General features: G+C 51.5%; 55 protein-coding genes (1 of these 55 only partly in view). 47 read left to right on the top strand and 8 right to left on the bottom strand.

Annotated features, from left to right (window positions below; translation table 11 throughout):
* Window positions 1-179: 179 nt before the first annotated feature.
* From ftsX to ACTHTK_RS05685, 3 genes are all read right to left on the bottom strand, one after another.
* A complete protein-coding gene (gene ftsX, locus ACTHTK_RS05695; protein ID WP_063076502.1) occupies window positions 180-1,097 on the bottom strand; it encodes a permease-like cell division protein FtsX in 918 nt (305 codons plus the stop codon).
* Entirely contained in the window at window positions 1,094-1,744 is a 651-nt protein-coding gene (gene ftsE, locus ACTHTK_RS05690) for a cell division ATP-binding protein FtsE (RefSeq protein ID WP_107723904.1), read from the bottom strand. The genes ftsX and ftsE overlap by 4 nt, the downstream gene beginning before the upstream one ends.
* 251 nt (window positions 1,745-1,995) lie before the next feature.
* Window positions 1,996-2,478: a TlpA disulfide reductase family protein gene (locus tag ACTHTK_RS05685; protein ID WP_049349226.1), complete on the bottom strand. Its 483-nt coding sequence runs from the start codon at window positions 2,476-2,478 to the stop codon at window positions 1,996-1,998.
* A gap of 169 nt (window positions 2,479-2,647) precedes the next feature.
* Here ACTHTK_RS05685 and arsC point away from each other — a divergent pair, with 169 nt between their 5' ends.
* Both arsC and ACTHTK_RS05675 read left to right on the top strand, forming a co-directional pair.
* The gene (arsC, locus tag ACTHTK_RS05680) at window positions 2,648-3,007 is read left to right on the top strand and encodes an arsenate reductase (glutaredoxin) (RefSeq protein ID WP_004519164.1); all 360 of its coding nucleotides are present in this window, start codon (window positions 2,648-2,650) and stop codon (window positions 3,005-3,007) included.
* Between the two features lie 25 nt (window positions 3,008-3,032).
* Window positions 3,033-3,689: a YdcF family protein gene (locus tag ACTHTK_RS05675; RefSeq protein WP_107696810.1), complete on the top strand. Its 657-nt coding sequence runs from the start codon at window positions 3,033-3,035 to the stop codon at window positions 3,687-3,689.
* A gap of 69 nt (window positions 3,690-3,758) precedes the next feature.
* On the opposite strand, the gene ACTHTK_RS05670 is transcribed toward ACTHTK_RS05675, so the two are convergent.
* The gene (locus ACTHTK_RS05670) at window positions 3,759-4,010 is read right to left on the bottom strand and encodes a hypothetical protein (RefSeq protein ID WP_070814736.1); all 252 of its coding nucleotides are present in this window, start codon (window positions 4,008-4,010) and stop codon (window positions 3,759-3,761) included.
* A 117-nt stretch (window positions 4,011-4,127) separates the two neighbouring features.
* Entirely contained in the window at window positions 4,128-5,222 is a 1,095-nt protein-coding gene (locus ACTHTK_RS05665) for an ABC transporter substrate-binding protein (protein WP_440378471.1), read from the bottom strand.
* A gap of 159 nt (window positions 5,223-5,381) precedes the next feature.
* On the opposite strand from ACTHTK_RS05665, the gene gltX reads away from it, so the two are divergent.
* From gltX to ACTHTK_RS05605, 12 genes are all read left to right on the top strand, one after another.
* Window positions 5,382-6,776: a glutamate--tRNA ligase gene (gene gltX / locus ACTHTK_RS05660; RefSeq protein ID WP_440378470.1), complete on the top strand. Its 1,395-nt coding sequence runs from the start codon at window positions 5,382-5,384 to the stop codon at window positions 6,774-6,776.
* A 104-nt stretch (window positions 6,777-6,880) separates the two neighbouring features.
* Window positions 6,881-7,312, top strand: coding sequence for a hypothetical protein (locus tag ACTHTK_RS05655; RefSeq protein ID WP_440378469.1), 432 nt, complete (start codon window positions 6,881-6,883; stop codon window positions 7,310-7,312).
* Window positions 7,305-8,279: a hypothetical protein gene (locus tag ACTHTK_RS05650; protein ID WP_440378468.1), complete on the top strand. Its 975-nt coding sequence runs from the start codon at window positions 7,305-7,307 to the stop codon at window positions 8,277-8,279. The genes ACTHTK_RS05655 and ACTHTK_RS05650 overlap by 8 nt, the downstream gene beginning before the upstream one ends.
* A gap of 277 nt (window positions 8,280-8,556) precedes the next feature.
* Window positions 8,557-8,892, top strand: a complete 336-nt coding sequence (locus tag ACTHTK_RS05645) for a hypothetical protein (protein ID WP_440378467.1) — start codon at window positions 8,557-8,559, stop codon at window positions 8,890-8,892.
* 62 nt (window positions 8,893-8,954) lie between these two features.
* Complete coding sequence (locus ACTHTK_RS05640) at window positions 8,955-9,290, top strand: zinc ribbon domain-containing protein YjdM (protein WP_440378466.1); 336 nt, start codon at window positions 8,955-8,957, stop codon at window positions 9,288-9,290.
* Window positions 9,291-9,507: 217 nt separating this feature from the next.
* Entirely contained in the window at window positions 9,508-11,817 is a 2,310-nt protein-coding gene (gene recQ / locus ACTHTK_RS05635) for a DNA helicase RecQ (protein ID WP_440378465.1), read from the top strand.
* 222 nt (window positions 11,818-12,039) lie between these two features.
* Entirely contained in the window at window positions 12,040-12,489 is a 450-nt protein-coding gene (locus tag ACTHTK_RS05630) for an HvfX family Cu-binding RiPP maturation protein (protein WP_004519155.1), read from the top strand.
* 98 nt (window positions 12,490-12,587) lie between these two features.
* Window positions 12,588-12,860 carry a hypothetical protein gene (locus tag ACTHTK_RS05625; RefSeq protein ID WP_107723897.1) on the top strand — a complete coding sequence of 91 codons (273 nt, stop codon included), beginning with the start codon at window positions 12,588-12,590 and terminating at the stop codon, window positions 12,858-12,860.
* 86 nt (window positions 12,861-12,946) lie between these two features.
* On the top strand, window positions 12,947-13,789 hold the full coding sequence (locus tag ACTHTK_RS05620) for an HvfB family MNIO-type RiPP peptide maturase (protein WP_063068582.1): 843 nt from the start codon (window positions 12,947-12,949) through the stop codon (window positions 13,787-13,789).
* Complete coding sequence (locus ACTHTK_RS05615; protein WP_107723896.1) at window positions 13,779-14,465, top strand: HvfC family RiPP maturation protein; 687 nt, start codon at window positions 13,779-13,781, stop codon at window positions 14,463-14,465. Before ACTHTK_RS05620 ends, ACTHTK_RS05615 begins: the two co-directional genes overlap by 11 nt.
* 142 nt (window positions 14,466-14,607) lie before the next feature.
* Window positions 14,608-15,186 carry a sigma-70 family RNA polymerase sigma factor gene (locus tag ACTHTK_RS05610; RefSeq protein WP_063068580.1) on the top strand — a complete coding sequence of 193 codons (579 nt, stop codon included), beginning with the start codon at window positions 14,608-14,610 and terminating at the stop codon, window positions 15,184-15,186.
* A gap of 12 nt (window positions 15,187-15,198) precedes the next feature.
* On the top strand, window positions 15,199-15,372 hold the full coding sequence (locus ACTHTK_RS05605) for a hypothetical protein (protein WP_049323681.1): 174 nt from the start codon (window positions 15,199-15,201) through the stop codon (window positions 15,370-15,372).
* A 239-nt stretch (window positions 15,373-15,611) separates the two neighbouring features.
* Here the strand turns inward: ACTHTK_RS05605 and ACTHTK_RS05600 are convergent, their stop codons facing one another.
* Window positions 15,612-19,760 (bottom strand): translocation/assembly module TamB domain-containing protein, encoded by a 4,149-nt coding sequence (locus ACTHTK_RS05600; protein WP_440378464.1) that lies wholly within the window; start codon window positions 19,758-19,760, stop codon window positions 15,612-15,614.
* A gap of 78 nt (window positions 19,761-19,838) precedes the next feature.
* Window positions 19,839-21,680, bottom strand: coding sequence for an autotransporter assembly complex protein TamA (locus ACTHTK_RS05595; protein ID WP_107723894.1), 1,842 nt, complete (start codon window positions 21,678-21,680; stop codon window positions 19,839-19,841).
* 447 nt (window positions 21,681-22,127) lie between these two features.
* On the opposite strand from ACTHTK_RS05595, the gene sstT reads away from it, so the two are divergent.
* Window positions 22,128-23,351, top strand: coding sequence for a serine/threonine transporter SstT (sstT, locus tag ACTHTK_RS05590; RefSeq protein ID WP_107723893.1), 1,224 nt, complete (start codon window positions 22,128-22,130; stop codon window positions 23,349-23,351).
* Between the two features lie 227 nt (window positions 23,352-23,578).
* Window positions 23,579-25,435, top strand: a complete 1,857-nt coding sequence (locus ACTHTK_RS05585; protein WP_107723892.1) for an ABC transporter ATP-binding protein — start codon at window positions 23,579-23,581, stop codon at window positions 25,433-25,435.
* 110 nt (window positions 25,436-25,545) lie between these two features.
* On the opposite strand, the gene ACTHTK_RS05580 is transcribed toward ACTHTK_RS05585, so the two are convergent.
* A complete protein-coding gene (locus ACTHTK_RS05580) occupies window positions 25,546-26,274 on the bottom strand; it encodes a TIGR00730 family Rossman fold protein (protein ID WP_107723891.1) in 729 nt (242 codons plus the stop codon).
* Window positions 26,275-26,415: 141 nt separating this feature from the next.
* On the opposite strand from ACTHTK_RS05580, the gene truC reads away from it, so the two are divergent.
* From truC to lpxB, 31 genes are all read left to right on the top strand, one after another.
* Window positions 26,416-27,132, top strand: coding sequence for a tRNA pseudouridine(65) synthase TruC (truC, locus tag ACTHTK_RS05575; RefSeq protein ID WP_107723890.1), 717 nt, complete (start codon window positions 26,416-26,418; stop codon window positions 27,130-27,132).
* Window positions 27,133-27,229: 97 nt separating this feature from the next.
* Complete coding sequence (prfB, locus tag ACTHTK_RS05570; protein WP_003681666.1) at window positions 27,230-28,333, top strand: peptide chain release factor 2; 1,104 nt, start codon at window positions 27,230-27,232, stop codon at window positions 28,331-28,333.
* A 199-nt stretch (window positions 28,334-28,532) separates the two neighbouring features.
* Window positions 28,533-29,990, top strand: coding sequence for an oligopeptide:H+ symporter (locus tag ACTHTK_RS05565; RefSeq protein WP_107723889.1), 1,458 nt, complete (start codon window positions 28,533-28,535; stop codon window positions 29,988-29,990).
* Window positions 29,991-30,324: 334 nt separating this feature from the next.
* On the top strand, window positions 30,325-30,681 hold the full coding sequence (locus ACTHTK_RS05560; RefSeq protein ID WP_003686600.1) for an NADH-quinone oxidoreductase subunit A: 357 nt from the start codon (window positions 30,325-30,327) through the stop codon (window positions 30,679-30,681).
* A complete protein-coding gene (locus ACTHTK_RS05555) occupies window positions 30,672-31,154 on the top strand; it encodes a NuoB/complex I 20 kDa subunit family protein (protein ID WP_002215610.1) in 483 nt (160 codons plus the stop codon). The genes ACTHTK_RS05560 and ACTHTK_RS05555 overlap by 10 nt, the downstream gene beginning before the upstream one ends.
* Window positions 31,155-31,166: 12 nt before the next feature.
* Window positions 31,167-31,760, top strand: coding sequence for an NADH-quinone oxidoreductase subunit C (locus ACTHTK_RS05550; RefSeq protein ID WP_049332999.1), 594 nt, complete (start codon window positions 31,167-31,169; stop codon window positions 31,758-31,760).
* The gene (gene nuoD / locus ACTHTK_RS05545; RefSeq protein ID WP_107723888.1) at window positions 31,750-33,006 is read left to right on the top strand and encodes an NADH dehydrogenase (quinone) subunit D; all 1,257 of its coding nucleotides are present in this window, start codon (window positions 31,750-31,752) and stop codon (window positions 33,004-33,006) included. The genes ACTHTK_RS05550 and nuoD overlap by 11 nt, the downstream gene beginning before the upstream one ends.
* Window positions 33,006-33,479 carry an NADH-quinone oxidoreductase subunit NuoE gene (gene nuoE / locus ACTHTK_RS05540; RefSeq protein ID WP_107723887.1) on the top strand — a complete coding sequence of 158 codons (474 nt, stop codon included), beginning with the start codon at window positions 33,006-33,008 and terminating at the stop codon, window positions 33,477-33,479. Before nuoD ends, nuoE begins: the two co-directional genes overlap by 1 nt.
* 57 nt (window positions 33,480-33,536) lie before the next feature.
* Window positions 33,537-34,832 (top strand): NADH-quinone oxidoreductase subunit NuoF, encoded by a 1,296-nt coding sequence (gene nuoF / locus ACTHTK_RS05535; protein ID WP_003676995.1) that lies wholly within the window; start codon window positions 33,537-33,539, stop codon window positions 34,830-34,832.
* A gap of 58 nt (window positions 34,833-34,890) precedes the next feature.
* Window positions 34,891-37,152: an NADH-quinone oxidoreductase subunit NuoG gene (gene nuoG / locus ACTHTK_RS05530; RefSeq protein WP_440378463.1), complete on the top strand. Its 2,262-nt coding sequence runs from the start codon at window positions 34,891-34,893 to the stop codon at window positions 37,150-37,152.
* A gap of 2 nt (window positions 37,153-37,154) precedes the next feature.
* Window positions 37,155-38,231 (top strand): NADH-quinone oxidoreductase subunit NuoH, encoded by a 1,077-nt coding sequence (gene nuoH, locus ACTHTK_RS05525; RefSeq protein ID WP_107857775.1) that lies wholly within the window; start codon window positions 37,155-37,157, stop codon window positions 38,229-38,231.
* A gap of 80 nt (window positions 38,232-38,311) precedes the next feature.
* A complete protein-coding gene (nuoI, locus tag ACTHTK_RS05520; RefSeq protein WP_070837200.1) occupies window positions 38,312-38,791 on the top strand; it encodes an NADH-quinone oxidoreductase subunit NuoI in 480 nt (159 codons plus the stop codon).
* Between the two features lie 11 nt (window positions 38,792-38,802).
* Window positions 38,803-39,474, top strand: a complete 672-nt coding sequence (locus ACTHTK_RS05515) for an NADH-quinone oxidoreductase subunit J (RefSeq protein WP_003747879.1) — start codon at window positions 38,803-38,805, stop codon at window positions 39,472-39,474.
* The gene (gene nuoK, locus ACTHTK_RS05510) at window positions 39,471-39,776 is read left to right on the top strand and encodes an NADH-quinone oxidoreductase subunit NuoK (RefSeq protein WP_003747881.1); all 306 of its coding nucleotides are present in this window, start codon (window positions 39,471-39,473) and stop codon (window positions 39,774-39,776) included. Before ACTHTK_RS05515 ends, nuoK begins: the two co-directional genes overlap by 4 nt.
* A 2-nt stretch (window positions 39,777-39,778) precedes the next feature.
* On the top strand, window positions 39,779-41,803 hold the full coding sequence (gene nuoL, locus ACTHTK_RS05505; RefSeq protein WP_107723885.1) for an NADH-quinone oxidoreductase subunit L: 2,025 nt from the start codon (window positions 39,779-39,781) through the stop codon (window positions 41,801-41,803).
* Window positions 41,804-41,873: 70 nt separating this feature from the next.
* Window positions 41,874-42,179 (top strand): chorismate mutase, encoded by a 306-nt coding sequence (locus tag ACTHTK_RS05500; RefSeq protein ID WP_003747884.1) that lies wholly within the window; start codon window positions 41,874-41,876, stop codon window positions 42,177-42,179.
* 222 nt (window positions 42,180-42,401) lie between these two features.
* Entirely contained in the window at window positions 42,402-43,898 is a 1,497-nt protein-coding gene (locus ACTHTK_RS05495; protein ID WP_107723884.1) for an NADH-quinone oxidoreductase subunit M, read from the top strand.
* A 9-nt stretch (window positions 43,899-43,907) separates the two neighbouring features.
* The gene (gene nuoN, locus ACTHTK_RS05490; protein WP_107723883.1) at window positions 43,908-45,350 is read left to right on the top strand and encodes an NADH-quinone oxidoreductase subunit NuoN; all 1,443 of its coding nucleotides are present in this window, start codon (window positions 43,908-43,910) and stop codon (window positions 45,348-45,350) included.
* Between the two features lie 220 nt (window positions 45,351-45,570).
* Complete coding sequence (locus ACTHTK_RS05485) at window positions 45,571-45,870, top strand: DUF2818 family protein (protein WP_107723882.1); 300 nt, start codon at window positions 45,571-45,573, stop codon at window positions 45,868-45,870.
* Between the two features lie 175 nt (window positions 45,871-46,045).
* A complete protein-coding gene (frr, locus tag ACTHTK_RS05480; protein ID WP_063068560.1) occupies window positions 46,046-46,603 on the top strand; it encodes a ribosome recycling factor in 558 nt (185 codons plus the stop codon).
* Between the two features lie 57 nt (window positions 46,604-46,660).
* Window positions 46,661-47,407 carry an isoprenyl transferase gene (locus ACTHTK_RS05475; protein ID WP_107723881.1) on the top strand — a complete coding sequence of 249 codons (747 nt, stop codon included), beginning with the start codon at window positions 46,661-46,663 and terminating at the stop codon, window positions 47,405-47,407.
* Window positions 47,408-47,412: 5 nt separating this feature from the next.
* Window positions 47,413-48,207 (top strand): phosphatidate cytidylyltransferase, encoded by a 795-nt coding sequence (locus ACTHTK_RS05470; RefSeq protein WP_107723880.1) that lies wholly within the window; start codon window positions 47,413-47,415, stop codon window positions 48,205-48,207.
* A 33-nt stretch (window positions 48,208-48,240) separates the two neighbouring features.
* Window positions 48,241-48,990, top strand: coding sequence for an SIMPL domain-containing protein (locus ACTHTK_RS05465; protein ID WP_003686550.1), 750 nt, complete (start codon window positions 48,241-48,243; stop codon window positions 48,988-48,990).
* Window positions 48,991-49,107: 117 nt separating this feature from the next.
* Entirely contained in the window at window positions 49,108-50,289 is a 1,182-nt protein-coding gene (gene ispC, locus ACTHTK_RS05460) for a 1-deoxy-D-xylulose-5-phosphate reductoisomerase (protein ID WP_107723960.1), read from the top strand.
* A gap of 132 nt (window positions 50,290-50,421) precedes the next feature.
* A complete protein-coding gene (gene rseP / locus ACTHTK_RS05455; RefSeq protein WP_107723879.1) occupies window positions 50,422-51,762 on the top strand; it encodes an RIP metalloprotease RseP in 1,341 nt (446 codons plus the stop codon).
* Window positions 51,763-51,765: 3 nt separating this feature from the next.
* Window positions 51,766-54,168, top strand: a complete 2,403-nt coding sequence (gene bamA, locus ACTHTK_RS05450) for an outer membrane protein assembly factor BamA (RefSeq protein WP_107723878.1) — start codon at window positions 51,766-51,768, stop codon at window positions 54,166-54,168.
* Between the two features lie 111 nt (window positions 54,169-54,279).
* On the top strand, window positions 54,280-54,789 hold the full coding sequence (locus ACTHTK_RS05445; protein WP_107723877.1) for an OmpH family outer membrane protein: 510 nt from the start codon (window positions 54,280-54,282) through the stop codon (window positions 54,787-54,789).
* A 101-nt stretch (window positions 54,790-54,890) separates the two neighbouring features.
* The gene (gene lpxD, locus ACTHTK_RS05440) at window positions 54,891-55,931 is read left to right on the top strand and encodes a UDP-3-O-(3-hydroxymyristoyl)glucosamine N-acyltransferase (protein WP_107723876.1); all 1,041 of its coding nucleotides are present in this window, start codon (window positions 54,891-54,893) and stop codon (window positions 55,929-55,931) included.
* 73 nt (window positions 55,932-56,004) lie between these two features.
* Window positions 56,005-56,454, top strand: a complete 450-nt coding sequence (fabZ, locus tag ACTHTK_RS05435) for a 3-hydroxyacyl-ACP dehydratase FabZ (protein WP_003681704.1) — start codon at window positions 56,005-56,007, stop codon at window positions 56,452-56,454.
* Between the two features lie 74 nt (window positions 56,455-56,528).
* Window positions 56,529-57,305, top strand: coding sequence for an acyl-ACP--UDP-N-acetylglucosamine O-acyltransferase (gene lpxA / locus ACTHTK_RS05430; protein WP_107723875.1), 777 nt, complete (start codon window positions 56,529-56,531; stop codon window positions 57,303-57,305).
* Window positions 57,306-57,464: 159 nt separating this feature from the next.
* Window positions 57,465-57,671, top strand: partial view of a lipid-A-disaccharide synthase gene (gene lpxB, locus ACTHTK_RS05425; protein WP_107723874.1) — the start only. Its footprint extends 969 nt past the window's final position; only the first 207 of its 1,176 coding nucleotides appear in the window; its start codon is at window positions 57,465-57,467; the stop codon falls past the right edge of the window.

Genomic DNA, 57,671 nt, shown 5'->3' with positions numbered 1-57,671 from the left:
CGTTATTTGTCTGCACGGTTTATGCCGCACAAATGAAATGAGATGGATAATAAGCCACCAATTATAAGGGATTATGCCCTTGCTGTTAGATTTGGCAGTATTAAATTTTCACAAGGTTTGTTTAAGTTGCGAAAGGATAAGATTTCAGGCCGTCTGAACCATTCAGACGGCCTGTTTGCTTATTTTTTGGCTTTGAAGCCCAAAAGGTGTTGCGTGGTGGCCAGCCATGCGCCGAATACGCCCAGCGCGATGACGAAGCCGAATACCAGCGACACTTCGCTAAATGTGAAGAAACGCCAGCCGATGTTCAGACCGTAGGGTTTGAAAATCGCGTCCACCAGCGGCCGTACTTCGGCCAGCAGCCAGGCCGACAAGCCCAAGCTGACGGCGGCGGAGAAAATACTCTGCCACATTGCCTGATAAAGGAAAGGACGGCGGATAAAGGAAGCGGGCGCCCCCAACAGCTTGGTGATTTCCAACTCTTCTTTGCGGCTGAGGATTTGCAGGCGGATGGTGTTGTGTGCCACCAAGACAAAGGCCATGCCCAAAGTCAGCGAGAGGAACCACAAAATCTTACGGATAAATTCGTTAATACGATAAAGGGTCTGTACCCATTCCGTATCCATGGTTGCAGATTCAACGCGCGGCAGTTTGGTAATGTCTTTATAGATGGCCTGCATCTGATCCGGAGAAGTGGCAGGGTCGGGCGTAACGATAAAGACATCAGGCAACGGGTTGCCATCGAGCATGGAAACGAGGTTTTGGTCGAGATTGGTCTGTAATTCTTCCAAACCTTCCTGCTTGCTGATAAAGCGGACTTTATCGATACGGCTGTCGCGTTGGAGCAGGTTTTTTACCGTATCGGCATCAGAACCTGCCGCATCGGTGTCCATATAAACCGTAATTTGCGGCGACTCGTTGAGTTTGCCCAATACGCTTTGTCCGCTTTGGATGCCCAAATACATGAACAGCGGCAAGGTCATGGCAACGGCAAGCATGAGCAGGGTCAGTAGCGTGCCGATGGGTTGGCGCAGAAGCTCTTTGAGCGCGGCGCGCGCCGATTCGACGTGTAACGAGATGTAATGAATCATGCTCATGCGAGGCGTCCTTTCTGCAGGCGCAAGACGCGGTGGCCGTAATCCGTCATCAGCGTTTCATCGTGCGCCGCAACAATCACGGTTGTGCCTGCTTCATGGAAGGTTTTGAACAATTCCATAATATCCAGCGCATAGGCGCGGTCGAGACTGGCGGACGGCTCGTCGGCAATCAGCAGGCTGGGTTGGTGAACCACTGCGCGCGCGATGCACAAACGTTGTTGTTCGCCGCCGGACAAAGTGATGGGCATATCGTTTTCGCGGCCTTTCAAGCCGACTTTCTCAATCGCAATACGCGCGCGCTCTTCAGCTTTGCGCGGCTGGTAGCCGCTAATCCGCAAAGGCAGGATAACGTTTTGCAAGACATTGCGGTCGTAGAGGATTTTGTGGTCTTGGAAGACAATGCCGATATGTTGGCGCATAAAGCCGATTTGATTGTCGCTCAAGGTGCCGAGGTCTTGATTGTTGAACCAAACCTTGCCTTTGGTAGGCTTGGTAATGCCTGAAATCAGCTTCAAAATGGTGGATTTGCCCGAACCCGAATGGCCGGCGATAAAAATCATCTCACCTTTGTTAATCTGGAAACTGACATTTTTCAGGGCTTCGAAACCGCCGGGATAGGTTTTGGAAACTTGTTCGAAACGGATCATGGGTTTTCCTGAAAATAGGGATTCAGACGGCCGGCGTCATCGATAGGGCAACATGCCGTCTGAAAAAATGGGGATATTCACAGATTATAAATATTTCGGCTGCTTTTTGATAGTGAAACCCCGGTTCTGCCTGTGGAGACACTGTCGGTTTGCAACACAAAGTAATATGGTTTGAAAAAAGGCCGTCTGAACGGTTGGGTTTCAGACGGCCTCGGTATCAGCAGCGTAGGTTAAGCACCCTATCCGCTGTTTTATTTACATTTGGTTTTGGCCAAATTCACGGCGGCGGTCAGGCTTTTTTCGTTGACTTCGCCGGTGATGGTTTGTTTGTAGCCGCATTTCGGCGCTTCGACGACAGTAAAGGGCAATACGCCGACGTTGTTGCCGTGGGCTTTCATGAAGTTGCGGCTGTTGGCACCGGTGTAACGCCAAATCGGGTAGCTAACCGGCGTTTGTTTCAGGAACTTGCCGATGTTGTCGGTCGTATCCAGCGCGATGCCGACCATATCGACGCTGCCTTTTTTCTGCGCTTTGTACCATGCGGACATGGCGGGCATTTCTTTACGGCAGGGGCCGCACCAGGTTGCCCACAGGTTGACCACGCGCACGGGGGCTTTGAGCGATTCCAGACTTTGCGGTTTGTTGTCCTGCCAACCTGCCGTTTCGTCGGCGGCAAAGGCCGGTGCAGCGGTAAAAACGGTGGCGGACAGTAGAAGGGCGGTTAAGGCTTTCATGGTTGTATCCTTGAGGTTGCCAATCGAAATTGTGTTTATTGTAAAACGGTTTGGTGGGCATGCCTACCGATTCGTATCAAGATATCAAGTAAAAAGTTTGAGTAAAAATCAGTTGCAGACGATAATAACCGCCATCATTGAATGATTTTGCAATAATACGGAGACTTTCATGCCGTCTGAATTCACACTTTATCACAACCCGCGTTGCAGCAAATCGCGTGCCGCGCTGGCTTTGCTCGAAGAAAAAGGCGTTGCCGCCGACGTGGTCAAATATCTGGATACCGCGCCCGATTTGGCGACTTTGCAGGATATGTTTGCCAAACTCGGTATCGAATCGGTGCGCGGTATGATGCGCACGAAAGATGACTTGTACAAAGAATTGGGTTTGGACAATCCCGATTTGGACAATGCCGCCCTGCTTCAGGCAATCGCCGAACACCCCGCCCTGCTCGAGCGTCCCGTTTTGGTAACGCCTACGCGCGCAGCCATCGGCCGTCCGTTGGAAAACATTGCCGCCCTACTCGGCTGACGGGGTTGGATAAGGCCGTCTGAAGATGATTTCCCTGCTTAAAAGCCGCAATGGTCTGCGATATTACCTGTTTCGCGGCCTTGCTTTGAGCGTTTTGCTGGTGTGCGGTATTTTTTTGAGCGGCACATGGCAGATTTACCGGACAGGTTTGCAAACCTTGCCGAAGGACGTTCATGCCGATGCGGCGGTGGTGTTAGGTGCGGCGGCGTGGGACAAACGCCCGTCGCCGGTGTTCCGTGAGCGTATCAACCACGCCATCACGCTCTACCAAAGCCATCGGGTCGGCAAAATCATTTTCACCGGCGGTACGCCCAAAAAAGGATTTATGACCGAAGCCGAAGTGGGGCGCCGATACGCGCTCAAGCAGGGCATACCGGCGCACAATATCCTATTTGAAAACACGTCGCGCAACACTTACGAAAACCTGCGCAATATCGTCCCCATCATGCACGCCAACGGAGTCGGCAGCATTATCGTTGTCAGCGATCCGTATCATTTGGCGCGCGCCGAAGAAATGGCCGCCGATTTGGGCTTGTCAGATGCGCAGTTCTCCGCCACTCCGACCACGCGCTTTGACGAGCGCAGCAAGAAAGCCAAGTTTCTGATGCAGGAGAGCTATTCTTTGTTTCTCTACCGTATCGGCAAATGGAGCGATGCGGTTTGGAATTGGATAGGTGGTTGAGCCTTCGGTAATCCATGTAAAAGGCCATCTGAATCCTTTAGGTTTCAGACGGCCTAAATGTATGCTTACTTATTGATATTGATTTGCAGCTGCACTGCCAAAAATGACTACAGCTACAGCCAGTACCAGATAGATGACAAACAGAATCAAGGCAGCCTTGAAATAATTGGCTTTATTCGGATTGGTGTTTGAGCCGAATGCCCATACAAACGTCATAACTATATTGACTAGCGGAATCATCAAAATCAAGTTTGTTAGCAACCATTCTTTGATGCTGACGACCGGAGCCTGAGGCTGGTCGATTTGGTTTTGTCCGTTCATACGTACCCAGTAATTTTGTTGAAAGAACAGTAATTATACTCATTAAATCTTTATCGGCATAGCATGTTCAGGCCGTCTGAATCTTCAGGCGGCCTGAGCCTATGATTTTTGCAGCCGCTATTTCAATCGGATGTAAAACGTACCGTCCGGCACGACGGGCAGGTATTTGCGGTAGAAGTCCAGATAGGTCTTGTTTGGGTCTATGTCGGCAAACTGCTGCGGATACAGAGTTTTGGCGATAAATTGCGCGCTGGCCAAATCGGTGAGCGAGCGGGAGGCGGTGTGGTAGATGCCGTAAACGCGTTTGTTTTTGACGGCAGGAATGTCTGCCCAGCCTTTGCGTTTGACAAATCCGGCCAGGCGGCGTTGCGCATCGGCCTGACTGATGCCTATGCCCATCGCCATAATGTCAGGCTTGTCTTTATGGCCGTTTTCCGTCCCCGAAATGACGATGACGTCGGGTTTGGCCGTCAGGAATTTTTCAGGGTTTATCGGTCCCCAGTTTTTAACGTAAGGCGCGGCGATATTGTTGCCGCCTACTGTGTCGGCAATCGCGCCCCACATATCTTTGCCGAAGGTGTAGCTGTATTCGGATGGGCCTTTGTCGCCGAACTCGATATAGATTTTCGGTTTGGACTGCTTGGCGCGTGCGACGCGTTTTTGGATGTCGGCAATGCCTCGGGCGTATTCGGCGGCAATTTTTTGGGCGCGCGCCTGCGTACCGTTGAGTTCACCGAAAATTTCCGCACTGCGCGTGTGCCGCGCGACGGTTTCGGCGTTGAAATCGACCACGACGACGGGTATGCCTGCCGCTTTAATGCGCGGCAGGTGGGTGGCGATGGCCTTATACTGCCAGTCGGCCAGAATCAATACGTCCGGCTTGAGCGCGAGCGTTTTCTCCAGTGAAAACGTGCCGGTGCTGATGTTGCCGATGTCTGCAATGTTTTGCAGCGTAGGCAGCTTCTGTTTGAACATCACCCAGCTGCCGGGATTGAATTTCTCCCAAAACTCACGCGAAATGCCGATGACGTTTTTAAATTTGTCCGCGCCCGTTACCGCGATATAGTCGGGATAGTAAAACGCCAAAACCGCGCGTTTGACAGGGACATCGACTTTGACTTCGCGTCCCAATACGTCTTTGATAGTTTTGATTTCGGCTTGGGCAAAAAGGGGCAGGAGGGCGAGGGCGGTAAATAAAGCGCGTTTGTTCATGAGCGGATACTTTCAAAGAAATGATTATCATTAGTTTTGTTTTCAGGAGAAAAGTTCCCAGACGGTCCTTCTGCGCCGACATTATTTTTAGACGGCCTTACATTGTTTAAACCTTGCCGAAAAAGTAAAATACCTGTTTTCAAAGACTTTGGAGCCATCATGACCGTCAAAACCCGTTTCGCCCCCAGCCCCACCGGCTACCTGCACATCGGCGGCGTACGCACCGCCTTGTTTTCATGGGCGTTTGCCCGCCATCATAAAGGCGAGTTCCTATTGCGTATCGAAGACACCGACTTGGCGCGCTCTACTGCCGAATCTGTCAACATCATCCTCGACGGCATGAAATGGGTCGGCCTGAACTACGACAACGCCGACAACATCGTGTACCAAACCCGCCGTTTCGACCGCTATAAAGAAGTCATCGCCGAACTCTTGGAAAAAGGCGCTGCCTACTACTGCTATTGCAGCAAAGAAGAGCTGGAAGCCATGCGCGAGAAAGCCGAAAAAGAAGGCACGGCAACTTACGACCGCCGCTGGCGCCCTGAAGAAGGCAAAACTCTGCCCGAAATCCCTGCCGACGTGCAACCTGTTGTCCGTTTCAAAACGCCTTTGGACGGCGTGACCAAATGGACGGACTTGGTCAAAGGCGAAATCTCCATCCCCAACGAAGCGCTCGACGACCTGATTATCGCCCGCGCCGACGGCACACCGACCTACAACTTCTGCGTTGTCGTGGACGACTACGACATGGGCGTTACCCACGTTATCCGCGGTGACGACCATGTGAACAACACCCCGAAACAAATCAACATATTAAAGGCCATCGGCGCTACCCTGCCTGAATACGGCCACCTGCCGATGATTCTTAACGAACAAGGCAAAAAAATCTCCAAACGCAGCGGCGATACCGTTGCCATCACCGATTTCGGCGCAATGGGTATCCTGCCCGAAGCCATGCTCAACTATCTGGCACGCTTGGGCTGGGCGCACGGCGACGACGAGTTCTTCACGATGGAACAATTCATCGAATGGTTTGATTTGAAAGACGTTTCCCCATCCCCAAGCCGCATGGATTTGAAGAAACTCTACTGGATCAACGGCGAACACATCAAAATCACCGCCAACGAAAAACTGGCCGAAATGGTGAAACCGCGTCTTGCCCTGCGCGATATCCACGAAACAAGCAAGCCTGCTTTGGAAGACGTGTTGGCATTGGTCAAAGACCGCGCCCAAGACCTGAACACGCTTGCCGACGAGTGCCTCTACTTCTACGTCAAACAAACGCCGGCCGAAGCAGACGTGCAGAAGCACTGGGACGACGAAGCCGCCGCCCGTATGCTGCGCTTTGCCGAACGCCTCGAAGGGCTGGAAGACTGGAACGCCGAAGCCATCCACGACCTCTTCAAACCTTTCTGCGACGAAGAAGGCATCAAAATGGGCAAACTCGGTATGCCCCTGCGCCTTGCTGTCTGCGGTACGGCGAAAACCCCAAGCGTCGATGCCGTATTGGCATTAATCGGCAAAGAAGAAGTGTTGAAACGGATTCGTTCGTAAGGCATGAATGATAAAAGGCCGTCTGAAATGTTTCAGACGGCCTTCTGGGTTGTCAAGATTTAGTCTTCAGACGTATAATCATTACGTTTTATAATGGTATGATTATGAAAAATATTTCTTTTAAAGTTATTCTAGTACTCATATTTATAATAATAGTGTTTATTTGTCTATTTTTTAGATTTTTTAATGGAAATAATAACTTATTCCCATTAATTCAAGGAAAAAATAGTATCCCTTTAATCGAGATTTTTAATGGGTATGATGAAGTTTGTATTCAAAAACCTTATGTATTGGAAACTGATTTTGAGAATAAATTAGGACAAGATTTATTTTTTTACAAAATGGCCGAAGATAAAACAATATTTTGGGGTAAAAAAAATGGAAAATTTGAGAAGGTTTATTACATTGAATCATGGCCTATGAACAAACAACCCGAAGTTTGTTATCCTGTAAATGAAAATATTTGTTTACAGGCAGAAATATCAAATAATTCAAATTTTTCTAACTTTAATTTAGGGAAGTGTGAAAATGAGTGATTACTATTTTAGTCCTAGTACTGTTAAGGAGTATGTAGCTGGTACTTTTGTGTCGCATGCAGTAAAAAAGGCTAATGAATATGGTGGCTTTGCAGGGGAAGATGATATAGACCCACATAATAATAGCTATGATGCATATAGACATGCTCTTTTAAGTGCAGTTATGACTCAAAATATTCAACAAGTAGCTGAAAATATATTAATATCTAATTCTGGTATTGCTTACTCTGTATCTCAGGATCAATTTCATGAATTATCCAAGGAAATAGGACGTGATCAAGCTAAAGCAATACTTGATGATCATGAAGATATTTCTAAAAAGCCTGCTAACATGAGTATGGAGGATTGGCAAAAAGAAGTTAACATGGATAAATGGAATAATGCCGTTGGACAAAAGGAATATTTCAAATGGGAACAAGCAATAATCAAAGGAGAAACTAAAGATCCATTGGAAAAATGGATCTATGATGCAGTAAAAAGAGGAGAGACAATAAATAATTTGGATGATAATCGCGTTTTTACTGAGGAAATGAAATTATCATTTAAAAATGAGAAAGAACAGCTACTACAATATTCACAGTCCTTTTTTGTATCCAAACTACAATCCCTTGCTCCTGAAACCCAAAATCTTTTCAATGCAGTAAAAGGACATCTAACCGAATACCATGAGAAAACTGGGATACCGATTGAGGAAGCAAAACTGCAAAACTCCGCAATGGCTCTTACTGCGTTGGGTTATTCCAAAAAAATGACAGATGTCACGCTGTTTAATGTAAAAGACGGACAGTATCTGATTGGTGAGCGTAATCCCGTATTGAATCGAGTATCTATGGATATGCAGACAGCAGCCTATATTCCGATAGAAGAAAGCCTTGCAAAGGTTCAGGAAGCGACGCAGCGTTTTGAGTATGAAGAACAACAAAGACAGTATGCTCAGTCACAAGCACAGGGGATGAGTCGTTCTTAAAACGTAATTGAAGGGAAGGCCGTCTGAAAATTTTTCAGACGGCCTTTTCTAATAAAACCAGAAAATAATGGAATAAGGCGGAGAATATGAGAAAATAATAGCCGCCTGCCTGTCACAACAGTTGATTGAATTAACTTTTATCGGCAGCCTGAATGTCCGGATTGGATAAAATAAACCATCAAGAACAAAGACCAACAAGCATATTATGTAAACTTGGCGGCTGAAAAATCGGCTCTGCGCTTTACTTTACAAATCAAACAACTTTAAAGGAAAACCCATGAAAAAAACCTTACTTGCCCTGATGATGTTATCCGCCGCCGCCGCGTATGCCGGTGAGGCGGAAGACCGTTTGCTGTCCGTCCAATCGGTTTACCGTGCCGCTTTGAATGAGCAAAACAGCAACGACAGCAAAATCATTTCCCTGCAAAGTGATTTGGAAAGCGCGCAGCGCCGTTTGCAGGCCGCGCAATCCGATATTGACCGTTTGAAAGTCGAAATTCAGACGGCCTTGGCTCAGAAAGAGCAGCAAAATGCCAAGCTGCAACAAGCCGGTCAGATGTTGGATGCGGCATGGAACGCCGTTTACGGTGTAGGCGGCAGCAAGGCGAAGTAATAATTTAGACATTGTATTATTTGCGTTTTACGATTCTTTTATCATATTTATAAGGAAACCTCATGTCCCTACCTCCCTGCCCGAAATGCCACTCGGAATACACTTACGAAGACGGCACTCAATACGTTTGCCCTGAGTGCGCCCATGAGTGGAACGAGGCCGATACTGCGGCTGTCGGCGATGATGCCTTGGAAGTCAAAGATGCCAACGGCGCGGTCTTGCAAGATGGCGATACGGTTGTCTTGATTAAAGATTTGAAAGTCAAAGGCAGCTCTATGGTCATCAAGCAAGGCACCAAAGTCAAAGGCATCCGCCTGCAAGAGGGCGACCACAATATAGGTTGCAAAATCGATGGCAGCGCGATGAACTTGAAATCTGAGTTCGTCAAAAAAGCCTAAAGATTTTATTTTTGAAAGGCCGTCTGAAATCCGAAGATTAGGATTTCAGACGGCCTTTACATATTTCATTCAAAACAAAATAAATATTTATTTAAAATTAAATAACTTTAATAGAGTTGAATTTCAGGCCGTCTGAAAAAGCGGCGGAAAAATGTTCCGCACATACGCGGGTGCAAAACCGTTAAAATAACGCTTTCCCCTATTCTACGGAACCATTATGCCTCAGCCGACCGCCAAACAGATTTTGCACGAAGTATTCGGTTATCCCGAATTTCGTGGCAAGCAGGAGGCTATCGTCAATGCTTTGGCCGGCGGCGAGAGTTTGATGGTGCTGATGCCGACGGGCGGGGGCAAGTCTTTGTGTTACCAGATTCCGGCGCTGATGCGCGAAGGCGTGGCGGTTGTCGTATCGCCGCTGATTGCGTTGATGAACGACCAAGTAGCCAGCCTGCATGTGGCCGGGATTGAAGCGGCGGCAGTCAACAGCAGTACGTCGGCAGATGGGGCGCGCGAGATTGCCGACAAGCTTGCCCAAGGCCGTCTGAAACTGCTTTATGTCGCGCCGGAACGCTTGGTTACCGACCGCTTTTTGCGTTTTCTCGACCAACAAACCGTCAGCCTGTTTGCCATTGATGAGGCGCATTGCGTCAGCCAATGGGGACACGATTTCCGCCCCGAATATCAACAGCTCGGCATGCTTGCCGAACGCTATCCGAACATCCCGCGCATCGCCCTGACCGCTACCGCCGATGCGGCCACGCGAGCTGACATCAAGCATTATCTGCACTTGGACAATGCGCCCGAATTTATCTCCAGCTTTGACCGTCCGAATATTTATTATCAGGTTATCGAAAAAAATAATGGCAAAAAACAATTGCTGGATTTCATCCGCAAGCAGATGCATGGGCAAAGCGGCATTGTGTATTGCTTAAGCCGCAAAAAAGTCGAGGATGTGGCTCAGTTTTTGTGTGAAAACGGCTTGGAGGCGATTCCGTATCATGCCGGTTTGAGCATGGACGTGCGCGAGGAAAACCAACGCCGCTTTACGCATGAAGACAATATTATTGTGGTGGCGACCGTGGCGTTCGGTATGGGCATAGACAAACCCGACGTGCGCTTTGTCGCCCATCTCGATATGCCCCAAAGTGTCGAACATTTTTATCAGGAATCGGGGCGCGCCGGCCGGGACGGGCTGCCTGCCGTGAGCTGGCTCTGTTACGGCTTGAACGATTGGGTGTTGCTGCGCGAACGGATTGCCGAAGGCAACAGCGACGAGGTGCAAAAGCAAATCGAAATGCAAAAACTCGATGCCATGCTTTCCGTCTGCGAAACCGCCGCCTGCCGCCGCGTACTGCTGCTCAAACATTTCGGCGAAGAATCCGAACCTTGCGGCCATTGCGATAACTGCCTGCATCCGCCTGTGCGGTTTGACGGCACAGTGTTGGTGCAAAAATTACTCAGCTGCGTGTACCGCGCCGGACAACGTTTTGCCGCTGGTTACATCACCAACCTTTTGCGCGGCAAAAGCGACGATTGGATACAGCGCAACGGCCATGACAAGTTATCCACATTCGGCATTGGCAGCGAACAGACTGACAAAGAATGGCGCAGCGTTATCCGCCAGTGCATCAGCTTGGGCTATCTCACCGTCAATGTCGAGCAACATCAAGCCCTGCAGTTGACCGAAGCGGCAAAAAAAGTCCTCAAGGGCGAAACCGAAGTTATGTTGCGTCCCCTGCGCCGCGAAAAAACGGCCACCCAAAAACCGAAAGACGATTGGTTGCGTACCGAGCGCGAAGAGCGTTTGTGGCAGGCATTGCGTCAATGGCGGCAACAACGCGCCCGGGCAGAGGAAGTGCCGGCCTATGTGGTTTGCGGCGACAAAACCCTGCGCGATATTGTCGAAAAAATGCCCCGAAGGTTGGAAGATTTACATCAAATCTACGGCTTGGGTGAGGCGAAAATCAATAAATTCGGTTTGGAGATACTCGACGTTTGCGAAACGGCTGAAGCCGGTACGGTTTCCACAGACAGCGCACAAGTTATCCACAGCTTGAGCGAGCGCGAACAGGCCTTAAAACGGGCTTTGGAAACTTGGCGCGAGCAGCAGGCAAGTGCCGATCAAGTAACGCTGGGTACGGTATTCTCCAACGAAAGCATGGATGATTTGTTGACCAATACGCCTGCCGAACCCATCGACCTTTTAGGTGTGTATAAGCTCGGCGAAAAACGTATAGAGCAATACGGCGAGGGCATTTTAAACATCTGCCGCCCGTTTTCAGACGGCCTGAGTGAAGAGGACAAACGCAAACGCCGATTGATGCGCTGCCTGCTTCAGTGGAACATCGATACTGCCCGCCATGAAGGCCTCGAAGCCTATCAGATATGCAGCAAAGTTACCCTGCGCGCGATTGCCGCCCGACGGCCGCAAGATTTGGCGGAGTTGGCGGAAATCCACGGCATGAATGAGGAGAAAATCGACAAATACGGCGCAGAAATTGTCGAATTGTGTAAACAAGCGGATTGATTGACCGCGTTCATCATTAAAGGCCGTCTGAAACCCAATCAAGCATGGTGTTTCAGACGGCCTTTTGAATTTTTAATCTTTATAAAACAATGAATAAGAAGATATCTTCATTTGTTTCGTCAGTTTTTTAAAGCTGCCGCGTCTAAACAGGCATGAAATATGGGATGGTGCCGATTGATTTTTCGTCCCATCCCATTCAACACACATTGATTAGGAAAATAAATGAACACCTCATCCAACCCCTCTTGGCAGGCTGCTTTCGGTTTGTTGACGCTCAGGCTTTTTGCCGCGTATGAATTTCTTGAGTCCGGTTTGGAAAAATGGAACGGGGAAAACTGGTTTGCAGAAATAAACAGTCAATTTCCCTTTCCGTTCAATTTGTTGTCGGATACGGTCAACTGGAATTTGGCCATGTGGGCGGAACTGGTTTTGCCTGCGCTGCTCATCGTCGGCTTGGCAACGCGGCTGTCCGCGCTGGGATTGATGGTCGTAACGGCTGTCGCATGGTCTGCGGTACATGCCGGCTTGGGTTACAATGTGTGCGACAACGGTTATAAAATAGCACTGATTTATTTGGTGGTTTTATTTCCTGTCCTATTGCAGGGCGCAGGCCGTCTGTCTTTGGATGCCCTGCTGAAGAAACGCTGTTGCCGTATCAAGCATTTTCTTTAAGGATTATCTTTAAGGATTAATGGTCGCGGGCCGACTTTAAATGCCCGATATTATCCCTTGATTTGTTTTTAAACCCATATTTTAAAAAGGAAGTTGAAATGAAAAAAAATGTAGCTGCTGCTCTGGCCGGTGCACTGTCCCTGTCTCTGGCTGCCGGTGTTGTTGCCGCTGATAAAGCCGCCAGCGACGTGGCTGTTGAGAAAACTGTTAAAGCTGCCGAAGGTAGTTGCGGCGCGGCTGCCAAAGCCGGTGAAGGTTCTTGCGGCGCGGCCATGAAAAAAGCACACGCCAAAAAAGGCAAAGCATCTAAAGCCAAAGCTGCCAAAGTAGTAGAAGGTAAATGCGGCGAAGGTAAATGCGGTTCTAAATAATCCTGCAATATACCTTTAACAAAGTCGCATTTTACAAACGAAAATGCGACTTTGTCGTTCATACGGCACCATAACAGGACATCACCATGATTCAACACGCAGGCTTGGGCTACCGCCGCGACTTGGCGGAAGACTTCCTCTCGCTTTCAGATGACAGCCCGATACGCTTTATCGAAGCCGCCCCCGAAAACTGGCTGAAAATGGGCGGCAGGGCGCGCAAACAGTTTGACCGCGTGGCGGAACGGCTGCCGCTGGCATTGCACGGATTATCCATGTCGTTGGGCGGACAAGCCCCACTGGATACCGATTTAATAGACGGAATCAAAGAAATGATGCGCCGTTATGACTGCACATTTTTCTCCGACCATTTGAGCTATTGCCACGACGGCGGTCATCTTTACGATTTGTTGCCGCTGCCTTTCACTGAAGAAATGGTGCAACATACAGCGCGGCGTATCCGCGAAGTGCAAGACCGGTTGGGCTGCCGCATCGCCGTAGAAAACACCTCCTACTACCTGCATTCTCCGCTTGCCGAAATGAATGAGGTCGAGTTCCTCAACGCGGTTGCCCGTGAAGCCGATTGTGGCATTCATTTGGATGTGAACAATATCTATGTCAACGCCGTCAATCACGGCCTGTTGTCGCCTGAAGCCTTTTTAGAGAATGTGGACGCAGAGCGCGTGTGCTATATCCATATTGCCGGACATGACGTGGAAACGCCGGAATTGTTGATTGATACGCATGGTGCGGCGGTATTGCCGACTGTTTGGGATTTGCTCGAACTGGCCTATGCCAAACTGCCGACGATTCCGCCCACCCTGTTGGAACGCGATTTCAATTTTCCGCCTTTTGCCGAACTCGAAGCCGAAGTCGCCAAAATCGCCGACTATCAAATGCGTGCCGGAAAGGAATACCGCCGTGCAGCCTGAAACTTCCGCCCAATACCAACACCGCTTTGCCAAAGCCATACGCGAAGGCAAAGCCGCAGACGGATTGCCGCGAGAGCGCCTGAATGTCTATATCCGACTGATACGCAACAATATTCACAGCTTTATCGACCGTTGTTATACCGAAACGCTGCAATACTTTGACAGCGAAGAATGGGGCCGTCTGAAAGAAGGTTTCGTCCGCGACGCATGTGCCCAAACGCCCTATTTTCAAGAAATCCCCGGCGAGTTCCTCCGATATTGCCAAAGCCTGCCGCTTTCAGACGACCTCTTGGCCTTGATGGACTTTGAACACACCCAGCTGCTCGCCGAAACCGCTCAAACCGACAGCGAAGCCTCGCCTGCCGATTCAGACGATTTGGCTTACACCCTTTCTCCCGCCGCCTTTGTGCGCCGTTATCAGTATGATGTGACGGACGAATTGCAGGAGGCGGAAACCGCCGTTTTGGTGTGGCGCGATAAGGAAGACGACGTGATGTATCAAACGCTCGACGATTTCGATGCCTTATTGCTGGAAACGCTGGCAGAAACGCCCACTTCCCTAAACGGCCTGCAAACCATGCTGGCAGAGTTCATGCCGTCTGAAAACGTTTGGCAGGACGCATTAAGGCAGAAATGGGCGGAATGGCTGGAACAGGGCATTTTGGTTGCGGCATAAACCAAGGCCGTCTGAAACGGGCGCAGTCGGTTTCGGCGAAACAAAAATACTACTGAAATCGTTTATAGATTCAATCGCATGCTCTTTCCGTATCAGCGTAAAATCAGAAGCATATTGATCATTCATTTCATACTGATACATTATGGCCCTACCCGAACTGACCGATGCCGAGCTTGCCGAATCCCGTAAACTGCTACTGCGCTTTGCCCATATCCAGCTGCCCGACCGCCCCGATTTGGCGGAAGACCTCGTACAGGAAACCATGCTTTCTGCCTACCGTGCAGCCGAGGGTTTCAAAGGCGACGCCCAAGTGAGCAGCTGGCTGTTTGCAATCTTAAAAAACAAAATTACCGACTGCCTGCGCCAAATCGGACGGCAACGCCAAGTTTTCGTCACGCGCGACGAGGAAGCCTTGGATGAAGCCTTTGAAGGACATTTTGCCGCTGATGGGCATTGGACGGATGAAGGACAACCTCAGGGTTGGGACTCGCCCGAAGCCAGTTTGAACAATAAAGAGTTCTACCAAGTTTTACAGACCTGCCTCTACCATCTGCCGGAAAACACCGCTCGCGTGTTTACCATGAAAGAAATTCTCGGTTTTTCAAGCGATGAAATCCGCGAGCAATGCGGCATCAGCCATGCCAACTATCACACCATCATGCACCGCGCGCGCGAAACCTTGCGCCAGTGCCTGCAAATCAAATGGTTCTCCCATGCCTGACAGGAAAACGCCATGAAAAAATGCCGCAAAATAACCGATCTGATTTCCAAACAGCAAGACCAAGTGCGTCTCAGTCTTTTTAACCGCATTGCCCTTGCCGTGCACCTGTCGCTCTGTCCCCGTTGCCGCGAATATAAGAAACAGCTCGAATTAATCAGCAACGCCATGCACAAGATGTTTCGATGATTCAAAAAAGGCCGTCTGAAACCTGCCCCTGTCAGTTTCAGACGGCCTTTTTGTATCTGTTTGATTTATCGCTAACCTTGAATAAGCTATGGTTTGCCGTTCACTTTTTTAGTTGCCTTTATTTTCAAACTTGCGCTGTCGGCCTTTGTCTTTTGAGGCATGGGAGAAAGATTCTAATACGGTAGAACAAGATAAAGGCCGTCTGAAAGATGAATTTCAGACGGCCTTTTTCACGGCTTTTAGTGTTGTTCTTCCGGCTCGGGTTCGTCTTTGCCGAACCAGTTGTCAAAGCGGATGGTGTATTTCAATTCGCCGCCGGATGAGCGTGTGCCGATGCGGGCAATGGCTTGGATGGCGCGGGTCAGTTGGTACACGAGTTTGACGGATTGTTCGGCGCTAGAGATGCCGTATTCGTAACCTGCGTAGAGGTTGTTGGTGAGCTGTTTGCCGACGGTCAGGACTTGTTCGGCAGGGTTGAGCTCGCCTGTTTGGGCATTGCGGCTGCGTTTGCTGGTAAAGCCCAAATCATCGACAAGGCCGATGCGGTCGTTGACTTGGCCGGCAAGCAGTGCGCTGGCGGCCGCAGAGAGCGTGGCATTGTCGCCGTCGCTGCCGCTGCTGGCACGGTTGAGGATGAGCCAGGAGAGTTTGTCTTTTTCACTCATGGCTTCTTTGGCAACCAAGGTTACGCGCGGATTGTTGAGGCTGCCGAGGACTTCGACACCTGCACCGACCGGGGAGAGACGGCGTTCGGCACGGATGTTGAGGTTTGGATTGGTCAGCGGGCCGACAAAGGAAACCGATCCTTTGGTGATGTCGAGGTCTTGGCCGTAGGCTTTGTAGCGGCCTTTGACAACGCGCACGGTACCGACGCCTTGGACGGCTTCGCCCGGACGGGACGTGATGGCCAGTTTGCCACCGATAGTAACGTCTGCGCCGTAGCCGACAAAACGGACATTGTCGTTGATGTTCAAGACAAGGTTCATATTAATCGGCGTGGTGGCCGTTGCTTCTTTTTTGGTTTCGCCCAGTACGACCACGTCGTCATCGAGGGTCGGCATGGAGGATTTTTGTGAACCGAACCTGCCGTAGTCGGTGTTGAGCGTGCCGTTGAGCGATACGCCTTTTTCCGGATTGTAGAGGACTTTGGCCGCGCCGGAGAGCTGCAGTTGGCGGTTTGGACGCGAGAGGGTGCGGTATTTGTCGAAGACGATGTCCACGTCGACATCGGGGTTGGCGTTGGCAAGGTTGACCGCGCCTTTGAGCTCAATCGTGCCGCCACGGTGGAATTTGAGGCTGTCGATGACCCATTTTTGACCCTGCAGGCGTGAACGCAATACGCCGTTGTCGAGAATCAGGCCTTGGGTTTGATGGCGGTAATAGAGGTTGTCGCCGTTAATCAGGCCGCTCAGTTGCGGATCGTTCAGACGGCCTGCCAAGTTGACGGCGGCGTTCAGACGGCCTTTGAGGGTTTGGCCGACGGGTAGGAAGTTACGGAAGACTTCGAGGTTGGCAACGTTCAGGTTGAGTTTGCCGCTCAGAGGGGCGGTATCGAAGCTGGTGCCTTGACCGATGTTGACGGTACCGTCGGCCCGGCCATAATTGGTTTGGAGGTCGAGGTTGCTGTTGACGGTAGGCGAACCGAGTCGGCCGCCGATGGTGGCGGTCGCGTTTAGACGGCCTGCAATGCCTTGGGCTGTCGCCGGCATAAAGGATTTGAGCGAGCCTAAATCGGGAACGCTGATATTGACTTTGCCGCTGACAGGGGCGTTGTTGATGTTGTTGCCGAACTGCTGGGCGATGCCGAGCGTGCCGTCAACTTTGCCGAAGCGGGTGTTGCCTTCCAGCGTGCTGTCGATGCGACCGTTTTGGAAACGGGTGCGCAGGGCGAGCGCGGAAAGTCCCAAAGGCTGTTTGTTTTTCGGGTCTTTGCTCGGCAGGATGATGTCGCCGCTTTGACGGTTGATGTTGAGAAAGCCGCGCGCGTTTTGACTGTACGCCAAATCCCAGTCGCCGCCCAAGACGAGGTTGTGTTCGATAGGCGGAGTGTAGAAGTTGTGTAATTCGGTAATGTGCAGATTTTGTGCGCTGCCTTTACTGGTAATGCCGGCTTTCTTGTCCCAAACGAAATTTTGCAGGTTGAGGTTGCCGCCCATGGCCGCCCAGCGCGCGCTGCTGAGGGAAACGCGTTCGCTACCGGCTTCGAGGTTGAGGCGGTTTTGCAGTTTGAGGTTGAACGCGCCGTTGATGTCGAGCGTGTCGACCGTGCCTTTCCATTGGGTTTGGTCTTTGTTGAGGCCGCCGGTGGCGTCGAGGTCGAGTTTGTAGCGTTTGTTGTCCACCGCCATGCTGCTGTTACCTCGGATGTGGTGGTGCGATCCTGTGCCGCTGATGAGCAGGTTGACGTTGTCGATCAGGGCCGCACCGCCGGAGACGGCGATGTGTTCGCCTTTAATATCGGCACTCAACGGACGGTTGGTATCTGGCGAACCTTTGAGCTTGAAGTCGAGGGTGCGGATGTTGACGGTATCGGCGACTTTGAAGTTGCGCGCTTCGCCGTTCAAATCGGCTTCAAGGGTTTTGAGGCCGTCTGAAAAGCTGCCGGAGATGTAGCCGCGCGCGTTGAGCAGGCCACCCAAGCCGAAGCCGAAACGCGACAAATCGGGGGCGGTAATATTGAGGTTGAGGTGGTCGCCTTTTTTGCCGAAGCTGCCGTTGGTTTTGACGATGTTGTTGCCAAGGGTCAGGTCGGTCAGGGCGCGCGCGAGGTGTTTGTTTTCATAGGCGACGTCGGCTTTGCCGCTGAGCGGAACGCCGTTGAGCGTACTCGGTGCAAACTGCATTTTGCCGGCGAATTTTTCTTGCGCCAGTATGCCGGTTAAGTTGATGTTGCCGTTGACGCTGCCTTGCGGAAGCTGCGGATCGATGCGCGCAGGGTTGAAGGCTTTGCTGACAATGTCCAGTTGCAGTTTGCGGTCTTTGAAGAGTTCGAGCGAGCCTTTGGCATTGAGTTCGCCGCCGTTTTGCGGAACCAGGCGGACTTTGTCGAGCTTGAGCGTGCGCTGGCCGAGCTGTTTGTCGGTTTGGAGAAACAGCATGCCGTCTGTACGCGCAAATCCGCTGTCGAGATTCCAGTTGACAACGGGGGAGGAGGTTTCGCCTTTGACGTCGATACTGCCGTTCAGACGGCCTGCGATGTTTTGACGGACAAAGTCGTCTGCGCCGGTATTGTTGATGCCCAGTGCGAGTTTGAGCTGGTCTTGGGCGGTATCGATTGATCCGGATACATCGATGCTGCCGTCTTTGAGCAGGTCGACGCCGATGTCTTCAATCATGACCGTGCCTTTATCGTCGACGATGAATTCGCCGAGGATGCGTTTGACGGGGATATGATTTTCATCGGCAAAACCGGCTTGGTCGTTTTCCAAGTCAATCGAGCCTTCCAGCGCAACGCCGTCTGTAAAGGACGGAATGGTGGTGGCATCGAAATTCAGGCGCGCTTTGGGCAGGCTGGGCAGGAAGGCCTGCGGATTGATGTTGGAACCTTTAACCAGGATTTCGCCAACGGTTTCGTTGAGGCTGTCGGCGAATGGGTGGATGGTGGATTTGGCAGACAAATGAACGTTGTCGCCGTCGAGCAGCAGGTCGGTGTACACGTCTTGCAGGCTGCCCCACAGGCGCACCGTGCTGTGTATGGTTTCGCCCTCAAGCTGGCCTTTGGTGTAGATGGCGGTATTGAGGACGTAGGGTTTGTTCAAACCGAGCACCACCGCGCCTGTCGAGCTGCTCCATGGCGTATCGGCAGTTTTGATGTGGAGGCGGTGTTCTTTTTTGTCGTAATGATAGGCTGCGTGCAGATGGTCGAGATAGACGGTCTGCTTGTCAAAACGCTTGCCCACGCTGATTTTGCCGGTTTCCAAACGGTCGAGATAGGCGGTAACGGGCAGGTCTATGCTGTCGGGCAGGCCTTTTGAAGGCTCTTCTTCTTTGGGCGGCGTGCGTTTGGTCACGATGGCGATGTCGCCGGCCACGACTTCGGTAATGTGCAAGGACGGACGGGTCAGTTCGGACGGTTTCCAATCAAAGCGGAAGCTGCTGATTTTGACATCCGCACCTTCTGTTTCAATCAACCATTTGTCACCTTCAAACCCGTCAATCAGCGTGCCTTTCAGCGTATCCGAAGAGATTTTGACGCCGAACCATGACGGGATTTTGTACAAACCGAAACGCAAACCCGATTCCGTACCGACCAGCCAGCCGATCGCGCCGGCGGAAACGGTCAATACGCCCAAGGCGGACAGGACAAGGCCGCGCAACAGGCGTTTTTTGCGCTTTGGCGGGGCGGGCTGTTGTTCAGACGGCGTGGAAGTGTTTGCAGTATCGGTCATGATATTTTTCTGTTTGTCTGTTGTTCAGACGGCCTGGAATGGCTGAGGCCGTCTGAAAGAATGGATGGTGTATGTTTGTTAAAATCTTGTGCCTAAGCTGATGTGCCAGCGGATTTTTTTGTCATGGTGGCCGTAGGCAATGTCGAAGGAGAACGGCGCAACCGGGCTGAACCAGCGCACGCCCAAGCCGGTACCGTGTTTTAAGGTCATGTGTTTGAAGTTGCTTGCCGCATCGCCGACATCGTGGAAGATGGCGCCGGAGAAGCTTTTGGTGACCGGGAATTGATATTCGAGGCTGCCGACCACCAAGGCGCGTTGCGGCAGGATGGAGCCGTTGGGGCCGGCCAAGCCGATGCTGTCGAGTTCGTAACCGCGTACAGAAGTTGCGCCGCCGGTGCGGAACATCAGGCTGGACGGCACTTCTTCGCCTTCGCGGGCATAAACATAGCCTGCCTGTCCGCGTACGATGAACGTACCGAGTTTTTTGTTTTCAGGCGTGAAGAAATAGCCTGCGCGTGCCGTGGCACGTGCCATTTGGGTGGAGGAGAGGAATTTGCCCAAGGTCGAGCCGATTTTGCCGTCGAGGTAGTAGCCGTTTTGAGGATGCAGCTCGGTTTCGATGCTTTGCCGTTTCCATGAGGCGGTCAGCATGGTGGCATGGCTTCGGCCCAAATCGTAGCTGGTGTCGGGGACTTTACGGTCTTCGGTAATGAATTCGAGGCCGAACCGGGCATCGATATTGTTGCGGTCGCGGACATACCAAATGCCGCTGCTCAGGGCGCGTTTTTCAAGGTTTTGCGTGGTCGAGCGGTTGTAGGAAACGTTGCTGGTCCAGTAGTTGCCGCGGTTGTTGCGCGGTTGGCTGATACCGGCGGCCAGCGTGGTTTCGTATTTGTCCATGTCCCAAACGATGGAACCGATGTAGCCCTTGTTAAAGAGGTTGTAATAGTCGTAGGCGATGCGGCCGCCGATTCCGTATTCGGAGTCGTAGCGGATACCGGTTTCCAGTTTGTGGCGTTTGACTTCGGTCACGTTGATTTTGACGGGAACGCGGTCGCCTTGCAGTTGGTCGAAGTCGGCTTGTACGGACGCGCCGGAATAGTGGCCGTTTTGTTCTAGCGCCTGTTGCAGGTCGAGGATTTTGTCCAAGTCGTAAGGCGAACCGGGGTGGAAACGCGCCATGCCAGAAACCACGCTCTCAGGGTAGCGGCGTGTGCCGGTGATTTGGAAATCGCCAAAGTAAATGGGGCGGTTGCTCTCCACGATGACGTTCAAGTCGGCTTTTTGGGTATTGGGATTAATGGTGGCTTGGGTGGTGGTGAGTTTTGCCAATGGATATTTTTTGCGTGTTACCGCGCTGAGTACGGAGGTTTTACTTGCACTCCAGCCGTCTTGGTCGAAGTTTTCGCCGACGGGCTGCTGCCAGTTTTCCATCGCATTTTGGTAGTATTCGGCCAAGTTGTCGTCATTCAATACGTCGCCGAGGATGGCCACGCTGACGTTGTCGACTTTGGTGCGTGGGCCGGTGGTGACGTTGACGGTGTAGCTCTCGCCGTGGTCTTGAATATTGACGTTGCTGTTGAAGTAGCCTTTGGTCCGGAGCATGGTTTTGACGTTGTCGGGTGCCTCTTCGGCGAGGAAGCCGACCTGCTCTTTATCCAGCTCTTCTTCCTGCTGCTGGGTAATCAGCGGCAGGTATTCTTCAAGCATTTCTTTGACTTCGCTGTCTTGGGTGTCGATTTTGACGGGGAATTTGGGCTTGAGTTTGCCTGTTTGGTCGTCTTTGGGCTGCTTGGGCATTTCGGATTCGGGAACAGCTTCGTAGTCTTCCGCTTTGGGAACGGAAGTATCTACTGCCAACGCGTGTCCGTAGGCGAGCGCCAATGATGCAAATAAAACAGGGTAGGTCAGTTTGGTCATGATGTGTGTTCGACAGCGACAATTCTTCAGTTTGGGGATTTTAACATTATTTCTGCAAGGTTTCAGGCTATGGTTATAAACGGAAATTTAGCGCGATAATGTTGCAAAATGTGACGTAAGGGCGGATTTTGGTTTGTTTCTATCTGATTGTAATATTTATGTTTTTGTATTTTGATTGATGAAGTTGCCTTTGTATTCGGCCTTATGGCGCAGATTTCAGGCCGTCTGAAAGCAAGATATAGAGAAGTAAAGCAACGGTATGGGCATACTTTAAAGTAGGGTTTGAGCGGGTTTGACTGTATTTTTGGTATAAAGTGCCAACTGTGTCATAAATGCTAAACTTTAATGCTGTTTTTGTGAGGTGTGCATGAAAACCTCGCCGACAAATGATTTTTTATTTTAGAATGTAAGACTTTTTTAACATATCTTTAAATTGAAGGAACGGATATGGCAAGTGGCAATCCGCTTTTAAACGCGATCAACAGCGTCAGCCTGGTGGTGCAAATCGCCATCGGCTTGGTTTTAGGTATTCTTGTGGGCGCAGTTGCGCCGCAAGTCGGTATCAGCGCAGGACTGCTGGGCAGCCTGTTTGTCGGTGCGCTTAAGGCTATTGCACCGATTTTGGTATTTGTTTTGGTGACTGCCGCCATTGCGCAACACCAAAAAGGCAATCAGGCCCACATCAAACCGATTTTAATTTTGTATATTTTCGGTACGTTTGCCGCGGCCGTGGTGGCAGTCATTGCCAGTATGGCATTCCCGACTACGCTGATTCTGCGTGCGGCCGGCGATGTATCCGTTGCGCCGCCTTCCGGCATTATCGAAGTGTTGAAAACGCTGCTGATGAATTTGGTGGCCAACCCGATTAACGCGCTGGCCAATGCCAACTATATCGGCATTTTGGCTTGGGCCCTGATATTGGGTGCGGCTTTGCGCCATCACGGTTCGGATACGACCCGCCAAGTGGCGGCCGATTTGGCCGATACCGTTTCGACCGTTGTGAAATGGATTATCCGTTTTGCGCCGCTGGGTATTTTCGGCTTGGTGTCCTCTACCATTGCGGAAACCGGTTTTGAAGCGCTTGCCGGCTATATGCAGCTGTTGGCCGTATTGCTCGGCTGTATGCTGTTTATTGCGTTGGTGGTCAACCCGATTATTGTGTGGTCGCAAATCCGCAGCAATCCTTTCCCGCTGGTGTTTACCTGCCTGCGCGAAAGCGGCGTGTATGCCTTCTTCACCCGTTCTTCCGCCGCCAACATCCCTGTGAACATGGCATTGGCGAAAAAACTGGGTCTGCACGAAGACACTTACTCTATCTCCATTCCATTGGGTGCAACCATCAATATGGCCGGTGCGGCCATTACCATTACCGTTTTGGCGATGGCTGCGGCGCACACGCAAGGCATTACGGTTGACTTCGCCACCGCCCTGCTGTTGAGCCTGGTGGCTACCGTCAGTGCGTGCGGTGCATCCGGTGTGGCCGGCGGCTCGTTGCTGCTGATTCCATTGGCGTGCAGCCTGTTCGGTATCGATAACGATGTGGCCATGCAGGTGGTTGCCGTCGGTTTCATCATCGGCGTGATTCAAGACTCTGCAGAAACGGCGTTGAACTCTTCCACCGACGTTTTGTTTACTGCCGCTGCCGATTTGGGTCGTCAACGTAAAGAGTAATTTTTAGGGTTAAGCCCAATCCGGCAAAGGCCGTCTGAAAAGTTTCAGACGGCCTTTGTTTTGGGCAAAGCAAAGGGATTTTTAGATGGCCAAGCCGATAGATTGGTTTGGTCGGACTGACGGTATCTGCTGTCATCAGTTGGATTTTTCCCGTAAAATACAGCCTTGAATGTATTTGAGTTATCCTTTTCAGACGGCCTGGCCGTCTTATCAAATTTGCAAAAACAATGATTAAAAAAATATTCTCATGGTTCGAGTCCCGCATCGATCCTTATCCCGAAGCCGCCCCGAAAACGCCAGAAAAAGGGTTGTGGCGGTTTATTTGGAGCAACATTGAAGGCGTGCGCAAATGGATTGCCGTGTTGGCCGTGTTTACGGTCGGCGTCGGCATTATGGAAGCCTTGATGTTCCAATTTATGGGCAAGGTGGTCGACTGGCTCGGCGCTTATACGCCGCAAACGCTTTTTGTTGAAAAAGGCCATGCATTAATCGGCATGATGGCCATGGTGGCATTTTTTGCCGTTTGGACCTTTTTCGCTTCCAATGTGCGCCTGCAAACCCTGCAAGGCGTGTTCCCCATGCGCCTGCGCTGGAATTTCCACCGCCTGATGCTGGGGCAGAGCCTGGGCTTTTATCAGGACGAATTTGCAGGACGCGTGTCCGCCAAAGTCATGCAGACCGCGCTGGCGCTGCGCGATGTCGTGATGACCGTTGCCGATATGGTTGTGTATGTGCTGGTGTACTTCATCACTTCCGGCGTGATTCTATCCTCATTCGATGCCTGGCTTATCGTGCCGTTTATCTGCTGGATGATTGGATTCGCGATGATTATGCGCTTTCTGATTCCCAAACTCGGCAAAACCGCTGCGCGTCAGGCCGATGCACGCTCGCTGATGACCGGCCGCATTACCGACGCCTACTCCAATATCGCCACCGTCAAACTTTTCTCCCACGGCGCGCGCGAGGCCGCTTATGCCAAGCAGTCGATGGAAGAGTTTATGGTAACCGTCCATGCCCAAATGCGTTTGGCAACGCTGCTGCACACCTGCAGCTTTATCGTCAACAGTTCGCTGACCGTCGGTACGACCGCCTTGGGTATTTGGCTTTGGTATCACGGCCAAGTCGGCGTAGGTGCGGTAGCCACGGCCACAGCCATGGCATTGCGTGTGAACGGTTTGTCGCAATACATCATGTGGGAATCTGCCCGATTGTTTGAAAACATCGGTACTGTCAACGACGGCATGGCCACCCTGTCCAAACCCCACACCATCCTCGACAAGCCGCAAGCCTTGCCGCTTAAAGTCACCCGAGGCGAAATCAAGTTTGATCATGTCGATTTCTCCTACGAAGCAGGCAAACCGCTTCTTAACGGCTTTAATCTGAACATCAAACCCGGCGAAAAAGTCGGCTTGATCGGCCGTAGCGGCGCGGGTAAATCCACCATCGTCAACCTGCTCCTACGCTTTTACGAACCGCAAAGCGGCACGATTTCGATCGACGGCCAAAACGTGGACAGCGTGACCCAAGAAAGTCTGCGCGCCCAAATCGGTTTGGTGACACAAGATACCTCCCTGCTGCACCGCTCCGTCCGTGACAACATTATCTACGGCCGTCCCGATGCAACCGAAGCCGAAATGATTTCCGCCGCCGAACGCGCCGAGGCCGCCGGTTTTATTCCAAACTTAAGCGATGCCAAAGGCCGACGCGGCTATGATGCGCACGTTGGCGAACGCGGCGTGAAACTTTCCGGCGGCCAGCGCCAACGCATCGCCATCGCCCGCGTTATGCTCAAAGACGCGCCGATTCTGTTGCTTGACGAAGCCACCAGCGCGCTCGACTCCGAAGTCGAAGCCGCCATCCAAGAAAGCCTCGACAAAATGATGGAAGGCAAAACCGTGATTGCCATCGCCCACCGCCTCTCCACCATCGCCGCGATGGACCGCCTCATCGTCTTGGACAAAGGCCGCATCATCGAAGAAGGCAGCCACACCGAGTTGCTCGAGAAACAAGGCCTGTACGCCAAACTTTGGGCGCACCAAAGCGGCGGCTTCTTGAGTGAGCATGTCGAGTGGGAAAACAATTAACGCTTTGAAAGAAGATAAAAGGCCGTCTGAAAACATTTTCAGACGGCCTTTATTAATGAAGCAAAGGGTAGGTGGGATAACCGCCCTTTGTCAGTTGAAACCTTAGTTTTTTACAGCCCCAGTGACCAAGCATTTTGGTGTTCGGACAAGTCTTCCAGGCGGTTTTCGTAATGGGCGAAGATTTCTTCGATGATTTCGTCTTCGTCGTCGATGACTCGAATCAAGTTCAAATCCTCTTCCAAAATCAGGTTTCTGCCCAGCAACTGCTCGCGTATCCAGTCCAACAGTCCCGCCCAAAATGCTTTGCCCACTAAGATAATCGGGCGGTCGGGCGTTTTGCCGGTTTGCACCAAAGTCAGGCTTTCAAACAATTCGTCCAGCGTGCCGAAACCGCCGGGTATGACGACATACGCCACGGCGTGTTTGACGAACATGACTTTGCGCGGGAAAAAGTGTTGGAATTTAATCGACAAATCCTGATAGGGATTGGCTTTTTGCTCGTGCGGCAACACGATATTCAGCCCCACCGCCGGACTTGCGCCTGCAAACGCGCCTTTGTTGGCCGCTTCCATAATGCCCGGCCCGCCGCCGGAAATGACGGAAAATCCGGCATCCGACAGTTTGCGGGCCAAGCGCAATGTGAACTCGTAGTCGGGATGGTTTTCAGGCGTGCGCGCGCTGCCGTAAATGCTGACGGCTGGTTGAATGGCGCGCAATTCTTCGCCGGCTTCGACAAATTCGGAAATAATCTTCAATACATGATACGACTCACGCGCCTGAATATCGCGGCGGGTTTCGTCGGGCAGCATGGGTTTGGGCAGTTTTTTGAGCAGGCTCACGGCTTTTCCTTCGTGTTTTTATGTGCGGTATTGTAACCCGAAAGGGGCGAGCCGTCTGAAAGTTGGGTTTCGGCGGCAAGTGTGCCTGCTACATTTTCAAAAGCCCGTTACAATATCTGCTTTTATTTTCACTGCTCCGCCATGCTAGATATTATCCACCGCGACAGCCGCACCATCGCCGTCAACAAACCTGCCGGAATGCTGGTGCACCGAAGCTGGTTAGACAAACACGAAACCCGTTTTGCCGTGCAGACCCTGCGCGACCAAATCGGGCAGCACGTCTATCCCGTCCATCGCCTCGACCGCCCGACTTCCGGCGTCTTGCTGTTTGCCCTCGATACGGAAGCCGCACGGTTATTGACGCAGCAGTTTGAAAACAAAACCATCGAAAAAAACTATTGGGCGATTGTTCGCGGTCATTTGCCTTCAGACGGCCTGATTGATTACGCCCTCAAATATATGCCCGACAAAATCGCCGAAGCGCAGACCGAAGCCACATTGCAGGAAGCGCAAACCGCCTACCGTTGTCTGGCACAAACCGAGTTGCCGTTCCAGTCCGCCCTGCGTTATCCGACCTCGCGTTATTCGTGGGCCGAACTCACGCCGCACACCGGCCGCAAACACCAACTCCGCCGCCATATGAAACACATTTTCCACCCCATCGTCGGCGACACCAACTACGGCGATTTGCGCCAAAACCATGCCGTTGCCGAACATATCGGCACGCAACGCCTGATGTTGCACGCGCGAAGCCTCAGTTTTCAAAGCATAGAAGACGGTAGTCGGATTACCGTAAACGCGCCGACAGACAACGACTGGCGGCTTTGGATGGAAAAATTCAAAACCGAGGCCGTTTGAAAATCCAAACTGCACATTTTCAGACGGCTCGGTCATGGAAAAAAACAGGCAAATCCCTTACAATACGCCCCTAAAATTTTGAAAGAACACAAGAATCATGGAAGCCGAAGTAATCAACCAGCTTAACAACACCCTAAACGACTTGGAGAAGCGCAGCGAAGACATCCGCGTCTATATGGACTACCAAGGCAAAAAAGACCGCCTTGAAGAAGTCGTCGGCCTCTCCGAAGACCCGGAACTCTGGAACGACCCCAAACGCGCCCAAGAAATCGGCAAAGAGCGCAAAATCCTCGAAGGCATCGTGGTGACCCTCGACAACATCGCCACAGGCATCGAAGACAACCGTATGTTGATCGAAATGGCTGTTGAAGAAAACGACGAAGAAGGTTTCGCAGCTGTACAGGAAGACGTGGCCGGTTTGGAAAAACAAATGGCCGACCTCGAATTCAAACGAATGTTCAACCAGCCTGCCGACCCGAACAACTGCTTTATCGACATTACCGCAGGCGCAGGCGGTACGGAAGCCGAAGACTGGGCAGGCATGCTGTTCCGCATGTACAGCCGTTACGCCGAGCGCAAAGGCTTCAAAATCGAAATCCTTGAGGAAGACGACGGCGAAATCGCAGGTATCAACCGCGCCACCATCCGTGTGGAAGGCGAATACGCCTACGGCCTGCTGCGTACCGAAACCGGCGTTCACCGCTTGGTTCGCTATTCGCCGTTTGACTCCAACAACAAACGCCACACGTCGTTCTCGTCCGTGTTCGTTTACCCCGAAATCGACGACTCCATCGAAATCGAAATCAACCCGGCCGATTTGCGTATCGACACTTACCGCGCATCCGGTGCCGGCGGTCAGCACATTAACAAAACTGACTCCGCCGTGCGTATTACCCACGAGCCGACAGGGATTGTGGTTCAATGTCAAAACGACCGTTCTCAACACGCCAACAAAGCCGCCGCGATGGAAATGTTGAAATCCAAACTGTACGAATTGGAAATGCGCAAACGCAATGAAGAGAAGCAGGCGTTGGAAGAAGGCAAGTCCGATGTGGGTTGGGGCAGCCAAATCCGTTCGTACGTCTTGGACTCCTCACGCATCAAAGACTTGCGTACAGGCTACGAAGTCGGCAACACCAAAGCCGTATTGGACGGCGACTTGGACGGCTTCATCGAAGCCAGCCTGAAACAAGGTGTGTAAACCGTAAGAGATAAAATGCCGTCTGAAAGATTTCAGACGGCATTTTTCAGTTTGAAAGAAACATTATTTTGCAAATATTAAAACATGTTTTGCAAATGCAAAGATTGGCGGTAATATATAGTTTCTATAAAAATGATTGGTAGGTGCAATAGGCCGTCTGAAGCCTAATCCTGTCCGATATATTAGGAGAACTTATTAAATGTCCGGTCAAAAGCTGTCTTCTGCCGAGAAAACTTTCTTCGGTCATCCTTTGCAATTATCCACCCTATTCCATATTGAGCTGTGGGAACGTTTTTCCTTCTACGGTATGCAGGGCATCCTGCTGATTTATCTGTATTACGCCGCGAATCAAGGCGGTTTGGGTATGGATAAGGCTTTGGCCGGCGGTATCGTTGGCGCATACGGCGGCAGCGTTTACCTGTCCACTATTCTCGGCGCATGGTTGGCCGACCGCATTTGGGGCGCGGAACGTACCCTGTTTATTGCCGGTATCGTCGTGATGACCGGCCATATTTTATTGGCGATTGTGCCGGGTTTGATGGGATTGCTGTTGGGCTTGGTGTTTATCGCACTGGGCAGCGGCGGCGTGAAATCGTCTGCCGGTTCGATGGTCGGCTCTTTGTATGAACGGGACGACCTGCGCGAATTGCGTGATGCCGGTTTCTCCATTTTCTATATTTCCATCAATATCGGCGGTTTCTTAGGCCCTTTGTTGACCGGTATTTTGCAAGACAGAATGGGATTCCATTACGGTTTCGGCGCGGCGGCCGTCGGTATGGCATTTGGCCTGCTGTGGTATTCGCGCGGCCGTAAAAACCTGCCGCATACGCCGGCTCCGAATCCGTTGCGCCCTGAAAAGATACAGACTGCAATAGCTGTCGGTGTGTTGCTGGTTTTGGTGTTGGGCAGCGTGATTGCTTCCGGCGCGCTTAATCTTGAGAATTTTTCACGCTGGCTCTTGGGCGTGGTCATTATCACTGTTATCGCTTATTTTGCACGCCTGCTGGGCAGCAGCCAGGTTGAGGCGGCCAATAAACGTTACATCATGGCCTATATTCCGTTGTTTTTGACCATTTGTATGTTCTGGGCGGTTTGGTTTCAGGTGTACACCGTTGCAACGGTTTATTTCGACGAAACGGTTGACCGTACTTTCTTCGGCTTTACCGTGCCTGTTTCATGGAAAGATTCGATACAGGCCATGTGGGTGGTTCTCTTTTCCGGCGTGATGGCGGCGGTGTGGACGAAAATGGGCAAACGCCAACCTAAAACGCCGTTGAAATTTGCGCTGGCCATGTTGATAACCGGTGTCTCTTATTTGTGTTTCATTCCGTATATTTCATCCGAGACCCCGATGCCGATTATCGTGTTTATGCTGGTGTTGCTGGCGATTACGATAGGTGAGTTGATGCTGTCGCCGATTTCGCTGTCGTTTTCCACTAAAATCGCACCGAGCATGTTTAAAACACAAATGGTTGCGTTGAATTTCTTAGCATTGTCCATCGGCTTTACCTTGGGCGGAGTGTTGTTTAAAGACTACTACAATGCTCAGTCGCCATTGGATTTCTACTGGATGCTGGCCACCATCGGCGCAGTAACCTGCGGTATCCTGCTGGTACTTACCCCGGTATTGAACCGCATGCTCAAAGGTGTCGATTGATTTTTCTATTTAAAATAATGTGATGTACGCAGGCCGTCTGAAAAGAATCAGTTTTCAGACGGCCTGATGCTTTTATTGAGGTTTGGGAAAGGACGGTTTTCCAGATTTTTGAAGTAAATCGGACAGGCGGAAAATCCGAATTAAATGATACATGATTAAAACGAAATTAAAATTTGGAAATATTAAATAAGAATAAGAATTGTTCTCATAACTTTATTGAATTTATTAGGGTTTTTTTGCTGATTTGCTGATATTTACCTTTAAATGGCTTTTGAAATTCGATAAAATGGTAATCTATTTTTAAGATTTGTCTGTCAACCAGTTAGGTACGACCATGTTGGCCAGTTACTTTCCCGTCCTCGTATTCATCCTCGTCGGCCTTGCGGCCGGCGTACTGTTTATTCTGCTCGGCACAATTTTAGGCCCGAAACGTCACTATGCCGAAAAAGACGCGGCTTACGAATGCGGTTTTGAAGCCTTTGAAAACGCAAGGATGAAGTTCGACGTGCGCTATTACCTCGTCGCCATCCTCTTTATCCTGTTTGATTTGGAGGTCGCGTTCATGTTGCCGTGGGCAGTCGTGTTCAAAGATTTGGGCGCGTACGGCTTCTGGTCTATGCTGGTGTTTATCGTCGTTCTGACGGTAGGCTTTATTTACGAATGGAAAAAAGGTGCGCTGGAATGGGAATAGAAGGCGTTTTGAAAAAAGGTTTCATCACCACCAGCGCGGATACGGTGCTGAACTATATGCGTACCGGTTCGCTGTGGCCGGTTACTTTCGGCTTGGCCTGCTGCGCCGTGGAAATGATGCATGCGGGTATGGCGCGTTATGACCTTGACCGTTTCGGCATCATTTTCCGTCCGTCCCCCCGTCAGGCCGACCTGATGATTGTGGCAGGTACGCTGACCAACAAAATGGCGCCCGCCCTGCGCCGCGTATACGACCAGCTCGCCGAGCCGCGCTGGGTATTGTCTATGGGCTCGTGTGCCAACGGTGGCGGCTATTACCACTATTCTTATTCCGTTGTGCGCGGTGCCGACCGCGTCGTGCCAGTAGACGTTTATGTGCCGGGTTGTCCGCCGACTGCGGAAGCCCTGATTTACGGCCTGATTCAGCTCCAACAAAAAATCAAGCGCACTTCCACCATCGCGCGTGACGAGTAAGGAGAGGACGATATGGCAAGCATTCAAAACTTATACGAGACCGTCGTCGGCGTGCTTGGCGATCAGGCAAGCAAAGTCATTTCAGCTTTGGGCGAGATTACCGTCGAGTGTCTGCCCGAGCACTATATTTCAGTCATGACCGCATTGCGCGACCATGAAGAGTTGCATTTCGAGCTTCTGGTCGACTTGTGCGGTGTCGATTACAGCACTTACAAAAACGAAGTATGGCAGGGCAAGCGCTTTGCCGTCGTCAGTCAGCTGCTTTCCGTTAAAAACAATCAACGCATCCGCGTACGAGTCTGGGTTTCAGACGACGACTTCCCCATAGTCGAATCCGTAGTCGATATTTACAACAGCGCGGATTGGTACGAACGCGAAGCTTTCGATATGTACGGCATCATGTTCAACAACCATCCGGACCTGCGCCGCATCCTGACCGATTACGGTTTCGTTGGACATCCGTTCCGCAAAGACTTCCCGATTTCCGGCTATGTGGAAATGCGTTACGACGAAGAGCAAAAACGCGTGATTTACCAACCTGTTACCATTGAGCCGCGCGAGATCACGCCGCGTATCGTCCGTGAGGAGAACTACGGTGGCCAATAAATTAAGAAACTACACCATCAACTTCGGCCCGCAACACCCTGCGGCGCACGGCGTATTGCGTATGATTTTGGAGTTGGAGGGCGAAACCATCGTCCGCGCCGACCCACATATCGGCCTCCTGCACCGCGGTACTGAAAAACTGGCTGAAACCAAAACCTATCTGCAAGCCCTGCCCTATATGGACCGCTTGGACTACGTTTCCATGATGGTCAACGAGCAGGCGTATTGCTTGGCAGTAGAAAAACTTGCCGGTATCGATGTGCCTATCCGCGCCCAATACATCCGCGTGATGTTCGCCGAAGTAACGCGCATCCTCAATCACTTGATGGGCATCGGTTCGCACGCCTTCGACATCGGCGCGATGACCGCCATCCTTTACGCCTTCCGCGACCGCGAAGAGCTGATGGACTTGTACGAAGCCGTTTCCGGCGCGCGTATGCACGCCGCCTACTTCCGTCCCGGCGGCGTTTACCGCGACCTGCCCGATTTCATGCCTAAATACGAGAGCAGCAAATTCCGTAATGCCAAAGTATTGAAGCAGCTCAACGAATCCCGCGAAGGCACCATGCTCGACTTCATCGATGCCTTCTGCGAACGTTTCCCGAAAAACATCGACACACTCGAAACCCTCCTGACCGACAACCGCATTTGGAAACAGCGTACCGTCGGCATCGGCGTCGTCTCTCCTGAGCGCGCCATGCAAAAAGGCTTTACCGGCGTCATGTTGCGCGGTTCCGGCGTAGAATGGGACGTGCGTAAGACACAGCCTTACGAAGTGTACGACAAAATGGATTTCGACATCCCCGTCGGCGTCAATGGCGACTGCTACGACCGTTACCTCTGCCGTATGGAAGAAATGCGTCAATCCGTGCGCATCATCAAACAATGCTCCGAGTGGTTGCATGTCAATCCGGGTCCGGTCATTACCACAAACCACAAATTCGCTCCGCCCAAACGTACCGAAATGAAAACAGGTATGGAAGACCTGATTCACCATTTCAAACTCTTTACCGAGGGTATGCACGTTCCTGAGGGCGAGACCTACACCGCTGTCGAACATCCGAAAGGCGAGTTCGGCGTTTACATCATTTCAGACGGCGCAAACAAACCCTACCGCCTGAAAATCCGCGCACCCGGCTTCGCCCATCTGCAAGGCATGGACGAAATGGCAAAAGGCCACATGCTGGCCGACGTCGTTGCCATCATCGGTACGCAGGACATCGTATTCGGGGAGGTTGACCGATAATGTTATCCGCAGAATCCTTAAAACAAATTGATATTGAGTTGGCAAAATACCCTGCAGACCAACGCCGCTCCGCCATTATGGGCGCATTGCGTATTGCCCAGACCGAAAAAGGCTGGCTCGCTCCCGAGATCATCGCTTTTGTCGCAGACTATATCGGCATCTCGCCTGCACAAGCCTACGAAGTCGCTACTTTCTACAATATGTACGACCTTGAGCCTGTCGGCAAATACAAACTGACCGTTTGTACCAACCTGCCCTGCGCCCTGCGCGGCGGTATGGCTACCGGCGAATACCTCAAACAAAAACTCGGTATCGGCTACGGCGAAACCACGCCTGACGGTAAATTTACCCTTGTCGAAGGCGAATGCATGGGCGCATGCGGCGACGCTCCGGTTATGCTGGTCAACAACCACAGCATGTGCAGCTTTATGACCGAAGAAGCAATTGACAAGAAACTTGCCGAACTGAAATAAAAGGCCGTCTGAAAACAACGGCTGCAACCGATACGAAAACGAACAGGCACACCAAAAATGGCTATTTACCAATCAGGCGTGATTTTTGACCAAGTGGATACCGCCAATCCCGATTGCTGGACATTGGACGAATACGTCAAACGTGGCGGCTATACCGCCCTGCGTAAAATCCTGTCCGAAAACATCTCGCAAACCGATGTGATTGACGAAGTCAAAACCTCCGGCTTGCGCGGTCGTGGTGGTGCGGGCTTCCCGACCGGTTTGAAATGGAGCTTTATGCCCCGTTCCTTCCCGGGCGAAAAATATGTGGTTTGCAACACCGACGAAGGCGAGCCGGGTACATTTAAAGACCGCGACATCATTATGTTCAATCCTCATGCCCTGATTGAAGGCATGATTATTGCCGGTTACGCGATGGGCGCGAAAGCCGGCTACAACTATATCCACGGCGAAATTTTCGAAGGCTACCAACGTTTTGAAGCTGCTTTGGAGCAGGCGCGTGCCGCAGGCTTTTTGGGTAAAAATATTTTGGGTTCGGATTTTGAATTTGAACTCTTTGCCCACCATGGCTACGGCGCATATATTTGCGGCGAAGAAACCGCATTGCTCGAATCGTTGGAAGGCAAAAAAGGCCAGCCGCGCTTTAAGCCGCCATTCCCTGCTTCATTCGGCCTGTACGGCAAACCGACTACCATCAACAATACCGAAACGTTCTCCTCCGTCCCCTTCATTATCCGTGACGGCGGACAGGCATTTGCCGATAAAGGTATTCCGAATGCAGGCGGTACTAAATTGTTCTGTATTTCCGGTCATGTCGAGCGTCCGGGCAACTATGAAGTGCCATTGGGTACGCCGTTTGCTGAAGTCTTGAAAATGGCGGGTGGTATGCGCGGCGGTAAAAAACTTAAAGCCGTTATTCCCGGTGGTTCGTCCGCGCCCGTGTTGCCTGCCGATATCATGATGCAGACCAATATGGACTATGACTCGATTTCCAAAGCCGGCTCGATGCTGGGTTCCGGCGCGATTATCGTCATGGACGAAGACGTGTGCATGGTTAAAGCCCTTGAGCGCCTGAGCTACTTCTACTACGACGAGTCTTGCGGCCAATGTACGCCTTGCCGAGAAGGTACGGGCTGGCTCTACCGCATCGTCCACCGCATCGTAGAAGGCAAAGGCCGCATGGAAGACTTGGATTTGTTGGATTCTATCGGTAATCAAATGGCAGGCCGCACTATCTGCGCCCTTGCCGATGCCGCCGTCTTCCCTGTCCGCAGCTTTACCAAGCATTTCCGTGATGAGTTTGTGCATTACATCGAACACGGCGGACCGATGAAACCGAATAAGTGGTGCTAAGTTTTCAGACGGCCTCTAAAAGAATTATTTATTAAATACCCGTAACTAGGAACGAACCATGTTACAAATCGAAATCGACGGCAAACAGGTATCTGTGGAGCAGGGCGCGACGGTAATTGAAGCCGCGCACAAGCTCGGTACTTATATCCCGCATTTCTGTTACCACAAAAAACTTTCCATCGCTGCCAACTGCCGTATGTGTTTGGTGGACGTGGAAAAAGCCCCCAAACCCCTGCCCGCCTGTGCCACGCCGGTTACAGACGGCATGATTGTGCGTACGCATTCGGCAAAAGCCCGAGAGGCGCAAGAAGGCGTGATGGAGTTCCTGCTCATCAACCATCCGCTTGATTGTCCGACCTGTGACCAAGGTGGCGAATGCCAGTTGCAGGATTTGGCGATGGGCTACGGCAAAACCACCAGCCGTTATACCGAAGAAAAACGTTCCGTCGTCGGCAAGGATATGGGTCCTTTGGTTTCCGCCGAGGAAATGAGCCGTTGTATCCACTGTACCCGTTGCGTCCGTTTCACTGAAGAAATCGCCGGCGTGCAAGAAATCGCCATGGCCAACCGCGGTGAACACTCCGAGATCATGCCTTTTATCGGCAAAGCAGTGGAAACCGAATTGTCAGGCAACGTCATCGATTTGTGTCCTGTCGGCGCATTGACCAGCAAACCGTTCCGCTTCAACGCGCGTACTTGGGAATTGAACCGCCGCAAATCCGTTTCTGCCCATGATGCTTTGGGCAGCAACCTGATTGTGCAAACCAAAGACCATACCGTCCGCCGTGTGTTGCCGCTGGAAAACGAAGCCATCAACGAATGCTGGCTGTCCGACCGCGACCGTTTCGCCTACGAAGGCCTGTATCACGAAAGCCGTCTGAAAAACCCGAAAATCAAACAGGGCGGCGAGTGGATGGACGTAGATTGGAAAACCGCACTGGAATATGTCCGCAGCGCGATTGAATGTATCGCCAAAGACGGCAACCAAAACCAAGTCGGCATTTGGGCGAACCCGATGAATACGGTTGAAGAGCTGTATCTGGCCAAAAAACTTGCCGACGGCTTGGGTGTTAAAAACTTTGCCACCCGTTTGCGCCAACAAGACAAACGTCTTTCAGACGGCCTTAAAGGTGCGCAATGGTTGGGACAAAGCATTGAATCTTTGGCTGACAACGATGCCGTATTGGTAGTCGGCGCGAACTTGCGCAAAGAACAGCCGCTCCTGACCGCCCGTTTGCGCCGCGCCGCCAAAGACCGCATGGCCTTGAGCGTATTGGCCAGCAGTAAAGAAGAATTGTTTATGCCGCTTCTGTCTCAAGAAGCCGCACATCCCGACGAGTGGGCAGGCCGTCTGAAAAACCTGTATGCCAATGCGGAACACGCCGTTACCGCCAGCCTGAAAAACGCTGAAAAAGCAGCGGTGATTTTGGGCACGGAAGTGCAAAACCATCCTGATTACGCCGCCATTTATGCCGCCGCGCAAGAGCTGGCAGACGTGACCGGCGCAGTGCTGGGTATTTTGCCGCAAGCCGCCAACAGCGTTGGTGCGGATGTCTTGAATGTAAACTCCGGCGAGAGCGTTGCCGAAATGGCAAATGCGCCGAAACAGGCAGTCTTGCTGCTCAACGTTGAGCCTGAAATCGATACGGTTGACGGCGCAAAAGCCGTGGCCGCGTTGAAACAGGCGAAAAGCGTGATGGCGTTTACACCGTTTGTCAGCGAAACGCTGCTGGACGTGTGCGACGTATTGTTGCCGATTGCGCCGTTTACCGAAACCTCGGGCAGCTTCATCAATATGGAAGGCCGTCTGCAATCTTTCCACGGCGTGGTACAAGGCTTCGGCGATTCGCGTCCGATGTGGAAAGTGTTGCGCGTATTGGGCAACCTGTTTGACCTGAAAGGTTTTGAATACCACGATACCGCTTCGATTCTGAAAGATGCGCTGGATGCAGAAAGCCTGCCGTCCAAACTGGACAACCGCAGCACATGGACAGGGGAGGGCGTTCAGACGGCCTCAGACCGCCTCGTCCGTGTCGGCGGCGTCGGTATTTATCACACTGATTCTATCGTGCGCCGTTCCGCACCGTTGCAAGAAACCAGCCATGCCGCCGTGCCTGCCGCGCGTGTAAATCCGAACACATTGGCACGCTTGGGCCTGCAAGACGGACAAACCGCTGTCGCCAAACAAAACGGCGCAAGCGTATCGGTTGCCGTCAAAGCCGATGCCGGACTGCCTGAAAACGTGGTGCATCTGCCGCTGCATACCGAAAATGCCGCGCTGGGTGCGTTGATGGACACTATTGAACTGGCGGGAGCTTGATCATGCAAGAATGGTTCCAAAACCTCTTTGCCGCAACGCTCGGTCTGGGCGATTTGGGCATCACCTTAGGCTTGGTGGTATCCGTCATCGTCAAAATCGTGATTATCTTGATTCCGCTGATTCTGACCGTTGCCTATCTGACGTATTTCGAACGTAAAGTCATCGGCTTTATGCAGCTTCGCGTCGGCCCGAACGTAACCGGCCCGTGGGGGCTGATTCAGCCGTTTGCCGACGTGTTCAAACTCTTGTTTAAAGAGGTAACCCGTCCGAAGCTGTCAAACAAAGCCTTGTTCTACATCGGCCCGATTATGTCGCTCGCCCCGTCTTTCGCGGCATGGGCGGTGATTCCGTTCAACGAAGAATGGGTGCTGACCAATATCAATATCGGCCTTTTGTACATCCTGATGATTACCTCGCTGTCGGTTTACGGCGTGATCATCGCGGGCTGGGCTTCCAACTCCAAATATTCGTTCCTGGGTGCAATGCGTGCTTCCGCGCAAAGCATTTCCTACGAAATTGCCATGAGTGCCGCGCTGGTGTGCGTCGTGATGGTATCGGGCAGCATGAACTTCTCCGACATCGTTGCCGCGCAAGCCAAAGGTATTGCCGGCGGTTCAGTATTCTCGTGGAACTGGCTGCCGCTGTTCCCAATCTTCATCGTCTATCTGATTTCCGCCGTTGCTGAAACCAACCGCGCACCGTTTGACGTGGCAGAGGGTGAATCTGAAATCGTTGCCGGCCACCACGTTGAATACTCCGGCTTTGCATTCGCGCTGTTCTTCCTCGCCGAATACATTTTCATGATCCTGATTGCCGCGCTGACATCGCTGATGTTCCTCGGCGGCTGGTTGTCTCCGTTCCCGCAAAGTTGGGGCTTTATCGGTACGCCTTCCGCATTTTGGATGTTCGTGAAAATGGCGGCGGTGCTGTACTGGTATCTGTGGATCCGTGCAACCTTCCCACGCTACCGTTACGACCAAATCATGCGTTTGGGCTGGAAAGTGCTGATTCCGATCGGCTTCGCCTACATCGTGATTTTGGGCGTGTGGATGATTTCACCGCTGAATTTGTGGAAATAAGTTTCAGACGGCATCTTGAGGCCGTCTGAACAAAGCGATTTTGAATACCTAACGAAATCCCTGTTTTGAGGGAACATAATATGGCTAACTTAGTAAAAACCTTTCTGCTTGGCGAATTGGTAAAAGGCTTGGGCGTAACGCTCAAAAACTTTTTTGCCCGCAAAGACACAATTTATTTCCCCGAAGAGAAAACGCCGCAATCCGTGCGTTTCCGCGGCCTGCACGCGCAACGCCGTTATCCGAACGGCGAAGAGCGCTGTATTGCGTGTAAATTGTGCGAGGCAGTTTGTCCGGCAATGGCGATTAACATTGAATCGGAAGAACGCGAAGACGGCACCCGCCGCACCAAGCGTTACGACATCGACCTGACCAAGTGCATCTTCTGCGGTTTCTGCGAAGAGGCCTGCCCGACCGATGCGATTGTGGAAACCCATATTTTTGAATACCACGGCGAGAAAAAGGGCGACTTGCACATGACCAAGCCGATTCTTTTGGCCATTGGCGACAAATACGAACCCGAAATCGCCAAACGCAAAGCCGCTGACGCGCCGTATCGTTAAGGAGCAGACGAATGACTTTTTCCGCGATTCTGTTCTATATCCTTGCCGCCATCGTTTTGTACGGTGCGGTTCGTACCGTTACCGCTAAAAACCCTGTGCACGCCGCTTTGCATTTGGTGCTGACCTTCTGCGTGAGCGCGATGATTTGGATGCTGATGCAGGCCGAATTCTTGGGCGTAACGCTGGTGGTGGTTTACGTCGGCGCCGTGATGGTGTTGTTCCTGTTCGTCGTGATGATGTTGAACATCGACATCGAAGCCATGCGCGCCGGTTTCTGGCGTCATGCGCCTGTTGCCGGTGTGGTCGGCACATTGTTGGCGGTTGCCCTGATCCTGATTTTGGTCAACCCGAAAACCGACCTAGCCGCATTTGGTCTGATGAAAGACATTCCGGCCGATTACAACAATATCCGCGATTTGGGCAGCCGTATTTATACTGACTACCTGTTGCCGTTTGAGTTGGCGGCGGTATTGCTGCTGTTGGGTATGGTAGCCGCGATTGCACTGGTTCACCGCAAAACTTTCAATCCGAAACGTATGGATCCTGCAGACCAAGTCAAAGTACGCGCCGATCAAGGCCGTATGCGTCTGGTGAAAATGGAAGCGGTCAAACCGCAAGTCGAATCTGCCGAAGAAAGCGAAGTTTCAGACGGCCTCAAGCCGGAAGGGGAGGGCAAAGCATGATTACCTTGACACATTATCTGGTATTGGGTGCGCTCCTGTTCGGTATCAGCGCAATGGGTATCTTTATGAACCGCAAAAACGTGCTGGTATTGCTGATGTCCATCGAGCTGATGCTCTTGGCGGTGAACTTCAACTTTATCGCTTTCTCCCAATATTTGGGCGATACTGCCGGACAGATTTTCGTATTCTTCGTATTGACCGTTGCCGCTGCTGAATCCGCCATCGGTTTGGCGATTATGGTGCTGGTGTACCGTAACAGAAAAACAATCAACGTTGCCGATTTGGATGAGTTGAAAGGGTAATCATGAACGACATGACTTTATATTTGGTAATTGCCCTTGTGCCTTTGGCAGGCTCGCTGATTGCAGGTTTGTTCGGCAATAAAATCGGACGTGCCAGCGCGCATACCGTAACAATACTCGGTGTGGCGGTGTCCGCCTTGCTGTCGGCTTATGTGCTGTGGGGATTCCTCAATGGCAGCCGTACCAAGTTTGACGAGAACGTTTATACCTGGCTGACAATGGGCGGCTTGGATTTCTCCGTCGGCTTCTTGGTCGATACGATGACGGCGATGATGATGGTCGTGGTCACCGGCGTGTCGTTGATGGTGCATATCTATACCATCGGCTATATGCACGATGAAAAAGTCGGCTACCAACGCTTCTTCAGCTATATTTCTTTGTTTACTTTCAGCATGTTGATGCTGATTATGAGCAACAATTTCATCCAGCTCTTCTTCGGCTGGGAGGCTGTGGGCTTGGTGTCGTATCTCTTGATCGGTTTCTATTTCAAACGTCCGAGCGCAACATTTGCCAACCTGAAAGCCTTTTTGATCAACCGTGTCGGCGACTTCGGTTTTTTGCTCGGTATCGGCTTGGTGCTTGCCTATTTCGGCGGCAGCCTGCGCTATCAAGATGTATTCGCTTATCTGCCTAATGTTCAGACGGCCACTATCCAACTGTTCCCCGGTGTGGAATGGTCTTTGATTACTGTAACCTGTTTGCTCCTGTTTGTGGGTGCGATGGGTAAATCGGCGCAGTTCCCGCTGCACGTTTGGCTGCCTGATTCGATGGAAGGCCCGACACCGATTTCTGCATTGATTCACGCCGCTACGATGGTTACGGCGGGTCTGTTCATGGTGTCGCGCATGTCGCCGATTTACGAAATGAGCAGCACTGCGCTGTCGGTGATTATGGTGATTGGCGCGATTACCGCCCTGTTTATGGGTTTCTTGGGCGTAATTCAAAACGACATCAAGCGCGTGGTTGCGTATTCCACCCTGTCGCAACTGGGTTATATGACCGTGGCTCTGGGCGCGTCCGCCTATTCTGTGGCGATGTTCCACGTCATGACCCACGCCTTCTTTAAGGCCTTGCTGTTCTTGGCGGCGGGTAGCGCCATTATCGGTATGCACCACGACCAAGACATGCGCCACATGGGCAATCTGAAAAAATACATGCCGATTACTTGGCTGACCATGCTGGTCGGTAACTTGTCGCTGATCGGTACGCCGTTCTTCTCCGGCTTCTACTCCAAAGATTCGATTATCGAAGCGGCGAAATACAGCACCCTGCCGGGCAGCGGCTTTGCTTATTTTGCCGTCCTCGCCAGCGTGTTCGTTACCGCGTTTTACGCGTTCCGCCAATACTTTATGGTGTTCCACGGCGAAGAGAAATGGCGCAGCCTGCCTGAGCATTATGACGATCATCATGGCGAAGAACATCACGGCTTGGGCAAAAACGACAATCCGCACGAAAGCCCGCTGGTCGTTACCCTGCCGCTGATTCTGCTTGCCATTCCGTCCGTCATCATCGGCTATGTTGCCATCGAGCCTATGCTTTACGGCGATTTCTTCAAAGACGTGATTTTCGTCAATACCGACGCGCATCCAACCATGCACATCATGAAGGAAGAGTTCCACGGCGCATTGGCAATGGTGTCGCACAGCCTGCATTCGCCTGTACTCTACCTTGCTATCGCAGGCGTGTTGAGCGCATGGCTCTTGTACGTCAAACTGCCGCACCTGCCTGCGAAAATTGCACAGGCGTTCCGTCCGATTTACGTTTTGTTTGAAAACAAATACTACCTCGACGCCCTGTATTTCAATGTTTTCGCCAAAGGCACGCGCGCATTGGGTACTTTCTTCTGGAAAGTCGGCGATACCGCTATTATCGACAACGGTATCGTCAACGGCTCTGCCAAACTGGTCGGCGCGATTGCCGCGCAGGTACGCAAAGTCCAAACCGGCTTCATCTATACCTATGCCGCCGCTATGGTATTCGGCGTATTGGTACTGCTCGGCATGACCTTCTGGGGATTGTTCCGATAAAAGCAGGATTTCAGACGGCCTGTTTATAGTTTGTGTATAGGGCCGTCTGAAAAAGAAAATTTGAGCAACAATGATTGAAGACAAATTACCGCAAACCCTGGACGAAGTCCGTGAAGCCATCGATGGTTTGGATAAGGGATTAATCGAATTACTCGCCCGCCGGCAGAAATTGGTACGGCAGGCTGGTCGTCTGAAACCTAAAAACGATGTGCAGGCGGTTTCCGCGCCCGAACGGGTGGCTCAAGTGATTGCCTCTCGCCGCGCTTATGCCGAAAAGGCGGGTTTGTCGCCCGAAGTAGCAGAAGCAGTTTGGCGCAGCATGATTGATGCGTTCATTAAACTTGAGATGGACACCAACCGTACCGACGGAGCGTAGTCAAAATCTTCGGATAATGGTTTTGACAAGAAAAATATGGAAGAGGCCGTCTGAAAAGAAGGTTTTAGGCGGTTATGGAATAAAAGAATAACGGTAGATATACGTTTTTCTTGATTTTGCCATATACAAAATACACAATCTTTTTCAGACGGCCTCCTGAAATGGTGTCTGAAAACCAACCCATACAACTATATTTTTTATTTTAACCACAGGTTAACCACTATGTTTTCCAACTACCTACTCAGCTTGGCAATATGGATACCCATCGCCGCAGGTGTGCTGGTTTTGGCGACCGGTAAAGACAGCCGTGCGCCGCTGGCGCGTGTGCTTGCCTTCATGGGTGCGCTTGCCGGTTTCTTGGTAACGCTGCCCCTGTTTACCGGTTTTGACCGTTTGAGTGGCGGCTATCAGTTTACCGAGTTCCACGAGTGGATTCCGCTTCTGAAAATCAACTACCAGTTGGGTGTAGACGGTATTTCAGTGCTCTTTATCATCTTGAATGCGTTTATTACGCTGTTGGTGGTATTGGCCGGTTGGGAAGTCATTCAGAAACGTCCGGCGCAGTATATGGCGGCATTCCTGATCATGTCGGGTTTGATTAATGGTGCGTTTGCCGCGCAGGATGCGATTCTGTTTTATGTGTTCTTCGAGGGTATGCTGATTCCGCTGTACCTGATTATCGGTGTATGGGGCGGCCCGCGCCGCGTCTATGCGTCGGTCAAGCTGTTCCTCTATACGCTGATGGGTTCGCTCTTGATGCTGGTTGCCATGGTTTACCTGTACTATCAGACAGGCAGCTTCTCTATTGTTGATTTCCAAAACATCAAACAGATTCCATTGGGCGTACAACAGCTTTTGTTTGTGGCGTTCTTCCTGTCATTCGCTGTAAAAGTGCCGATGTTCCCTGTGCACACTTGGTTGCCGGATGCCCACGTTGAAGCGCCGACCGGCGGTTCGATGGTATTGGCGGCAATTACGCTGAAACTGGGTGCATATGGTTTCTTGCGCTTTATCCTGCCGATTATGCCGGATGCGGCACGCTATTTTGCCCCCGTGATCATCGTATTGAGCCTGATTGCCGTGATTTACATCGGTATGGTGGCTTTGGTGCAAACCGATATGAAAAAACTGGTGGCGTACTCTTCCATCAGCCATATGGGTTTTGTCACTTTGGGTATGTTCCTGTTTGTGAACGGCCAATTGAATGACTGGGCATTGAAAGGTGCAATCATTCAAATGATTTCCCACGGTTTTGTGTCTGCCGCGATGTTTATGTGTATCGGTGTGATGTACGACCGCCTGCATACTCGCAATATTGCCGACTATGGCGGCGTGGTCAATGTGATGCCTAAGTTTGCGGCGTTTATGATGTTGTTCGGTATGGCTAATGCCGGTCTGCCTGCGACTTCCGGCTTCGTGGGCGAGTTTATGGTGATTATGGGCGCGGTTAAAGTGAATTTCTGGGTAGGTGCGTTGGCTGCTATGACTCTGATTTACGGTGCGTCTTATACCCTGTGGATGTACAAACGCGTTATTTTTGGTGCGATCCACAATCCGCACGTTGCCGAAATGAAAGACATCAATTGCCGCGAATTTGCGATTTTGGCAATTTTGGCGGTTGCTGTATTGGGCATGGGTCTGTATCCGCAAGCGTTTATCGAAGTGGTGCATCAAGCGGCAAACGATTTGATTGCCCATGTGGCACAAAGCAAGATTTGAGGTGTGTAAATGAACTGGTCTGATTTGAATTTAATGCCCGCCATGCCCGAAATCGTGCTGCTTGCGCTATTGGGTGTCGTATTGCTGGCAGACTTGTGGATTTGCGATAAAAACCGCTATCTGACCCATCTGATGAGTTTGGGAACGGTCATCATCGTGACCATCACCCAATTGGCGGTATGGGAGCAGGGCAGTGTCGATGCCTTTCACGGTATGTATATTGCAGACGGCATGTCCCGTTTGGCAAAACTGGTGCTGTATGCACTGACGTTTGGTCTGTTTATTTACAGTAAACCGTACAACGAAGACCGCCAAATCTTTAAAGGCGAGTTTTACACCCTGTCATTGTTTGCCCTGTTGGGTATGAGCGTCATGGTCAGCTCGGCACATTTCCTGACTGCGTATATCGGTTTGGAATTGTTGTCTTTGTCGCTGTACGCCATGATTGCCCTGCGCCGCGATTCCGGCCGCTCTGCCGAGGCCGCACTGAAATACTTCGTATTGGGCGCGTTGGCCTCCGGCTTGCTGCTTTATGGTATTTCCATGGTTTATGGCGCCACCGGTTCTCTTGATTTTGCTTCCGTCTTGGCTTCTGCTTTCAATGAGCAGGCCAATGAATGGTTGTTGAAATTGGGTATGGTGTTTATTGTGGTCGCCATTGCATTTAAATTGGGTGCGGTGCCATTCCATATGTGGGTACCCGATGTGTACGATGGCGCGCCAACCTCTGTTACCGCCTTTGTGGGTACGGCTCCGAAAATTGCCGCTGTCGTCTTTGCGTTCCGTATCCTTGTTACCGGTATGGGTACCATACATTCAGACTGGGCGCCGATGTTGGCCATCCTTGCCGTTGCTTCTTTGGTGGTCGGTAACCTTGCCGCCATCATGCAAACCAATATCAAACGTATGCTTGCCTATTCTACCGTATCGCACATGGGTTTTATCCTGTTGGCGTTTATGGCAGGCGCAGTCGGCTTTACTGCAGGTTTGTATTACGCCATTACCTATGCTTTGATGGCGGCAGTCAGCTTCGGCGTTTTGATGGTATTGTCCACCAAAGACATTGAATGTGAAAACATCAAAGACCTCGCAGGCCTTAACCAACGCCATGCATGGTTTGCCTTCCTGATGTTGCTGTCTATGTTCTCCATGGCGGGTATTCCACCGCTGATGGGTTTTTACGCCAAATTCGGCGTAATTATGGCACTCTTGAAACAAGGCCATGTTTGGTTGTCCGTATTTGCCGTCATCATGTCGCTGATTGGTGCGTTCTACTACCTGCGCGTGGTCAAAGTCATCTACTTCGATGCGCCTGACCATGACCAGCCGGTCGGCAGTAACTATGCCGCTAAATTTGTTCTGACGGTCAATGCCTTCTTGCTGCTCCTGTGGGGTATCATGCCGCAAACCGTTATCGACTGGTGTGCCAAAGCATTGATAAATACCCTGTAAGCTTCAAACAAAACCAACGGCGGCTGTTCCAAAGTCGCCGTTTTTGTTAGGATTCGCATTCGGGTGAAATATACCCAAAGTTCAGACGGCCTCAATCCTTTGAACAATCATCTAGCAGGTATCATCAAGATATTGAATATTCCACGGATAATGATGGGCAAGAATGCCCATTTAACATGTTAAAATCACACACAGGCCGTCTGAAAATAGAAAGACCATCATGACCGCATCCATGTACATTCTTTTGCTGTTGGCACTTATCTTTGCCAACGCACCATTTATTACCACCAAATTCTTCGGCATCATCACCCTGAAACGCAAACACATCGGCCATCACTTGATCGAATTGCTGGCAGGCTTCCTACTTACCGCGATTCTCGCCTATATCCTTGAATCACGCGCCGGAGCCGTACATGCCCAAGACTGGGAGTTTTACGCGACCGTTGTCTGCCTCTACCTGATTTTTGCCTTCCCATGCTTCGTATGGCGTTACTTTTGGAATGAGCGGAATAGAGAGTAGGATTTGAATAAGGGAAAGGCTGTCTGAAAGATTTTCAGACGGCCTTTATTTTGTTTGATGTTAAATATCGATTAGAAAACAAGGCTGTTGGGGCGTAAAGCCTTGTCGTGAGGGCGGTTTAACGGTACTATTCTCGGTTAATCCTGTTTTATTCCTATGAAATTGAAAGTATAAGATGATTAATGATATTCAAAAGACAGCTGAAGGCAAAATGCAGCGTTCTCTGGAAGTGTTGAAAGAAAACTTGGCTAAGGTGCGTACCGGCCGTGCGCATACCGGCCTGCTTGACCAAGTGGAAGTGGAATACTGGGGCAGCATGGTGCCTGTGAGCCAAGTGGCAAACGTAACGCTTTTGGATGCGCGTACGATTGGTGTGAAACCGTTCGAGAGCAATATGGCTGCAAAAGTCGAGAAAGCGATCCGTGATTCCAACTTGGGCCTGAACCCTGCTTCTGTCGGCGATTTGATCCGTGTCCCTATGCCTATGTTGACTGAGGAACGCCGTAAAGATTTGATTAAAGTGGTACGCGGTGAGGCAGAAGAAGGCCGTGTGTCTATCCGCAATGTACGCCGTGATGCAAACGACCACATCAAAAAACTGTTGAAAGACAAAGAGATTTCTGAAGATGAAGCACGTCGTGGCGAGGAAGCGGTTCAGAAGTTGACCGACAAATACATTGCTGAGGCAGACAAGCTCTTGGCTGCCAAAGAAGAAGATTTGATGGCGATTTAATTCTGTGTGCAAACCGTTCAGACGGCCTTTGGACGGTTTGCTCCCTGAAAGGCAGACATGAAAAGCAGTACGCAGACGATTTTGGAACACTCTGCCATCCCCCGACATATTGCTGTGATTATGGACGGCAACGGACGTTGGGCAAAGAAGCGTTTTCTTCCCCGTGTGATGGGGCATAAGCGCGGCTTGGATGCGCTGGAGAACATGGTGAAGCATTGTGCTGAACTGGGTGTGCGGTATTTGACCGTGTTTGCTTTTTCGACTGAAAACTGGCGACGCCCCGAGGAAGAGGTTTCTTTTCTGATGGGGCTGTTTTTGCAGGCTTTGCAAAAGCAGGTGCGCCGTTTGCACGATAACAATATGCGCTTGAGAGTCATCGGCAGCCGTGAGCGGTTTAATGCTGAAATCCTGAAGGGGATTGAGGCGGCAGAGGCGTTGACGGCAAACAATACCGGTTTGACTTTGAGCATTGCCGCCGATTATGGCGGCCGCTGGGATATTTTGCAGGCGGCAAATCAGTTGATTGCCGAGGGTGCAACTGAGATTACGGAAGAGGCGTTGTCGCGTTATTTGATGTTGGGCGATGCACCCGAGCCGGATTTGTTTATCCGCACCGGCGGCGAGACGCGCATCAGTAATTTCCTGCTGTGGCAGATGGCGTACGCGGAATTGTATTTTACGGATACGCTGTGGCCTGATTTTAATGAGAAATCGCTGAACGAGGCGATTGCTTCGTTCCAAAAACGGGAGCGCCGCTTCGGGCGGACTTCCGAACAGCTGCCGGTTGAGCAGCAACGGGGTTGAGAACTATGTTGAAACAACGGATTTTGACGGCGCTGTGGCTCTTGCCGCTGATGCTGGGTATGCTATTTTATGCACCTATGTGGCTGTGGGCGGCGTTTTGCGGCCTGATTGCCATGCTGACTTTGTGGGAATATGCCCGCATGAGCGGCTTGGACAAGCTGAAAATCAATCATTATTTGGCTTCAACGCTGGTGTTTGGCGTGATTGCCTATGCCGGCGGTTGGCAGTTGCCTGATTTGGTTTGGTATGTCGTATTGGCGTTTTGGCTGATTGTCATGCCTTGGTGGCTGAAGGCGAAATGGAAGTTGAACGGCGGCTGGCAGGCTTACACGGTCGGTTGGTTGTTGGTGATGCCGTTTTGGTTCGCACTGGTTTACCTGCGCCCTCAGCCTGAAGACGCGCTGTCTTTATTGGCAATTATGGGTTTGGTTTGGGTGGCCGATATTGGCGCGTATTTCTGCGGCAAGTCGTTTGGCAAGCGCAAAATTGCGCCGACCATCAGCCCGGGTAAAAGCTGGGAAGGTGCGATCGGCGGCGCATTATGCGTTGCCGTGTACATGACCATCGTATGGAAAGCCGGTTGGCTGGCTTTTGAAGCCGGTTGGTTAAAAACTATTTTGATCGGCTTGATTCTGACCATTGTCAGCGTGTGCGGCGATTTGCTGGAAAGCTGGCTCAAACGTGCGGCTGGTATCAAAGACAGCAGTAATCTGTTGCCGGGACACGGCGGCGTGTTCGACCGTGTGGACAGCCTGATTGCCGTTATCAGCATTTATGCCGCCTTTGTATATTTGTTTTAAACCGCCTGTCTGACGTGGTTGAGGAAGCTGATTATGTCCGAACAAAAACAGATTTCATCTTTATCAATCTTGGGCGTATTGTTGGCACTGGGATTGATGGCTGCGGCGTTTATTTTGGGTGTGCAGTTTAAGAATCTGCGTCAGCCGGGGACGATTACCGTAAAAGGTTTGGCGGAGAAAAACTTCCAATCCGACAGCGCGACGTGGAATACGGGCGTAAATGCGCACGGCGAGAGCTATCAGGAAGTTTTGGATTTGCTGACGGCAAGACGCAAGAAGCTGTCTAAGTTTTTGGGTGAGCAAGGCTTTGCGGCGGCTGAAATGAAAGTGGGCCTGCCCGAAGTGTCGCGCGTTTTCAATGAAACCCGAGACGAACTGGGCAACGTAACCCGCACGCCCAACGGCTACGACGGCGACCTCAATATTGTGGTCAACACCAAAAAACTGGACAAAATCCAAGCCGCCCAGCGCGCCATTTTGAATTTCCGTGCGCAAAACGAATTTATCCGCTTCGACAATCCGCAATATTTGCTGGGCAATTTGGAAACCATCAAACGCGATTTGATTACGCAGGCGACTGAGGATGCGCAGAAACGCGCGGCCGAATTTGCCAAAACCGGCGGTGGCAAAGTGGGCGCCATGCGTTCTGCTTCGCAAGGATCGTTCAACATCTATGCCGACACCGGCAGCAGCGAGGATGACGAATACGGCGGTTCTTACGATAAAAGTACCGTCGGCAAACAAGTCCGACTGGTTGTTACCATCGAATACGGCATTGAGTAATTCTTTCAGACGGCCTGTTTAGCCGGGAGGTAAAAGGCCGTCTGAAAATTGGAAACGGCAAAGAAATCTATTTCAAACACAATGAATACCGTTTGCACAGCACACAAAGAACACACCATGACACAACAAGTTCTGACCATATTAGGCAGTACCGGCAGCATAGGCGAAAGCACTTTAGACGTTGTTTCCCGCCATCCCGAAAAATTCCGCGTGTTCGCGCTGGCAGGGCATAGGCAGGTGGACAAGCTGGCGGCGCAATGCAAACAGTTCCGTCCGGAATATGCCGTTATCGGCGATGCCGGCCATGCGGCCGAGCTGGAAAAGAAACTCAAGCAAGAAGGCATCAGTACGCAGGTTTTATATGGTTCTCAAGCCCTGATTGATGTCGCCTCTGCCGATGAAGTCAGCGGCGTAATGTGTGCCATTGTCGGCGCGGCCGGCTTGCCGTCGGCTTTGGCCGCCGCTAAAAAAGGCAAAACCATTTATCTGGCAAACAAAGAAACACTGGTGGTTTCCGGTGCATTGTTTATGGAAACCGCCCGTCAAAACGGCGCTACCGTCTTGCCGATTGACAGTGAACACAATGCCATCTTCCAAGTATTGCCAAGGGATTACACAGGCCGTCTAAATGAGCACGGTATCAATTCGATTATCCTGACTGCATCGGGCGGTCCTTTCCTTAACACTGATTTAAGTACATTTGACAGCATTACGCCCGAACAGGCGGTCAAGCATCCGAATTGGAGCATGGGCCGCAAGATTTCCGTCGATTCCGCATCAATGATGAATAAGGGCTTGGAGTTGATTGAGGCGCATTGGTTGTTTAACTGTCCGCCGGAAAAACTGGAAGTCGTCATCCATCCACAATCCGTGATACACAGCATGGTGCGTTATCGCGATGGTTCGGTATTGGCGCAGTTGGGTAATCCCGATATGCGTACGCCGATTGCTTATTGCTTGGGCCTGCCCGAACGTATCGACTCTGGCGTGGGCGAGCTGGATTTCGGCGCATTGTCCGCATTGACCTTCCAAAAACCTGACTTTGACCGTTTTCCATGCCTGAAACTTGCCTATCAGGCCATGAATGCAGGCGGCGCCGCGCCTTGCGTGCTGAACGCCGCCAACGAAGTTGCCGTGGCCGCTTTTTTAGATAAACGCATCAAGTTTACCGATATTGCCAAAGTCGTTGCCCACTGCCTTGCCCAAAATTTTTCAGACGGCCGTCACGATATCGAAGGCCTGCTGGCGCAAGACGCGCAAACACGTAGACAGGCAGAAGCCTTTATCGGCAAACAATAAAGCTTCAATGACAGGCCGTCTGAAACGTCAACCGCTTGGCATTTAGGCAGACAAAATGGAACAACTGCCTTTATAATCGGTTTTCAGACGGCCTTATCCGTTGATTATCACATTCCACTCAGGGGGATTTTTTTGCAAACCTTTTTAGCCTTTATCGTCGCCATTCTGATTTTGGTCAGCCTGCATGAGTTCGGACACTATATTGTTGCCCACTGGTGCGGCGTTAAAGTCGTGCGCTTTTCCGTCGGCTTTGGTAAGCCCTTTTTCACCCGAAAACGCGGCGATACCGAGTGGTGTCTTGCCCCGATTCCGCTGGGCGGTTACGTTAAAATGGTCGATACGCGCGAAGGAGAGGTGGCAGAGGCAGATTTGCCGTACGCCTTTGACAAGCAGCATCCGGCCAAGCGCATCGCCATTGTCGCCGCCGGCCCTTTGACCAATTTGATTTTGGCCGTTTTGCTTTATGGTTTGAGCTTTTCCTTCGGCGTAACTGAGTTGCGCCCCTATGTCGGCATGGTTGAGCCTAGCAGTATTGCCGCCAAAGCAGGTTTTCAGGCAGGCGATAAGATTGTATCGGTCAACGGAATCTCCGTAAAAGACTGGAGTGATGCGCAAACCGAGATGGTGCTGAACCTTGAAGCCGGCCCTGTAAAAGTTGCTGTTCAGACGGCCTCAAATACCCAAGCCATCCGCATAATTGATGCCGCCGGCACGCCTGAAGCAGGTAAAGTTGCGAAAAGCCAAGGCAACATCGGCCTTTTGCCTTTTAGAATTACTAACCGCATCGGCAAAGTCTTGGCCAATAGTCCGGCCGAAAAAGCAGGTTTGAAGGAAAACGACAAACTGCTGACCGCCGATGGGAAGCCCATCGAGAGCTGGCAGGCATGGACGGAACTCTTCCGCGCCAGCCCCGGTAAACGAATCGAGCTGACTTACGAGCGCGACGGCAAAATACTGGCGACCGCTATCCGACCGGACAGCGTCGAGCAGTCGGCAGGCGTGCTGGTGGGTAGAGCAGGGCTTGCCGCTCAGGCGGATAAAGAGTGGGATAAAACCATCCGCTACCGTTATACGCCTTCCGTTGCCCAAGCCTTTGAATTGGGTTGGAACAAAACCGTCAACTATTCGTGGACGACCCTCAAATTTTTCGGAAAACTGGTTACAGGCAATGCCTCTTTGAACCATATTTCCGGTCCCCTGACCATTGCCGATGTCGCCGGACAGTCCGCCAAACTCGGATTGCAGAGCTACCTCGAATTTCTGGCCTTGGTCAGCATCAGCTTAGGCGTGTTGAACCTTTTGCCCATACCCGTTTTAGACGGCGGACATTTGGTTTTCTATACCGCCGAATGGATACGCGGAAAGCCTTTGAGCGAGCGCATACAGGCAGTCGGCCTGCGCTTCGGACTGGCAGCCATGCTTTTGATGATGGCTGTGGCTTTCTTTAATGACATCAACCGTTTGTTTGGATAATTTATGAAACTGAACCAGATTGCTTCCGCTTTAATGGTATTGAGCCTGTCGCCAATGGCATTGGCTGACTTTACCATTCAGGACATCCGCGTCGAAGGCCTGCAACGCACCGAGCCGAGTACCGTCTTCAACTACCTGCCCGTTAAAGTCGGTGATAATTTCAATGATGCACGCAGTGAAGAAATCATCAAAAAACTCTATGCAACCGGTTTCTTTGACGACGTACGCGTCGAAACCATGGACAATCAAGTCCTGCTGACCGTGATTGAGCGTCCGACCATCAGCTCGCTCAATATTACCGGCGCGAAAATGCTGCAAAACGATGCCATCAAGAAAAACCTTGAAGCCTTCGGTTTGGCGCAATCCCAATACTTCAACCAAGCAACGCTGAACCAAGCCGTTGCCGGTTTGAAAGAAGAGTATTTGAGCCGAGGCAAACAGTCTGTCCAAATCACTCCGACTGTAACCAAACTCGCCCGTAACCGCGTATCTATTGATATCGCCATCGAAGAGGGCAAATCTACCAAGATTACCGATATTTCCTTTGAAGGCAACGAAGTTTATTCCGACCGCCGCCTGCTGAAACAAATGTCCCTGAGCGAAGGCGGCATGTGGACTTGGATTACCAAGAGCAACCAGTTCAATGAGCAAAAATTTGCTCAGGACATGGAAAAAATTACCAATTACTACCAAAACAACGGCTACTTCAACTTCCGTATTTTGGATACCGATATCCAAACCAACGAAGACAAAACCAAGCAAACCATTAAAGTAACCGTCAGCGAAGGCGACCGCTTCCGTTGGGGCAATGTACGCATCGAAGGCGATACGCTGGAAGTGCCGAAAGAAGATTTGGAAAAACTGCTGACCATGAAGCCGGGCAAATGGTACGAGCGCGCGCAAATGTCCAATTCGCTCGAAGCCATCCAAAACCGCATGGGTCAGGCAGGTTACGCATTCAGCGAAATCAATGTCCAACCGATTCCAAATGCCGAAACGCATACTGTTGATTTTGTGCTGACCGTTCAACCGGGCCGCAAAATCTATGTAAACGAAATCAACATTACCGGCAACAACAAAACCCGTGACGAAGTCATCCGCCGCGAGTTGCGCCAAATGGAATCAGCGCCTTACGACTCTGCCAAACTGCAACGTTCTAAAGAGCGCGTTGAGTTGTTGGGCTACTTCGACAACGTTCAATTTGATGCGGTTCCTGTGGCCAATACGCCCGACCAAGTTGACCTGAACATGAGCCTGACCGAACGTTCTACCGGCTCGCTCGACTTGAGCGCAGGTTGGGTTCAGGATACCGGTTTGGTAATGTCTGCCGGTGTGGCTCAAGACAACCTGTTCGGTACGGGTAAATCCGTTGCCCTGCGCGCTTCCCGCAGTAAAACCACAGTAAACGGCTCATTGTCGTTTACCGACCCATACTTCACACCTGACGGCGTAAGCTTGGGCTACGACCTTTATGGTAAGACTTACGACCCGCGTAAAGCTTCTTCCAGCGCGAAACAATATAAAACCACAACTTTCGGCGGCGGTTTGCGTATCGGTATTCCGGTTACCGAATATGACCGTGTGAACTTCGGTTTGGCCGCAGAGCGTTTGACCGTGAACACCTACAAAGGCGCGCCTAAACGCTATGCCGACTTTATCAATCAATACGGTAAGGGCGACGGTAGCGGCGTGGGTAGCTTCAAAGGCTGGTTGTACAAAGGTACCATCGGCTGGGGCCGCAACAAAACCGACAATGCCTTGTGGCCGACCCGCGGTTACCTGACCGGCGTAAACGGCGAAATCGCCTTGCCGGGCAGCGACCTGCAATACTACACTCTGACCCACAACCAAACTTGGTTCTTCCCGTTGAGCAAAGATTTCACATTGATGCTGGGTGGCGAAGTCGGTTATGGCAACGGCTACGGCAAAACCAAAACCATGCCGTTCTTTGAAAACTTCTACGGCGGCGGCTTAGGTTCTGTCCGCGGCTTTGAAAGCGGTACGCTGGGCCCGAAAGTCTATGACGAATACGGAGAAAAAATCAGCTACGGCGGTAACAAAAAAGCCAACGTTTCCGCAGAGTTGCTCTTCCCGATGCCGGGTATTAAAGACTCGCGTACTGTCCGTCTGAGCCTGTTTGCCGATGCAGGCAGCGTGTGGGACGACAAAACCTACAATGACAGCAGCAGCAATTCTTATTACACCAATGGCGCGTTCCAAAACGTGTATGGCGTAGGCACTACGCACAAATCGACATTCAAAAACGAATTGCGTTACTCTGCCGGTGCTGCCGTGACTTGGCTCTCTCCGCTGGGTCCGATGAAGTTCAGTTATGCTTATCCGATTAAGAAAAAAGAAGGCGACGAAATCCAACGCTTCCAATTCCAACTCGGTACGACATTCTGATGATGTTTAGGCCGTCTGAAACCGGGTTTGTCCGTTTCAGACGGCCTCATGGCAGATTGGCGGCAAGCTTATTGCAAACCGCCTGTTTGTTTTCAAGCAAGGATTTTTATTATGAGTAAAATAGCCGACACCCTCCGTGTCCTCGCCGTAGCCCTGCCGGGTTTCGTGCTGTTGCCGCAAGCGGCGGCGGATGGCGTGCAGAAAATCGGTTTTATCAATACCGAGCGCGTTTATCAGGAATCCAAGCAGGCGCAAAACATTCAGATGACTTTGGAAAAAGAGTTCAAAAGCCGTCAAACCGCCTTGCAAAAGTTGCAACAGGAAGGCGAGGCTTTGGAGCGAAAACTGAGCGGCGACAAGCTCAACGACAGCCAAAAGGAAGCGGAAACCCAAAAATGGCGCAATCTGGTACAGAAATTCCGCAAGCAGCAGGCCGAGTTGGCAGAAGACTACAACTTGCGCCGCAATGAAGAATTCGCCGCGCTTCAGCAAAATGCCAACCGCGTCATCGTCGATTTGGCCAAGCGTGAAGGTTACGACTTCATCTTGCAGGATGTGATTTACGTCAACGGCCGCTACGACATTACCGACAGCGTTATCAAAGCCCTAAATGCACACTGACCCTGCTCGGCAGCGAATGTAACCATACAGACAAACCTAAGGCCGTCTGAAACCCAAACCGGCATCTTTCAGACGGCCTGACATCTTGACGGCAGATTATCATGACTTCACAAGCATACACCCTGTCCCAAATCGTTTCCCAACTCGGCGGCGAATGGAAAGGCGAAGATATCGCCATTACCGCCGTCCGTCCGTTGGATCAGGCGCAGGCAGAACACATCAGCTTTTTGGCCAATCCGAAATACAAAGCCGAAGTGCACGACAGTCAGGCAGGCGCAGTGATTGTGTCGCCAAAAGCCGCGGACGAATTTGCGGGCCGCAACCTGATTGTGGCTGCCGACCCTTATCTTTATTTTGCCAAAGTGGCACGATTGTTCTCGCCGATTGTCAAAGCACAGGGTGGCGTACATCCGACTGCCGTTGTCGAGGCCAGTGCCAAAGTGCCGGCAAGCTGCGAAATCGGCGCGAATGCCTATATCGGCGCGAATACCGTATTGGGCGAAGGCTGCCGTATTTTGGCCAATGCCGTTGTTCAACACGATTGCACGTTGGGCGATGAAGTCGTGTTGCATCCCAACTCCGTCATCTATTACGGCTGCACTTTGGGCAACCGTGTCGAAATCCACAGCGGCGCCGTCATCGGCGCGGACGGTTTCGGCTTAGCCTTCGCCGGCGATTCATGGTTTAAAATTCCGCAAACCGGCGCAGTCACGCTGGGCGATGATGTGGAAATCGGTTCGAACACCAATATCGACCGTGGCGCAATGAGCGACACGACCGTCGGCAACGGCACCAAAATCGACAACCAAGTCCAAATCGGCCACAACTGCAAAATCGGTGCGCACACCGTTATCGCCGCCAAAACCGGTATTTCCGGCAGCGTCACCATCGGCAATTATTGCATTATCGGCGGCGGCGTCGGCACGGTCGGACACATCGAAATCGCCGATAAAACCACCATCGGCGGCGGTACATCCGTTACCCACAGCATTACCGAAAGCGGCCAGCATTTGGCCGGTATTTTCCCGATGTCGGGCTACAAAGACTGGGCGCGCAATGCCGTTTATATCCACCGTTTGAGCGAAATGAACAAACGCCTCAAAACGCTGGAAAAACAGCTTGCCGACAGCGACGAAGCCTAAAGGCGGCGCAAACAGTCCGCGCCCCGCATCCGAATACGTTTAAACCCAATACAAACAAGGAAAGACGAACATCATGGACGTACAACTCCCGATCGAAGCCAAAGACATTCAAAAACTTATCCCACACCGTTATCCGTTTTTGCAACTCGACCGCATTACTGCGTTCGAACCGATGAAAACCCTGACTGCGATTAAAAACGTCACCATGAACGAGCCGCAGTTCCAAGGCCACTTTCCCGACCTGCCCGTGATGCCTGGCGTGTTGATTATCGAAGCCATGGCGCAAGCGTGCGGCACACTGGCCATCCTCAGCGAAGGCGGCCGCAAAGAAAACGAATTCTTCTTCTTCGCCGGTATCGATGACGCCCGTTTCAAACGCCAAGTTATCCCTGGCGACCAACTGGTTTTTGAAGTCGAGCTGTTGACCAACAAACGCGGTATCGGCAAATTCAACGCCGTTGCCAAAGTCGACGGTCAAGTTGCCGTTGAAGCCGTGATTATGTGCGCCAAACGCGTGGTGTAAGAATGGGACGGGCCGTCTGAAAGTTCAGACGGCATCTTGCAGGCAATACCTGTATCAGACAGCAAGGAGACAGCATGACCCTTATCCATCCGACCGCCGTCATCGACCCTAAAGCCGAACTCGACTCCAGCGTCAAAGTCGGCCCATACAGCATCATCGGCCCCAATGTGCAAATCGGTGCGAATACCGAAATCGGCCCGCACGTCGTCATCAACGGCCATACGACCATCGGTGAAAACAACCGCATTTTCCAATTTGCCAGCCTCGGCGAAATTCCGCAGGACAAAAAATACCGCGACGAGCCGACCAAGCTGATTATCGGCAACGGCAACACCATCCGCGAATTTACGACGTTTAACCTCGGTACGGTCACCGGTATCGGCGAAACCCGTATCGGCGACGACAACTGGATTATGGCCTACTGCCATCTCGCCCATGACTGCGTGGTCGGCAACCATACCATCTTCGCCAACAACGCCTCACTCGCAGGCCACGTTACCATCGGCGACTACGTTGTCTTGGGCGGCTACACGCTGGTGTTCCAGTTCTGCCAAATCGGCGACTACGCCATGACCGCGTTTGCCGCCGGCGTACACAAAGACGTACCGCCATACTTTATGGCTGCAGGTTACCGCGCCGAACCGGCCGGCCTCAACAGCGAAGGTATGCGCCGCAACGGTTTCACTGCCGAACAGATTGCCTCCGTCAAAGATGCGTATAAAACCATTTACCATCGCGGCATTCCATTTGAAGAAGCCAAAGCAGATATCCTGAAACGTGCCGAAACCCAAAGCGAATTGGCAGTATTTAAAGACTTTTTTGCACAATCCACACGCGGTATTATCCGTTGATTGATGGATTGAAGGCCGTCTGAAACTGTTTCAGACGGCCTTTGGATTGCAAAAATCCGCGCATTGGGGCAGTTTTCCTGTCTGTTTGCTGTCGATGCCGTCTGAAAATGGGCGGACAAATAACCGCCCCAAAATCTTTTAGCTTCCGAACCTTAACACATGAATCCCAATCCTTCCCCCCTTATCGCCATCAGCGTCGGCGAAGCTTCCGGCGACTTGCTCGGCGCACACTTAATCCGTGCCATTAAGGCGCGTTGCCCGAATGCGCGGTTTACCGGCATCGGAGGCGAGCGTATGAAGGCGGAGGGTTTCGAGAGTTTGTACGATCAGGAAAAGCTGGCGGTGCGCGGTTTTGTTGAAGTTATC

The sequence above is a fragment of the Neisseria sp. P0006.S009 genome (assembly GCF_051962915.1).
GTDB lineage: Bacteria > Pseudomonadota > Gammaproteobacteria > Burkholderiales > Neisseriaceae > Neisseria > Neisseria subflava_E.
Note: the sequence above shows the minus strand (reverse complement) of the source record. Positions and strands in the feature narration are given on the sequence as shown.

Excerpts from the sequence above, each read along its gene's own strand:
- ACTHTK_RS05610 (WP_063068580.1), top strand. The coding sequence starts at position 14,608 with ATGGCCCTACCCGAACTGACCGATGCCGAGCTTGCCGAATCCCGTAAA.
- ACTHTK_RS05670 (WP_070814736.1), bottom strand. The coding sequence starts at position 4,010 with ATGAACGGACAAAACCAAATCGACCAGCCTCAGGCTCCGGTCGTCAGC.
- ACTHTK_RS05515 (WP_003747879.1), top strand. The coding sequence starts at position 38,803 with ATGACTTTTTCCGCGATTCTGTTCTATATCCTTGCCGCCATCGTTTTG.
- prfB (WP_003681666.1), top strand. The coding sequence starts at position 27,230 with ATGGAAGCCGAAGTAATCAACCAGCTTAACAACACCCTAAACGACTTG.
- ACTHTK_RS05565 (WP_107723889.1), top strand. The coding sequence starts at position 28,533 with ATGTCCGGTCAAAAGCTGTCTTCTGCCGAGAAAACTTTCTTCGGTCAT.
- ACTHTK_RS05475 (WP_107723881.1), top strand. The coding sequence starts at position 46,661 with ATGAAAAGCAGTACGCAGACGATTTTGGAACACTCTGCCATCCCCCGA.
- ACTHTK_RS05620 (WP_063068582.1), top strand. The coding sequence starts at position 12,947 with ATGATTCAACACGCAGGCTTGGGCTACCGCCGCGACTTGGCGGAAGAC.
- ACTHTK_RS05630 (WP_004519155.1), top strand. The coding sequence starts at position 12,040 with ATGAACACCTCATCCAACCCCTCTTGGCAGGCTGCTTTCGGTTTGTTG.
- ACTHTK_RS05640 (WP_440378466.1), top strand. The coding sequence starts at position 8,955 with ATGTCCCTACCTCCCTGCCCGAAATGCCACTCGGAATACACTTACGAA.
- sstT (WP_107723893.1), top strand. The coding sequence starts at position 22,128 with ATGGCAAGTGGCAATCCGCTTTTAAACGCGATCAACAGCGTCAGCCTG.
- ACTHTK_RS05550 (WP_049332999.1), top strand. The coding sequence starts at position 31,167 with ATGGCAAGCATTCAAAACTTATACGAGACCGTCGTCGGCGTGCTTGGC.
- ACTHTK_RS05650 (WP_440378468.1), top strand. The coding sequence starts at position 7,305 with ATGAGTGATTACTATTTTAGTCCTAGTACTGTTAAGGAGTATGTAGCT.
- recQ (WP_440378465.1), top strand. The coding sequence starts at position 9,508 with ATGCCTCAGCCGACCGCCAAACAGATTTTGCACGAAGTATTCGGTTAT.
- nuoH (WP_107857775.1), top strand. The coding sequence starts at position 37,155 with ATGCAAGAATGGTTCCAAAACCTCTTTGCCGCAACGCTCGGTCTGGGC.
- ACTHTK_RS05495 (WP_107723884.1), top strand. The coding sequence starts at position 42,402 with ATGTTTTCCAACTACCTACTCAGCTTGGCAATATGGATACCCATCGCC.
- ACTHTK_RS05585 (WP_107723892.1), top strand. The coding sequence starts at position 23,579 with ATGATTAAAAAAATATTCTCATGGTTCGAGTCCCGCATCGATCCTTAT.
- frr (WP_063068560.1), top strand. The coding sequence starts at position 46,046 with ATGATTAATGATATTCAAAAGACAGCTGAAGGCAAAATGCAGCGTTCT.
- gltX (WP_440378470.1), top strand. The coding sequence starts at position 5,382 with ATGACCGTCAAAACCCGTTTCGCCCCCAGCCCCACCGGCTACCTGCAC.
- ispC (WP_107723960.1), top strand. The coding sequence starts at position 49,108 with ATGACACAACAAGTTCTGACCATATTAGGCAGTACCGGCAGCATAGGC.
- nuoE (WP_107723887.1), top strand. The coding sequence starts at position 33,006 with ATGTTATCCGCAGAATCCTTAAAACAAATTGATATTGAGTTGGCAAAA.
- ACTHTK_RS05470 (WP_107723880.1), top strand. The coding sequence starts at position 47,413 with ATGTTGAAACAACGGATTTTGACGGCGCTGTGGCTCTTGCCGCTGATG.
- nuoI (WP_070837200.1), top strand. The coding sequence starts at position 38,312 with ATGGCTAACTTAGTAAAAACCTTTCTGCTTGGCGAATTGGTAAAAGGC.
- ACTHTK_RS05605 (WP_049323681.1), top strand. The coding sequence starts at position 15,199 with ATGAAAAAATGCCGCAAAATAACCGATCTGATTTCCAAACAGCAAGAC.
- ACTHTK_RS05655 (WP_440378469.1), top strand. The coding sequence starts at position 6,881 with ATGAAAAATATTTCTTTTAAAGTTATTCTAGTACTCATATTTATAATA.
- ACTHTK_RS05555 (WP_002215610.1), top strand. The coding sequence starts at position 30,672 with ATGGGAATAGAAGGCGTTTTGAAAAAAGGTTTCATCACCACCAGCGCG.
- nuoF (WP_003676995.1), top strand. The coding sequence starts at position 33,537 with ATGGCTATTTACCAATCAGGCGTGATTTTTGACCAAGTGGATACCGCC.
- ACTHTK_RS05665 (WP_440378471.1), bottom strand. The coding sequence starts at position 5,222 with ATGAACAAACGCGCTTTATTTACCGCCCTCGCCCTCCTGCCCCTTTTT.
- bamA (WP_107723878.1), top strand. The coding sequence starts at position 51,766 with ATGAAACTGAACCAGATTGCTTCCGCTTTAATGGTATTGAGCCTGTCG.
- truC (WP_107723890.1), top strand. The coding sequence starts at position 26,416 with ATGCTAGATATTATCCACCGCGACAGCCGCACCATCGCCGTCAACAAA.
- arsC (WP_004519164.1), top strand. The coding sequence starts at position 2,648 with ATGCCGTCTGAATTCACACTTTATCACAACCCGCGTTGCAGCAAATCG.
- lpxD (WP_107723876.1), top strand. The coding sequence starts at position 54,891 with ATGACTTCACAAGCATACACCCTGTCCCAAATCGTTTCCCAACTCGGC.
- fabZ (WP_003681704.1), top strand. The coding sequence starts at position 56,005 with ATGGACGTACAACTCCCGATCGAAGCCAAAGACATTCAAAAACTTATC.
- ACTHTK_RS05445 (WP_107723877.1), top strand. The coding sequence starts at position 54,280 with ATGAGTAAAATAGCCGACACCCTCCGTGTCCTCGCCGTAGCCCTGCCG.
- nuoN (WP_107723883.1), top strand. The coding sequence starts at position 43,908 with ATGAACTGGTCTGATTTGAATTTAATGCCCGCCATGCCCGAAATCGTG.
- ACTHTK_RS05595 (WP_107723894.1), bottom strand. The coding sequence starts at position 21,680 with ATGACCAAACTGACCTACCCTGTTTTATTTGCATCATTGGCGCTCGCC.
- ACTHTK_RS05500 (WP_003747884.1), top strand. The coding sequence starts at position 41,874 with ATGATTGAAGACAAATTACCGCAAACCCTGGACGAAGTCCGTGAAGCC.
- ACTHTK_RS05485 (WP_107723882.1), top strand. The coding sequence starts at position 45,571 with ATGACCGCATCCATGTACATTCTTTTGCTGTTGGCACTTATCTTTGCC.
- ACTHTK_RS05600 (WP_440378464.1), bottom strand. The coding sequence starts at position 19,760 with ATGACCGATACTGCAAACACTTCCACGCCGTCTGAACAACAGCCCGCC.
- lpxA (WP_107723875.1), top strand. The coding sequence starts at position 56,529 with ATGACCCTTATCCATCCGACCGCCGTCATCGACCCTAAAGCCGAACTC.
- ACTHTK_RS05675 (WP_107696810.1), top strand. The coding sequence starts at position 3,033 with ATGATTTCCCTGCTTAAAAGCCGCAATGGTCTGCGATATTACCTGTTT.
- ACTHTK_RS05560 (WP_003686600.1), top strand. The coding sequence starts at position 30,325 with ATGTTGGCCAGTTACTTTCCCGTCCTCGTATTCATCCTCGTCGGCCTT.
- ACTHTK_RS05685 (WP_049349226.1), bottom strand. The coding sequence starts at position 2,478 with ATGAAAGCCTTAACCGCCCTTCTACTGTCCGCCACCGTTTTTACCGCT.
- ACTHTK_RS05465 (WP_003686550.1), top strand. The coding sequence starts at position 48,241 with ATGTCCGAACAAAAACAGATTTCATCTTTATCAATCTTGGGCGTATTG.
- ftsE (WP_107723904.1), bottom strand. The coding sequence starts at position 1,744 with ATGATCCGTTTCGAACAAGTTTCCAAAACCTATCCCGGCGGTTTCGAA.
- nuoG (WP_440378463.1), top strand. The coding sequence starts at position 34,891 with ATGTTACAAATCGAAATCGACGGCAAACAGGTATCTGTGGAGCAGGGC.
- ACTHTK_RS05625 (WP_107723897.1), top strand. The coding sequence starts at position 12,588 with ATGAAAAAAAATGTAGCTGCTGCTCTGGCCGGTGCACTGTCCCTGTCT.
- nuoK (WP_003747881.1), top strand. The coding sequence starts at position 39,471 with ATGATTACCTTGACACATTATCTGGTATTGGGTGCGCTCCTGTTCGGT.
- ftsX (WP_063076502.1), bottom strand. The coding sequence starts at position 1,097 with ATGAGCATGATTCATTACATCTCGTTACACGTCGAATCGGCGCGCGCC.
- nuoL (WP_107723885.1), top strand. The coding sequence starts at position 39,779 with ATGAACGACATGACTTTATATTTGGTAATTGCCCTTGTGCCTTTGGCA.
- ACTHTK_RS05645 (WP_440378467.1), top strand. The coding sequence starts at position 8,557 with ATGAAAAAAACCTTACTTGCCCTGATGATGTTATCCGCCGCCGCCGCG.